Below are 57671 nucleotides of genomic sequence, written 5' to 3'. Positions count from 1 at the left end.
GCCGGCGCTGGGCAAGGTGGCTGTGGTGACGACATCGGCGAAGCCGGGAGGCTAGAGAATGTCCAAGAAAGCGTTCCCCATCAACCGCGTCAAGATCGAGCCGCCGAAACCGGTTCGGGTGGCCCCCAGCGCGCCCATCGCGCTGCCGGAACGCGAGCCCCGCAACATCTGGGTGATGATCGGTGTGCCGGCGCTGATCGTCGCGCTCATCGGCACCATCGTCATGCTCTATGTCTCCGGCGTCCGCAGCCTGACCACCGGCTTCTTCCCACTGATGGGCATCGGCGCCTTCAGCATGCTGGCGTTCTCCGGACGCTTCGGCCGAGCCCGCAAGATCACCTGGGGCGAAATGGAAAAGGGCCGCCGACGCTACCTTCGCGACCTCGACAGCAACCGCGACGAAATCCAGACCGCCGTGTGCGCGCAACGCGAGTGGCAGAACTCCGTGCACTCCGACCCACGCGGCCTAGGCGCCATCATCGGCGGCCCACGCATGTGGGAACGCGGCCGCGCCGACGCGGACTTCCTGGAGGTACGGCTCGGCACAGGGGTCCAGCACGCCCCTGACTCGGTGCTGTCGGTGACCTGGCCCGACATCGCGTCCGACGAGGAGCTCGAACCCGTCACCGGGCAGGCGCTGCGCGATTTCATTTTGGAGCAGCGCAAGATTCGCGACATCGCCAAGGTGGTGAACCTGCGGTCGGCGCCCGGATTCAGCTTCGTGGGCGAGGACCTGGACCGGCTGCGGTCACTGATGCGCTCCGTATTGTGCTCGCTGGCGGTGTTTCACAACCCGCGCGACGTCAAGCTGATGGTGGTGACCCGCAACCCCGAGGTGTGGTCGTGGATCGTGTGGCTGCCGCACAACCTGCACGACGAACTGTTCGACGCGTGCGGTTTTCGGCGCCTGGTCTTCGCCACGCCGGAGGAACTCGAAGAGACCCTGGGCGCCGAGCTGCACATGAAGGGCAAGCGCGGCGCCTGGACTCCGCTGGCCGCGGCCAGCCCCACCGCCATGGGCTCGGCCCTGGAAACCGCCACGGACACCGTCGATTTGGGACCGCACCTGGTGATCGTCGACGACAACACCGGCAGTCCCGACGCCTGGGAGAGCGTCGTCGGCCAGGTCGGCAAGGCGGGAATCACCCTGCTGCGCATCGCCTCACGCGTCGGCACCGGCGTGGGCTTCGCCACCGACCAGGTGTTCGAGCTCAGCGAGCGTCACAGCTCACCCAACGGCTCGGTCAACGGCGAAGTGGCCCTGCTCCGGAACGGATCGGACTCCGACGGGGAAGACGGCCGCCCCGCGCCCCTGCTGCGCGTGCGCAACAAGTTCTTCGCGCACGCCGACCAGCTTTCGGTGCACCGCGCCTACCGCTACGCGCGCGCGATGGCCCGCTGGTCACCGACCAGCCGCAGCGAGATCGCCGATTCCGTCAGCGGCGCAACCGAATTGCTGCGCGCCCTGGGGATCAGCGACCCGCGCGACCTGGACGTCGACCGGCTATGGGCCGAGCGGCGCGGCCGCGGCGACGAGCGCTGGTGCGAGGTCCCGGTCGGGGCCAAACCCAACGGCGAGCTGCAGAACATCACCATCCGCGCCAAGGACTTCGGCGGCTTCGGTTTCCACTCGGTGGTGATCGGCACCAGCGGGTCGGGCAAGTCGGAGTTCTTCTTGTCGCTGGTTTACGGCATCGCGCTGACCCACTCCCCGGAGACGTTCAACGTCATCTTCGTCGACATGAAGTTCGAGTCGGCGGCCCAGGACATCCTGGGCATCCCCCACGTGGTGGCCGCGCTGTCCAACCTCGGCAAGGACGAGCGCCACCTGGCCGAGCGGATGCGCCGGGTCATCGATGGTGAGATCAAACAGCGCTACGAGCTTTTCACCTCGGTGGGCGCCCGCGACGCGAACGACTACGAGGAGATCCGCCTCGCCGGGCGCGACCTGCCCCCGGTACCGGTGCTGCTCGTCATCGTCGACGAGTACCTGGAGCTGTTCGCCAACCACGAGAAGTGGATCAACCTCATCATCCACATCGGTCAGGAAGGCCGCGGCGCCAACGTGTTCTTCATGCTGGGCGGCCAGCGCCTGGACCTGTCCTCGCTGCAAAAGGTCAAGTCCAACATCGCCTTCCGCATCGCGCTGCGCGCCGAGTCCGGCGACGACAGCCGCGAGGTGATCGGCTCGGACGCCGCCTACCACCTGCCGTCGAAGGAGAACGGCTTCGGCCTGCTGAAGGTGGGGCCGCGCGATCTGGAGCCGTTCCGCTGCTTCTACCTCTCCGCCCCGTTCGTGGTGCCGAAGACCAAGGAAGTCGCCGAGACGGTCGACATGACGCTGACCAAGCCCCGCCTGTACAACTGGCAGTTCCAGCCGTTGGACGCCGCGGACGCCACGGCGTTGGAAGCCGCCGCCGCCGTGGACGCCGAGCCCGACGAATTCCTGTACTACGACGACGGTTTCAAGCGGAAGAAGATCGTGGACGTGCTGCGGGAGTCGTTGCACAACGTGCCGCACCGCTCGCCGCGCCGGCCGTGGCTGGAGCCCCTGGAGGATCCGGAGCCGATCGACGTTCTGGTCGCGGGTTACCGGGGCAAGCCCTGGCACGTCGACTACGGGCAAAACCCGGGCCTGATGTTCCCGGTGGGTGTCATGGACATCCCCGAAGAGTCCAAGCAGGTGGTGCACGCGGTCGACGCGCTGCGCAGCAACGTGATCGTGGTCGGGGCCAAGCAGCGCGGCAAGACGACCACCTTGATGACGCTGATGTGTTCGGCGGCAACGATGTACAGCCCGGCCCGCGTCACGTTCTTCTGCATCGGCGGGGCGACCCTCGCGCAGGCCGCGTCGTTGCCGCACGTCACCGACATCGTGTCGCCGAAGGACGCCGAGGGCATCGAACGCATTTTGAGCAGCATGGACGCGCTGATCGATGCCCGCGAAGACTCGTTCCGGCGGCTCAAGATCGACCTCGACGGGTTCCGCGAGCGCCGGTTCGCGCCCGGCAGCGACGGGCTGGGCGGCACCGACGCGAACGACCCGTTCGGCGATGTCTTCGTGGTGGTGGACGACTACGACGATCTGTATTCGAAGGACACCGTTCTGGGTGACCGCATCATCTCGTTGAGCAGCCGGGGTCCCGAGTACGGGGTGCACGTCATGTGCAGCGCCGGCGGCTGGATTCACGGGCAACGGCAAAGCCTGCTGCAAAACGCCACGGCGCGAATCCAATTGCGCTTGGCAGATCCGAGCGAAAGCCAGATGGGGCACTCGTCGCTCGAGTCGCGCGACGCGGCCCGCCGGACACTGAACCGCCCCGGCTTCGGTCTGACCGACAGCCTGCACGAGCTGCGCGTCGGCGTGCCGGCCCTGTCCGACCCTGCGACCGGCGCGATGGTCAGCATCGTGGACGTCGGAGCCCGCATCGCGGACGTCGCCGGCGTCACCAAGCACGCAACCCTGCAGCGGCTGCCGCAGCGGGTGGAACTCAAGGCGATCCTGGAATACGAGGCCGCCCACCCGACCGGCGACCATCTGTCGATCTCGTTTGCCATCGGAGAGCGCCACGAACTCGGGCCGGTGCCGATCAAGCTGCGCGAAAGCCCGGGCGTGATGATCCTGGGCCGGCAGGGCTGCGGAAAAACGTTGTCGCTGGTCTCAATTGGCGAGGCGATCATGAATCGCTTCAGCCCCGAGGAAGCGCAGCTGACCCTGATCGACCCCAAGACCGCCCCGCACGGCCTGCGCGATCTGCACGGGCCGGGCTACGTGCGGGCCTACGCGTACGACCAGGACGAGATCGACGAGGTGATCACCGCCTTGGCGCAGCAGGTGCTGCTGCCCCGGCTGCCTCCCAAGGGTCTGAGCCAGGAGGAGCTGCGCGCGCTCAAGCCGTGGGAAGGGCCGCGGCACTTCGTGCTCATCGACGACATCGGAGACCTGCGCCCGGATCAGAGTTACCCGCCCAAACCGCCGGTGGGAGCCGCGTTGTGGAAGCTGATGGAACGTGCCCGCCAGATCGGCCTGCACGTGTTCACCACCCGCAACAGCGCGAACTGGGCGACGCTGCAAATGGATCCATGGATCAGGTTCCAGAACTCGGCGAAAGTCGCCCAGCTCTACATGGACAACGACCCGCAGAACCGGATCAACCGCAACGTGCGCGCCCAGGCGCTCCCACCGGGACGCGGCCTGCTGGTGAGCGCCGACGGCGACGTCGAAGGCGTGCTGGTCGGGCTGCCGTCGACGTTCACACCCCCGCCGCAGTAAGCAGCTGCGGCTCAGGCGTGTTCACCGCCTCGGCCATGGCGCGGCGGGGCGGACGGCTCGGCCACCAGAACCACCGGCCCAGCAGCGCCACGATGGACGGCACGACGAACGCCCGCACCACCAGGGTGTCGAGCAACAGCCCGACGGCGATCGTCGTGCCGGTCTGGGCGATGCTGAGCACGCTGCTGCTCAGCAAGGCCAGCATGGTCAGACCGAAGACGATGCCCGCGACCGTGACCACTCCGCCGGTGCCGCCGAAAGCGCGAATGATGCCGGTGCGCAGGCCCGCCGCCGCCTCCTGCTTGATGCGCAAGGCGAGCAACAGGTTGTAATCCGCGCCGACGGCGATCAGCGCGATGAACGCGATCGGGGCGACGGACCAATGCAGATCCTGATGAAGCAGGTGCTGCCAAATCAGCACGCTGGCACCGACGGCCGAGGCGTAGGACAACACGACGGTGCCGACGACGACGAGTCCGGCGACCGGGCTGCGCAGCATCGCGGTGACGATCAAGAAGATGAGCACCAGCGCGGCGCCGACCAGCAGGGTGGTGTCACTGGCGACGAAGCGCTGCAGATCGGCGGTCACCGGCCCGACGCCGGCGAGGTCGACCTCCAGCGGCGTCAGGGTTCCCTCCTTGGTGGCCTCCTTGATGGCGGCGCGAACCTGGTCCGCCCGGTTGGCGCCGTCGGCGCCCCACTCCGACCCGTCGCCGTAGACGAGAAGGTAAGCGGCGCGCCCGTTCTCGGAGATCAGATGGCCCAGCACGGCGGTGTAGCGCGGATCGGTCAGCGCTCGCTGCGGCATGTAGAAATCCGCCGCGGCGCTGCCCTGAAATTGCGTCGCGATCTCGTTCATGTAGTCGGTCAACTGACGCATCTGCGGGCCGAGCGTGTCGGTGAGCCCGAGCAGGTCATGGGTGGCCGAACGTGCCTGCCCCAAAGCCCCTTTCATCGCCGACACACTTTGCGGCAGGCCGGCCATCGCCGTGGCGGCCGTGCTGGAGCCGCTGGTCAGTTTCGTCGCGCCGGCATCGAGCCGCGCGGAGGTCTGCACCAGGCTGTCGACGGGCTGCAGCACCCGGTCCACCGTCGAGCAGATCGGATTGGCGGCGCAGTCGGGGGTCCGCCCGACGATGTCGCGCAGCGGGTCGAGATAGCCCGACACCGTCGTGACATTGCGCTGCAAGCCGTCCATCCCGGCGCGCATGTCTTCGGCGGCCCCCGACATGTCGGCCAGCCCCGCACTGCCTCCGCGCAACCCATTGCCGAGACCGTCGACCGCAGCCTGAGTCTGCGCCAGCGCGCCGTCCAGCTCGGAGACCCGCTGCAGGCGACGGGTCAGCGAGTCCATGGTGTCGCCGAACTGACGGCCCAGCACGCCCGCCTGATAGCTGAGCGTGGCCTGTTCGGGCACCTTGCCGTCGGGGCGGCTCGCGGACTGGACCGCGCGCACACCCGGTACGGCCATGATGTGGCGGGTGACCCGCTCGATCGCGATCAAACCGGCCGGGTTGCGCAGGTCGTGATCCGCCTGGATCGCGATGACGTCCGGCAACAGCGCGTTCGCCGAAAAATGCCGGTCGGCGCTGGCATAGCCGCGGTTGGAGTCGGTGGACGACGGCGTGGCCGCGGGCTCGTTGAAGCCGACGCGCATCCCGGCCAGCGGCAGCGCGGCCAGCAGGGTCAATCCCAGCGCGGCAACCAGAATCGGCCCGGGCCAGCGGGCCACGGCGGTGCCGACCCGGCGCCAGCGCCGCGCCGTTCTCGATGGGCGCGGTTCGAGATACCCGCGTCGCACGGCCAGACCCATCAGCGCGGGCGTCAGGGTCAGCGCGGCCACCATCGTCGCCAGAATCCCGATGGCGCAGGGCAATCCGGCGCTGCGGAAAGCGCCCACATGAGCGAACACCAGGCATGCCAGCGCCACCGACACGGTCAGCGCCGATCCGATCACGACGGGCGCGACGGAACGGTAGGCCTGCGTCAGCGCCCGCTCCGGCGGGATGCCGTGGCGGCGGCCTTCGTGATAGCGCCCGACCAGGAAGATCGCGTAATCGGTGCCGGCGCCCAACGTCATCGCCGCCATGAGCGCCACCGAAAACAGCGACACCTCAACGACATTGGCCCGGCCCAGCGCGGCGGCGATCGCGCGGGCCAGCGCCAGCGCCAGCCCGACCGAGATCAGCGGAATCGCGGCGGCTACCGGCGAGCGGTACACCATCAGCAACAGCAGCAGGATGAGACCGATTGTGGCTGCGGTGATTCCGAGCATCTGCCGGTCGATCGCGGAGAACTCGTCGACGATCGTGGCGCCGGGACCCGTGACATGGACTTCGAGGCCGGCCGGCGGCGACAGGGTCTGGATGGCGGCGCGCACGGAATCCACCGAGTCGCGTGCCTGGGAGGTGCCGAGCATTCCTGCGAGCCGCACCATCACGCTGACGGCTTGACCGTCGGAGCTCTGCGCGCCGGCGGCCGTCGCGGGTTGCGACCAGAGATCGGTCACCGCATACACGTGACGGTGATCGGAACCCAGCTTCGTCGTCAGCGCATCATAGAACTGGCGGTCGCCCGGGGCCAGCCGCTGATCGCGTTCCAGCACAACGTAAACGAAGTTGTTGCTGGGCGTCTGGTTGAACAGCTGGGCCGCCCGGGCGGCGGCCACCGCGCTCGGTGCCTCGGGCGGCATGAAGGAGCGCGCGTGGGAGTCGACGACTCGCTCCAGTTGGGGGACCGCCAGATTGGCGGCGGCGGCCGCCAGCACCCATAGACCGACGACCAGAACCGCGTACCGACCGGTCAGTCGCGCAAGCAATCCGGTGCGGTCATGCAACGGTCTGCCGATCGCCCGTCGGGCCGCCGAAGAGGCCCACCGCCACGTGTTCGCCGCGAGACAGCGACCGCACCCGCAGCGACCGGCGCGAGCCGATCTTCACCAGCGCGTGCAGGCCGGGCTCGGCGGCTTCGAGATCGGCCCGCACCTGTTCGGCCGATGCGCCCTCGTAGGCCGCCTGGTCCAGCTTGGCCACCAGCATGGTGATCCAGCGCTGGCCGAGCGAGAGCATCAGGCCTTCCTCGTCGCCGAACAGCTCGGGCACCTCGGATGAGTTGTCGATCAACGCAAGTGCCGCCTGCGGGTCCGTGTCGGCGGCCTTGATCACTTCGGCCATGAAGGCCATGCGGTCGTGCAGCAGTGTCCATGTCATGACTCGACGTTAGGAATGCGGGCCTTGGCTGCGCGTCGTGCCGAAGTGCAGTCTTTGTCTCCTACCACGGGCGGAGACCGGCGCCGACCCCAGCAGGATGTGGCGGGGCGCCCAGCTCTTCTAGGATTGGACGATGTTGCGCGCCGCAGCCGATCACCTGCGGGAGCAGCTTCGCCGACGCAGCGAGCTGCTTCCCGTCGGCATCACGTGGACGTCGCTGATCGCCGTCGATGTCAGCCTCGTGCTGGGCGGCGTGATCGGGACGCTGCAGCGGCCCGCGGCCGACCTGCCCGTGTCGCTGTCCGCGTTCGCCCTGGCCCTGTCAACCGAGCTGGCGTTCTTCGTTTTCAACATGAAGATCACGCCGGGGCCGTTGTGGGCGACCTGGTCGGCGGCCACCGCGCTGACGCTGTTCGGCACGTCGACGCCCATACAGGCCGATTTCGCACCGGCGTTGTTAATCCTGATGGTCTTGGTCGTCGCGACGTTGGCCTCGGTTCTGGCCGGCTTGCTGGCGGCCGTGTCGGCGGCCGCGCTGTTGCTCACGGCGTCCGCGCTGCACCGCCTCGACGCGATCGCGTTGTACCTGGGTTTCATCGCGGTGGGCTGGCTACTCGGCTACGTGATGCGCGCCCAGCGGTTGCTGCTGGCCGAACAAATCGAGGCGCAGAACTTGTTGGCCGAGCACGCCGCCGCCGACGAACGCCGCCGCATCGCGCGCGAAGTGCACGACGTCATCGCGCATTCGCTCAGCATCACCCTGTTGCACGTGACCGGCGCGCGCCGCGCGCTGCAGCAGGATCGCGACGTCGATGACGCGGTCGATGCGCTGGAGCAGGCCGAGAAGCTCGGCCGGCAGGCGATGGCCGACATCCGCCGCACCGTCGGCCTGCTCGACAACTGGCCGACCAAAACGGCGCAGACCACGCCCGAACCCGGCATCGACGACGTCCCGGCGCTCGTCGCGGGCTTTCAGCAAGCGGGCCTGGCCGTCACGCTGTGCGTCGAAGGGCCCACGGACCACGTCTCGGCCGCGGTGGGCCTCGCGCTCTACCGCATCACCCAGGAGTCGCTGGCCAACATCGCCAAGCACGCGCCGGAGTCGAAAGCCAGTGTGGTGCTCGATATTTCGCCGGTGTCGGCACGGCTCGCGGTCAGCAATCTGCTCCCGGCCGCCGTGCTGGCCGCGAAGTCGGCGGAGGGGCGTGGCTTGCGCGGCATGCGCCAGCGCGCCGACCTGCTCGGCGGCGCCCTCGACGTCGGCCCGACCCGGGACGGGTGGTCGGTGCGCGCCGAGATCCCGCTGCATGAAGGCGACACCACCTGGCGCCCGCGATGGTGCAAGCTGTGACCGACCCGGCGCCCGAGATCACCGTCCTCCTCGTGGACGACCAAGACCTGGTGCGTTCGGGTCTGCGCCGAATCCTGCGCCGCAAAGACGGTTTCGTCATCGTCGCGGAGTGCGCCGACGGTGACGAGGTGCCCGCCGCGGTGGCCGAGCATCGACCCGACGTCGTCGTGATGGATCTGCGGATGCGCCGCGTCGACGGCATCGAGGCGACCCGCAGGCTGGGCGGCAGGCCGCCGGTGCTGGCGCTCACCACCTTCAACGAGGACGAGCTGCTGTCGGGGGCGCTGCGCGCCGGGGCGGCCGGTTTCGTGCTCAAAGACTCCTCGGCCGAGGAGTTGATCCGCGCGGTGCGCGCGGTCGCCAGGGGAGACAGTTACCTGGATCCCGCGGTGACCTCGCGGGTGCTCACCACCTACCGCAAGGCGGCTCCCGGCCCGCGCGGCGCGGCGATCGCCGAGCTGACGACCCGCGAGCTCGACGTCCTGACATTGATCGGCCAGGGCCTGTCCAATACCGAAATCGCCGGCAAACTCTGCATTTCCGGCGTCACCGTCAAGAGCCACATCGGGCGGATCTTCGGCAAGCTCGACCTGCGCGATCGCGCGGCCGCGATCGTCTATGCGTACGACAACGGCATCGTCGCCCCGCGCTGAGGAGCTACAGCGGCGCCGTCGGCTCCGCGAGGTTCAGCAGGAGGTAGGCCATGCACACCAGGAAGTTCAGCACCACCATGACCAGGCCCGCGAACATCAGCGATCGGGCGCCGCGTTGCCGGAGCCGCTTGTACCTGGCGGCGCGAGACTCGCGGTCGAGCCGGATCGCGATCAACGCAAAATTCAGGTTGATCATTTCGTGAGCGGCCAGCGGCGCGCCCTCCAGCATTGCCCGCAACCGCTCCGGCGCCGTGCGGACGCCCACCCGCGCGAAACGGTGGCACAGGCGTCGCTCCCGCCTGCGGCGGAGTGTGTGATACGGCAGCCGTAGCTGCCGCGCAAGTTGCCCTCGATCGTCCCCCCAGGGGTAAGACGGGGTCATCACAAGCGGGATTCTAAATCGCTCGAGGGCACTTTCGCCCTGTGTACACGAACTATGTTGCGACAGATCATTTCGCCGCGCCGCCGCTCATTTGCTGGGCGGCCGGCAGGTCGAGGTAGCGCTCCAGGTTGCGGTGCATGTTGATCACGCGGCGTTCCTCGCTGGACAACACCAAGTGAGTGAAGCCGGGTTGGTGCATGCCGCGCTGCAGGCCGGGGAGCACCGCGATGTCCTGGGTGAGCACGACGCCCGGCTCGGCCGCGTCGGCGGCCATGCGCACATCGGCCGGCTTGGCGCGCGGCGCGCCCGGCGGCATCCGGGTCGTCAAGAACATCACCAGCTCGCCCTTATCGGGGTCGGCGCCCGGGCGCGAACACATGACGGTCAGGTGGTCGGCGTTGGCTAACAGGGTCATGTTGGGGAACACGTTGTACTGGTGCAATCGGGTCATTCGGTCGGTGTCGGCCCAGTTGAGATCGACGCCGCGGCCCGCGGCGAAGGCCCGGGTTCGCTCGGCGATCAGTTCGGCCACCGTCTGCCCGGGCCGGCGTTCGTCGGCGGGAAAGGGCGTGCCCTCGGCCGCGCCCATCAGCGCTCCCTGCGTGTAGACGTAGGCGTCCCACACCTCTTCGTCGGTCAGCGCGCCGCCCAGGCGAGGGCTCGGCACGCCGTAGGGCTGATCCGACTTTCCGGTATGGCCCCAAATCCGTTGCGGCGCATGGATGTCGTCGACGCAACGCAGTAGCTCGGGATGCAGGGTCTGGATGTGGTAGGTCTCGCTGTAGCCGTCCGCGATCGTCTTCCAATTGGCGTCGACGTCGACCGTGAGCGTGGCGTAGCAGCGGAAGTCCTCCAGCCGGCACCAGGCGATGTCGTCGGGCACCGCCTCCAGGTATTCGATCAGGGGCATCGCGTCGAGGTCGAGGTTGACGAAGACGAGTCCCGCCCACGTCTCTACCCGGGCCGGTATCAGCGGAAAGTCGGACATGCGCAGCGAGCCGAAGCCCTTGCGGTTCGGCACCCGTTTCAGCGCGCCGGCCAGGTCCCAGGTCCACCCGTGATAGCCGCACTTGAGTTCGCGCAGGCCCGAACCCGAGCCCGTGCACAACGAATTGCCGCGATGCCGGCACACGTTCTGGAACGCGCGGATCTCCCCGTCGTCGTCGCGGACGATCAGCACCCCGTACGGCCCGCAGCGGTACTCGAAATAGTCACCGGGCGCCGCGATGTGGTCGACCATGCACGCGAGCTGCCACACCCTCGGCCACATCCGCTCCACCTCGAGTGCGGCGAAGGCCGGGGAGTAGTACCGCTCGGCCGGCACCAGCGTCGGGTTCTCCGGCGGCGCGCCGATCGCATCCTCCTGGACGTGCGAGCGGGTGCGCGTCGGGTTGCGGGCGGCCGTTGCCATGGTTCGGAGCTCTCAGCGGGCTCCGCGAACCAGGCGTCCGGGGCGGGCCCCGGTGTCGACGTCCTTGCGGCGGGTGACGGTCCCGCTGACGATGGTCGCCGCATAACCGCTGGCGCCCTGCAGGATCCGGTTTCCCCCGGCCGGCAGGTCGAACGCCATCGCCGCCGGGTGCAGCCTCAGCGCGTCCATGTCGATGACGTTGATGTCGGCCTTCTTGCCGGGTTCGATGGTGCCGCGGTCGGTGAGGCCGAACAGATGCGCGGTGTCACGGGACTGTTTGCGGATCACGTATTCCAGCGACAATTTCTCGCCCCGCTTACGGTCCCGCGCCCAGTGCGTCAGCAGGAACGTCGGATAGGAAGCGTCGCAGATCATCCCGCAGTGCGCGCCGCCGTCGGACAGCCCGAGCACGCCGGCGGGGTGCAGCATCATCTCGCGGATCGCGTCGCAGTTTCCGTCGGCGTAGTTGAACAGCGGCAGCATCAGCATGTTGGTCGCGTCGGACTCGAGCATGAGGTCGTACAGCGTGGACAGCGGGTCCTCACCGCGGGCCTGGGCGATCGCGGCGACGGTGCGGTCCGGGGTGGGCTCGTAGTCGGGCGGGTTACCCAGCGAGTAGAGCCGCCCCAGCGAGTGCTGCACCAAAGCGAACATCCCGTCGAACAACAGGGTCGGGTCCACCGGCAGGTCGTCCTCGGACAGGATCGCCGCCTTCACCGCGGGATCGGCGAGCCGCCGTGCGAGCTCCTCGCGGCTGCACTCGGCCTTCAACCGGCGGTACGTGGGCCGGTGGCTGAAGCCGTGGTGGCCCTGGAAACCGATCATCATGCCGAACGGGCGCGCCGCGATCTGCGGATACAGGCGCGCGCCCGCGGCGTGTGCGTCCGCGGACAGGTCCAGCATCTCGCGCCACAGGTTCGGATCGGCGTCCACCTGGATCAGCGCGAACGACACCGGGCGGTCGATCTCGCCGCTCAGCCGTCGCATCCAATCGAGCTCCTTCTTGGGGCCGATGATGTCTTCACCCGCGGCGCCCTGCGGGGCCAGCTCGAACACCGCCTGGCCGCCGGCGGCCATGGCGCGGCCGAGGCCGAACAGTTCTTCCTCGGCGGCGAACGTGCCGGGTACGGGCTCGCCGTCCATCGCGCGGTGCCCCATCGTGCGTGACGTCGAGAAGCCGAGCGCGCCGGCCTCGATCGCCTCGCGGACCAACCGGCCCATCGCCTCGATGTCGTCCGGGGTCGCGGGCTCGTTGCGCGCACCCCGCTCGCCCATCGCGTAGGCGCGGATCGCGCCGTGCGCGACCTGGCTGCCCACGTCGACGGAGAACTTGTGCTTGTCGATCGCGTCGAGGTACTCGGGGTAGGTTTCCCAACCCCACGTGATGCCCTCGGTCAGCGCGGTGCCGGGGATGTCTTCGACGCCCTCCATCAGTTCGATCAGCCACTGCTCGGTGCCGGGCCGCACAGGGGCGAAACCGACGCCGCAGTTGCCGGTCACGATCGTCGTGACGCCGTGGCCGCTGGACGGCTCCAGCAGCCCGTCCCAGGTCACCTGACCGTCGTAGTGGGTGTGGATGTCGACGAAGCCGGGGGCCACCACATGCCCTGAGGCGTCGATGGTTTCGGCCGCCTCCCCGCCCATCTCGGGGCCGTCGGCGGAGCGGCGGACGACGTCGACGATCTTGCCGTCCTTGACGCCGACGTCGGCGCGGTAACGTTCGGCGCCCGTGCCGTCGACGATGGTTCCACCGGTGATCTTCAGGTCGAACATGAGACTCCTCTTCGCCGCCGCGGGCTGTCTCGGAGGGCTGAGCGGAAGGCGCACAGCATTTCGCTACGGTAGGTAGCGTAACTCGTGGCGTGGCGAAGGCAATAGCTTCGGCCGAATTCGCAAGCCCTACAAAGAACTCTTCAGCGCGGCGACGGTTTCCAGATCGTCGAGCGCGGCGACGCCCCGGCGCAGGCCTTCCATGGCGATGTCTTCGACCTGCATGCCGCCCATCCCGGTGGTGATCAGCGGGGCGACATAGGCGTACAGCGCGCCCTGGCGGAACCGCAGCCACAGGTCGTCGCGGTCCAGCTCGGGGCCTCCCGCCGCCACCAGCGCCCGCCGGTAGTCGTCGAGCAGCTCGCGTTGGCTGGCCCGCCGGTCCTCCGGGGTCAGGCTGGTGATCAGGGTGTAGGCGAGCTCGCGGCTGGGGTGCCCGCGTCGCACCGCCTGCCAGTCCAGCAGCCCGGCCTTGCCGCCGTGGAAGTACATGTTGCCGGGATGGGCGTCGCCGTGCATGACGGTGTGCGGGGGAGTGTCGATGAGCGCGGCCACGTCGCGGTAGTTGTCGGCGATGAACGCCGCCTTCTCGACCGGGATCGTGGTCCGCTCGGCAAGGCGCTTGATCGAGGTGTGCATCAGCGAGCCGGTCAACAACGACGTCACGTCGCCGGACGGCGTGTACAGCCAGCCCAGCGGCCCACGCCCGTCGCGCGGCAGCCGGTCCCAGAACGTGGCGTGCAGTTCGGCCAGCAGTTCGACGATGAGGCCGGCCTGGTCGGTCGAGAGCGGGTGCAAGGTGTCGGGGAACTCGCACGACTCTGCCGGGAGATCCTCCAGCACCAGCAGGTACCGGCCCGTCCACGGGTCGAAGGCCGCGCCGTAGCAGTAGGGAACGCCGATGACCTGCGGCGCGAGCTGCCGGTAGAAACGCACCTCGGTGTGCCCGAGCCGGCCGAGCTCACCCATCAGGCGGGTGGCAGCGGTCTGCGCCGCGACCTTGACGAACACCGACTCCGGGACGTTCTTGCCGGTCAGCACCAGCCGCGCGCGCGAGGACGTGCCCGCGTCCCTGCTCAGCACGCGCACCGACCGGACGGTGGTTCCCATGACGCGGGACAGGACCGCGGGATCGATCTCGTCGGCCGACCGAGGCAAGCCGAACCGGCCGCCCACCAGCGCGTCGGTCGCCACCCGGCCCGCGCCCCGGCCCAGGTGCGCGGCCAGGCCGACGAAGGAGAAGGCTTGTCCCACAGGGTTTTTCATGTCCATCCATCCCGGCTCTCAACCCGACGCCGGTGCTGCGCCAGCGACACCGACGCCGTCGGAGAAAACCAATCGAACGTCTGGACATCAGACAATATACGATTATTGTCTGATCTGTGGAACCAGGGCCCTCACCACGAGCTGTTCGACGAATTCGCGTTTGTCGGCCGCGGGGCGGTAGCGCCACGAGGGCGCCAGCAGGAAAAGGGTCGCTGCGTGCAGCCACTGCACGATCGAGCGGAAATCGACGTCCGGGTAGAGCAGCCCGGCCGCCTTCCAACGGTCGAGCAACGGCCCGTAATGCCGCAACAGCAGTTCGACAATCGGTTCGGAACCCTTCTCGAGCGCCGAGGCCACCGCGGTGCTCTCGGCCGCGAACAGCGCTTCGTTCAGCGGGTTGCCGTCCACGGATTCCACCCTTGCCAGCACCATCTCGGGCACCGACCGAACGGGGTCGTCGGGTGCGGGCAGCGAGCGCACCAACTCGCCGAGCGCGGTGTCAATCCGCGCCAGCATCAATCCCAGCAGGACGTCGTCGCGACCGGGAAAGTAGCGGTACACCGTCGAGCGCGACACCCCGGCCTCGTCGGCGACTTCGCCCATGCGGAACTGGGTGTTGCCGCGCCGGACGATGCAGCGCCCGGCGGCAGCCAGGATCCGTCTACGGGCCTCCTCGTCGTCGAGGATCGCGCGGTCGTCGCCCCACCGCCGGCTCGGTTCCATGGCGGCGATGTTACGGGATGCGTTGTGCTGCTTCGGTATCGGATGCCAATTCATCCCGGACGCAGTCCTTCGCCGAAACGCCTTGCGGCGCAACGACGAACCCCGCCAGAAAGGCCGAATGATGGCGTATTCCGCCGCCGACGAGTCGTTCACCCACCAGCTCCCGAGCACGTTCGACCAGGTGCACAACGCCGATCCGACGTGGTCGGATCGCTGCTATTTCTTCGCCGCGTCGCCGGACGGCACCTTGCTGCTGGCCAGCGGCTACGGCAACAACCCGAACACCGGCACCGGGCTGGGCTACGTCAAGGTCAGCCTCGCCGACGGCCGGCACTGGGACCTGCTGTCCGGGCGGCCCGTCACCGGCGACGACCGCGGCGACCTGAGCGCCGGACCGATGCGCTGGACCTGCGTCGAGCCGCTGAAGAAGTGGCGGCTGGACGTCGAGCCCAACAACTCCGGGATCGAGTGGGAGCTCTACTACGAACCCACCGCGCCGATGTGGGAGCTGTTGCCCATGAAGGTGCGTGGCAAAAACGGCGAGTTGCTCGCCGACATGTACCACATGAAAGAACCCGGGCGATGGAGCGGCTGGGTGACGATCGATGGGGAACGCGTCAGCGTCGACGGCTTCCACGGCGGCCGCGACCGCACCTTCGGCGTGCGGGTCTCGGACAAGATCGACTTCTGGTTGTGGCTCGACGCCGGGTTCGACGACCACGCGATCGAAGCGTGGATCATCGAATCGTCCGACGGCACAGTCAATTACGTCGACGGCGGCATCACCTACGCGGATGGGAGGCCGTCGAAACGATTCGTCAAGATCGAGCACGATGTCGAATTCGACGGCGACCGCAAGCGACCCGCCCGCGCGATACTCGTGTTCACCGACGAAGACGGCCAGGCCCATCGCGTGATCGCCGAGGCACCCCACCAGCAAGTCAACGCCTACTACGGCCTGCCGATGGCACACTGCCAATACGAAGACTTGGGTGGGGGCGCCTACTTCATTCATTTCGCCTGGGACAGCAGCGATCCCGACCAGCTGTCCGAGACCGAGAGCAAATCGATGGCGCTCGACCAGCTGATGCGATTCGAGCGGGGCGGCGAGACCGGTTGGGGCATCTTTGAATTGCTGATGGGCGGGCAGGGCTATGCCCGCTACCCCAACTGGACCGCGATGGACATGTCCGCCTTCACCCAGGACAAGACCCCGGTCGATCGCTTACAGGAGGACAGCGACGGGGTGCGGCGATGACCCTGGACGCCGATCGGGAACGGCGGTTGACCGACTGGGTGCGCACCCAGGTGCCCGACGCCGACGACGTCCGCCTCGAGGGCATCGACCGGGTGAGCTTCGGGCACTCGGCGGAGATGATGACGCTCAGCGTCGTCACCCGGCGCGCCGGCCGCCACGACCGCCGCGACGTGGTGTTGCGGCTGCGGCCCAGACCACCCGCTCTGCTGGAGCCCTACGACCTCGCGCGCCAGTTCGCCATCCTGCGCGCCCTGGCCGGCACGCCGGTCCGCGTCCCGGCGGCGCTGTGGCTCGAACCGACCGGCGAGGTCCTCGGCCGGCCGTTCTTCGTGATGGAACACGTCGCCGGCGACGTGTACGAAATGGAGCCACCCACCGGTGCGGCCGACCACACGGTGGTTCGGATGTGCCAGAGCCTCGTCGAACAACTTGCCGCCATCCATACGGTCGACCTCACCCGGACCGGGCTGGCCACCCTGGACGACGGCGCCGACCACCTGGAGCGCGAACTGGACCACTGGGCCGCGGAGATGAACCGGGTCAAGCGCGACCGCCTGCCCGCCCTGGAGCGCCTTCATGGGGCCCTGCTCGCCGGCAAGCCGGACCCGTGCCCCACGGTTTCGCTGGTGCACGGCGACGCGAAGCCGGGAAACTTCGCCTTCACCGCCGGCGAGGTGAGTGCCGTCTTCGATTGGGAGATGACGACCGTCGGTGACCCGCTTACCGACATCGGCTGGCTGGAGATGCTGTGGATGCAGCCGGTAGGGATCAACAGCCACCCCGCGGCCCTGTCCATCGATGCCCTGCTGGCGCATTACGAATCGGCCAGCGGGATCAGCGTTGCCAACCGGCCCTGGTACCGGGCGTTCAACGCCTACAAGATGGCCGTCATCTGCCTCATCGGCGCGATGCTCGTCGAGGACGGCCACAGCGACGATCAAAAACTCGTGCTCGCCGCCTACGGCACCTCGCTGCTGACCAAAGCCGGGCTCACCGACCTCGGAATCGACGAACCCCTCGACGACGGGCCGGTGCTGCCGCGCGAAGACCGCATCGCGCAGGTGCTGGCCGGATAGGCGTTCAGGCGGTGCAGGCCGACCGGGTCAGGCCGGTCCAGATCAAGGTGACACGGGTGCCCCGCGGTGTGCACTCGATGGCCGCCTCGTCGGCGAGCGCCTCCATCAACGGGATGCCGCGGCCACGCATCTGCGCGTTGCGCTGTGCCGGCACCTGCTGCCGCCAACGGCCGCGGTCGTCGACGGTCACGGCGAGGGTGTCGGAGCCGGCGTCGTAGGCCGCCCGCACATCCACGGTCCCTCGCTGCGTCGCGCCGACGTACGCGAACTCCGCGGCATTGGCGATCGCTTCGTTCACCGCGAGGAGCAGGTCGCTGAAGCGATCGGCGCACAGTGAGAAATACCGGTTCAACCAGGCGCCGAACTCGGCGCGGGTCCGGGCGGCGCTGCCTGCGTCGGCCGCCACGCCCGTTCGGACGAAAAGAGTGCGGTCATCGAGGTTCGACACGTTATGTGGCCGACCGAACCGACCCATCGCCCCCAGGTGTGTTCGCACTCGCGCCGAGGCTCATTCCCCGGCGACACCGCTCAGCGCGCCGTCCAGGCTGCTGTACAGCGCGAGCACGCTGTCGATCCCCATCAGCTTGATCGGCCTGCTCGTGGCCGAGCCGTTGGCGACGACCGCGAACTTCGTCGGCGGTTCGACCTCGGCCTGCGCGGTCACCAGCACGGTCATCCCGGCCGAGGCCAAGAAACCGACCTTCGACAGGTCGACGATCAGCGCCGCGGGCTTGGTGGCCAACGCGGTCTGGATGGCGTCGGCCAGCTGCGGCGAGCTGAGCATGTCCACTTCACCCGAGACGGTCAGCACGACCGCCTGATCTACCTGGTGTTTGCCCACTTCAAAAGCGGTTGGGTCGACGACATCGCCGGATTGTTCGCCCATGGTCTATCACTCACATTCGGTCCCGTGCGGGACACCGCTAGCTCTGGTACAGCCACTGCCATATCCGGGGGCTGCTGATTCAACCCCTCGGGGAACGCTTGCCTACGCGGGAGATCCACCCCGGTCGATCTGCGCCGCTCAGTGCAGATACAGCTACAAGTGTTTGGTCAATGGTAGGACACGCACCAATCCCGCCTCAAAATGCTGCACGATTCCCGCCGCCCGGCGGTCCCGCGACGGCCTGTCTCTTCCGGTCGGGGCTGGCCGAATATGATCGGCACGATTCAGGCTTGAGCGTGCGTGGCCTCCCCGGCCGGGTGCGCCCATTACGAGGGAGTGAAGAGTTCAATGTCGAACCAGCAGCAAGCGGACCGGATGACGTCGGGCAAGGGATTCATCGCTGCGCTCGACCAGAGCGGCGGCTCGACGCCGAAGGCGCTGCGCCTGTACGGCATCGAGGACAGCGCGTACTCCTCCGACAAGGAGATGTTCGACCTCATCCACGAGATGCGTTCGCGGATCATCACCGCCCCGTCGTTCACCGGTGACCGGGTGCTGGCGGCGATCCTGTTCGAACAGACCATGGACCGGGAGATCGAGGGCAAGCCGTCGACCACCTACCTCTGGGAGACCAAGGGCGTGGTGCCGATCCTCAAGATCGACAAGGGGCTGGCGGACGCGTCGAACGACGTCCAGCTGATGAAGCCCATGCCGGGGCTTGACGAGCTGCTGGAGCGGGCCGTGGGCAAGGGCGTGTTCGGCACCAAGGAGCGGTCGGTGATCGGCGGGGCCAACGCCGAGGGCATCGCCGCCGTGGTCGCCCAGCAGTTCGAGGTCGCCCGTCAGGTGCTCGCGCACGGTCTGGTGCCGATCATCGAGCCCGAGGTCACCATCTCGATCTCGGACAAGGCCGAGGCCGAGCGCATCCTGCGCGACGAGATCACCAAGCAGCTCGACAGCGTGCCCGACGGGCAGCGCGTGATGCTCAAGCTGAGCCTGCCCACCGAGGCCAACTACTACCGTCCGCTGATCGAACACCCGAAGGTCATGCGGGTGGTGGCCCTCTCCGGCGGCTACTCGCGCGAGGAGGCCAACGAGCTGCTCGCCAAGAACACCGGCCTGATCGCCAGCTTCAGCCGCGCGCTCACCGAGGGGCTTTCGGTCGACCAGACCGACGAGCAGTTCAACACCACGCTGGACAAGGCGATCCAGTCGATCTACGACGCCTCGGTCGCCGGCTGACCTGTTGCGCCGCGCTCGCGATCGCCGCTAATAGCGGTGCCGGGCCATGCGCGGCGGCCCCTGCCCGCTGTCGCCTTCGTCGGACACCAACGCGGGCACCATTTCACTGGTGACCAGTCCCTCCTCGCTCGTCAATTCGTCGATGACAGCGAAGGATTCGGCGACGTTGGCCGGGGTGTCGATCACGATGGTCACCACGGGTACCCGGCGAGTCAGCGAGAGCAGCTTGTCGCCGTGGGGCGGGTGATCGCCGTGAAACCCCCACACGCCACGCAGGACGGTGGCGCCGTCCGCGGTCCCGGCCTGGCGCAGCCGCTGGACGATCGCGCGGTGAATCGGCGCGCCGCCGCGCTGCGCCGACTCGGAGGTAAAGATCGTCAGCTTCTGCCACAGTGGCAAGCCGTGTTCGTCCGTTCCGGGCAGGGCGTGCGGTCTTTCCAAAAACTGTCCGTCGCGCTTGCAGACTCGGACCCGTTCGAGGGTGAACAACGGCGTGCGCAGCAGCCCGGCGAGTTCGGGCAACACGCGGGCGATGCGCTCGCCGGAGCCGACGACGACGATCATCATCGGAACGTCAGCGTTGCGGCCAAAGAAGTTGGCGCGCTGGCGTTCTCCGTGCGCGACACCGTCCACGCCCAACAGCACCGTGGCGCCGGCCAGCCCGCGCCGGTGCATCAAGTCGCAGAGCGCGATGTAGGCCGGCGTCCCGTTGACGCGTTGCTTGCGGCCGACGTAGATCGTCAATTTGACGGCGTCGTGCAGGTCCTCGGGCAGCTGCGGGGATCCGATGTCCTCGTGCAGGAGCCGCGCACGCTCCAGGGTGACCAGGCCGCGTTGTTTGATCGTCAGCACGGGGTCGAGCAGTGCCTCGATCTTCGTTCTGGTGTCGACCGCGACGATCACGACGGGCGGATCTTCGGACAGCGTCAACGACTGATCAGTACGAAAATGGCGCATCGTGCCGAAGCCGCTGATGCCGCGCAGCGCCACGCCGGCAGCGATGCGGTGCCGCTCATAAAGGCCGAGCAGCACATCGGAGACAAAGCCGCCGCCGGACCGCCGGCGCTCCGCCAGATAGGTGGTGAGCTTCAGACAATCTTCATCCACCGCCGCTCCCATCGCCTTGCGGCGAGCCTACCGCTCGGAGAGGCTATGCGCCGCAGGCGCGTTCGATGCCGTCCGGACGCCTCACCGCAGCGGTTCGGCCGGTACCCCGTAGCGGTCCTGATACGCGGTCACCCGCTCGCGGACCTCACCGGCATCGAGCCCCGTGTCCGACCAGGTGTAACGGCCGTGCCCACCGTCGGAGGGATGGGAGGCGAGGAACTCGCGCATCTTCTGCTCGGTGTCGGGCCGCAGCTCGCGGTCCAGCCGCCGGTAGATGTCTTTGATCGTGGTCCACGGGTCGGTCATGAAATCGGCGAACCGCACGTCGATGACGCGCCCCGCGGGCACGGCGCCGCTGTCGCGCAACGCCATCTCCCGGTCCAGGCCGACGACGATCTCCTCGTAGGACTGGGCCGCACACTCGGTGATGCCGGATTCGTCGCTGCACATCCGGCGCAGGTGATGGGTGAGCGCGGCGATCGACGAGATGACGTTGACCGGATCGCGGTGTGTCTGCACGATCAGCGCGTCCGGGTATTCGGCCAGCAACGCGTCCAGCTGCCACAGGTGCGCGGGCGACTTCAGCAACCACTGGCCGGGCACACCGGACTGCAAGTGCTGCAGGAAGATTCGATGGAAGCGATACGCCCCCGCGTGGTCGGCTTCATACAGCAGCCAGCGGTAATAGCCCGGCAGCCGATACTGCACCGAGAAGATCATGCTGACGAACTCGGCCGCGGTGATGCGCACGCATTCCTGCCCGACCAGGGCGCCCATCGGATGAAAAGCCAAGAAGCCCGGCATGATCTGTTCGGACATGTCGATGCTGGCCTGAATCTGGGCGATACGCGGATCGTCGTGATAGGTCTCGGGCTGCGGGACGGGGCAGGGCTCGTCGACCTCCCAGGTCAGTGGGGCGCGCAGCTCGGGATCCTGGGCGAGCAGGTCGTAGAGGATCGTGGTGCCGGTGCGTGGCTGGCCGACGATGAATATCGGCGCGGTGATCTTCTGCTCGGCGACCTCGGGATGTTGCTTGCGCCAAGCGATTACGCCGAGCCGGTTCTTCAGGGCGCGCATGAGGTCGAGGTGAGCGATCTCGACGCCGATATCCGATAGCCGCGCATCGTTGATCAACCCGTCGGTGACGCGGTGCAGCCCGGGACGCCAGCCCTCGGCGCCGAAGTCGTCGCTGCCGACTTCCTCGCAGGCGGCGGCGATCAGCCGTTCGGGGGCGAACCGGTCCTGCAGCGTCATCACCGCTGCCGTCCCTGGTGCACCGACACCGTCACGTCGGGTGGGCTCGGGTTGTCCAGCCAGCGCAGGACGATGAACCCGCGCTGCCGGCCGCCGGTGTCGAGCCAATGACCGAGCCCAAAATCCTCGTCGGAGACCGCGATTCGCACGCGGCCGTCGGCGCCGGGTCGCACACCGCGGTTGGTCACCGAACTGTGCCGGCGGCGCGGCTCCAGGCATTCGTGCCAGATGCTTTCCAGGGTGACGTTCCAGTACCGCGTGTCGGGTGGTGCGATGTCGAGTACGAGGGCCTGGCCGGGCTCGAGCCGGAAGGTTCCCATCATGTAGAGGTTGTCGGGCGTGGTGTCGGCCGCGCCCAGATCGGCGGCCTGGGCCGTCAGCAAGGTGTTCGGGGCTTCCAGGAGTTCGGGCTTGATGGTGCGGTGCAGGGTCGTGAGCTTCATCAGGGACCACGCCATCGCGGTGAACTGATCGGCGAGTTCGTCGTCGGTCAGCGCCGTCAGCGGGCCCGGGTCCAGCGCTTCGATGCGCAGCGCGGCGAGTTTCTCGGCGGTCCGGTCACCGATGTACTCCCGCACGACCACCGACGACGCGTCGGCCGGGATCTTCACCCACTGCGCGCCGGCCAGGTCGGGCGGTTCGTCGGCGGACAGGACGAGCGTGAAGTCGCCCGAGTCCAGCTTCAGGTCGGTGTCGCTGACGTAGCCCGCCATCCGCCGCGGGGTCAGCCCGGTGCCGGCCAGGATCTGAAAGCCGAGGTAGGCGCTGGTGCCGCGGGAGCCGGTGATCCGGTAGCGGCGATCCCCGCGGATCATGGCCAGGTAGTAGTTGCCGTCGGGGTTGGGGCCGCCCACCATCCGGTTGTCCGAACACATATCGAAGAACGACGGCCGTTCCGGGTCGGCCTCGACCGACATTTGCGCGCACAGCGAGGACACCCGCGCCACCACCCGCAACCCTTCGGCGAGTTCGCGTTCGGACTCGGCGTCCTCGGCCACGATCTTGCTGACGTCGGTGAGCATCTGCTGGAAGAACTCCAGCGCGGCGCGGGCCTTCGGGGCGGCCTGGACGGACGGAACACCAGTCTGAGACATCGTCTCATGCTAAGACTATGTCTTAGGCTCTTGGTGGCGATTTGGGAGAACAGGGTGGGGGCATGTCTGCAACGTCCGCCTCGGTGCCGGCTTCGGAGGCCGTGACGTCGCTGGCCGAACGGAAGCGAGCGGCCATGCGTCAGCGCATCGCCACCGCCGCCGCCCGCCTGGTCGCCAGTCGCGGTCTGGCGGGGGCGACCGTGGACCTCATCGCCGACGCCGCCGACATCGGCCGCGCGACCTTCTTCCGGTACTTCAACTCCAAGGAAGACGCCGTGGCCGAGGGCATGAATGGCCACTGGCTCGACCGGATCACCGCCGCCCTCGCGGCCCAGCCTCCGGAGCTCGGCGCGATGGAGGCGGTCATCGGCGCGTTCGGCGAACTCGCCCGCGACTTCGCCGAGATCGAGAACCAGGTCCGCGAATTAGCCACACTGACAAGGTCATCCGAGACGCTGGATGCGTGGACGCTGCACGTCTATGTGCGCTACGAGGTGGCGATCGCCGAGCTCGTCGCGCCGCGGATGGCCGGGCCGGCCGAGCACGATCCGCGGCCGCGCCTGATCGGCGCGCTGGCGATGGCGGCGGTGCGCATCGCCCTCGACGACTGGCTGAGCCACGGCGGCTCGTTGCCCGACCGGGTGAGCCGGGGGCTGGCCGCAATCTCGGTCGACCGCGCGGCGGCGGTCAGCCCCGGGTGAGTGCGTCCACGATGAGCCGGGTGGTCCGTTCCGCCCGCCGTCGGGAGTAGGGCTGCGCGCCGGACAGGATCGGATACACCACGCCGCCGACGATGGCGTCCGCGGCCGATTCGGCGACCGCCTCGTCGATGCCGTCGGCGAGCAACCGGGCCCGCACGCTATCGTGCAGCGGCGCACTGAATCCCGCGCGCAACTTGACGGCGGTGTCCTCGTGTTCCATGCAGGCGACGGTCAGGGTGCGCAGCATGGCCGAACCGCGCGGTGTCGTCAGGCTGGCGAACAGCTTGCCGACCCACCTCACCAGATCGGCAGCCAGATCGCCGCTGTGGTTGACCGACGCCAGCAGCGTGTCGGCGTCTTCCAGCATGACGTCGGCGACCAGCGCGGGACGGGTGGGCCACCACCGGTAGATGGTCTGCTTGCCCACGCCGGCCCGGGCGGCGACGGCCTCGATGGACAGGCCGTCGAACCCGCGCTCGAGGAGCAGTTCGCGCGTCGCCGTGACGATCGCCGTGCGGGACTTCTCGCTGCGACGCCGGGGCGTGTTCGCCGGCGTGCCCACCTCGGTGAGATCGCTTGGCATCTGGTGGTCCTCACTGCGGCGCTGGCCCGCTTTACATATCCTGACTACCCCCGGTAGTCTGCCACAAGACGAGACGGTCCGTCTTGTCAGACTCGCATCCGGAGCCGAAAGGGTAGCAATCAGTGCGGCCATCGTCAGTCACTATGCGGCCGCCCGCATGACCCTGGGGCTGAGCCCGGAACAACAGGAGCTCTGCGACGCCGTCGGGCAGTTCGCTGCCCGCAATGCCCCCATCGCCACGACACGCGGCAGCTTCGACGAGCTCTCGGCAGGCCGCCCACCCGGATGGTGGGATGCGCTGGTCGGCAACGGGTTTCATGCCGTGCACCTGCCGGAGGACCTCGGCGGCCAGGGCGGACGGCTGATCGACGCCGCGTGCGTGCTGGAGGCGGCGGGCAAGTCGCTGTTGCCCGGCCCGCTGCTGCCGACGGTGGCCGCGGGTGCGGTCGCCTTGCTGGCCGATCCGACACCGAGCGCGCAATCACTGGTGCGTGACCTCGCGGCCGGCGTCACCGCTGCCGTCGTGCTTCCGGGCGACGGGGATCTGCACGCCTGGGCCGTGGACGGGCGGTGGTCTCTCAACGGGGCGTCGGAGATAACACCGGGCGTGTGCGCGGCGCGGATCATCCTGGTCGGCGCGCCGACCCGGGAAGGCGACGTCGTCTGGGTGCCGGTCGACACCCAAAAGCGCGCGGTGACAGTCGAACCCGTCCGCGGCACCGACCTCGTCGCCGATGCCGGGATCATGCGTCTGGACGACTACACGGCGACGGACGACGAGGCACTCACCGGGATCGACGCGGCACGCGCGCGCTGTGTGCTGTTGGGTCTCGTCGCCGCTACGACGGCCGGCATCGTCCAGTGGTGCCTGCAGGCCGTTACCGCCCACCTGCGCAGCCGCGAACAATTCGGCAAGGTGATCGGCACGTTCCAGGCGTTGCAACACAGCGCGGCAATGCTGTTGGTCAACAGCGAATTGGCCACCGCGGCGGCCTGGGACGCGGTGCGCGCCGTCGACGAATCACTCGATCAGCACAGGATGGCCGCCGCCGGGGCGGCCGTGATCGCGATCTCGCCCGCCCCGGACCTGGTGCTCGACGCGTTGACGATGCTCGGCGCCATCGGTTTCACCTGGGAGCACGACGTGCACCTGTACTGGCGGCGGGCCATCAGCCTGGCGGGATCCATCGGCCCGGCGAACCGCTGGGCGCGGCGGCTGGGGGAGCTCACCTGCACCCAGACGCGCGACATGTCGGTGAACCTCGGCGACGCCGAGCCCGAATTCCGTTCCTGGGTGGCCGAGACGCTCGATGCGGCCCTGCAGTTGCGCAACGACAAACCCGCGCCGCACGGCGACTATGAGCACCTCGCCACCGGGCCGCAACGCACGCTGATCGCCGACGCCGGCCTCATGGCGCCGCACTGGCCGGCGCCGTGGGGCGTCGATGCGGATCCGTTGAAACAGCTCATCATCGACGAGGAGTTCGCCAAGCGACCCGGCCTGGTTCGGCCCTCGCTGAACATCGCCGAATGGATCCTGCCCTCGGTGTTGGCCGCCGCGCCAAAAGACTTGCAGGAGCGGCTGATCCCGGCGACCCAACGCGGCGACATCCTGTGGTGTCAGCTGTTCAGCGAACCGGGAGCCGGCTCCGACCTCGCGTCGCTGACCACCCGCGCGACCAAGGTCGATGGCGGCTGGCGGATCAACGGCCACAAGATCTGGACGTCGTTGGCCCAATACGCCGACCTGGGTGCGCTCCTTGCGCGCACCGACCCCGAAGCCAGTAAGCACCGCGGCATCGGCTATTTCATCCTCGATATGCGTTCCCCCGGGGTGGAGATCCAGCCGATAAAGACGGCGACCGGGCAGGCGCATTTCAACGAGGTGTTCCTCAACGACGTGTTCATTCCCGACGAGATGCTGCTGGGTGGCCCCACCGATGGTTGGAGCCTGGCGATCGCGACGATGGCCGAAGAGCGTTCGGCCATCAGCGGATACGTCAAGTTCGACCGGGCCGTCGCGCTGCGCCGGCTCGCCGCTCAACCCGGACCGGACCGTGACGACGCGTTGCGTGAGCTCGGCGAGCTCGACGCCTACACCAACGCGATCAGGGCACTCGGGGTGCGCGAAACCATTCGGCTGCTCGACGGTCAGGCCTCCGGCCCGGCGTCCAGCATCGCCAAGGTCGCGATGAATGTGCTGCTGCGGCGCACCTTCCAGGCCACGCTGCAGCTCACCGGGCAGGTCGCGATGGTCGACGACCCCGACACCGCGGTCGTGGAGCCCTATCTGCATCTGCCGGCCGAGCTGATCGGCGGGGGAACCAGGGAGATCCAGCTCAACATCATCGCGCAGATGATCCTCGGACTACCCCGAAAGTAGGACAGCTCATGGGTTTACGTGGCGAGGCCGCGATCGTCGGGTACGTCGAACTGCCACCCGAACGAATGACCAAGGCGTCGCCCGCCCCCTTCGTCATCGAGCAATGGGCCGAACTCGGCGCCGCCGCGCTCGCCGATGCGGGACTGCCCTTCGAGGTTGTCGACGGCATCGTGGCGTCACATCTGGCCGAGTCGGAGATCTTCATCCCCTCCACCATCGCCGAATACCTCGGAGTGGGGGCGAGGTTCGCCGAACACGTGGACCTGGGTGGCGCCAGCGCCGCGGCCATGGTGTGGCGGGCCGCCGCAGCCGTCGAACTCGGCATCTGCGACGCCGTCTTGTGCGCGCTGCCCGCCCGGTACATCACCCCGATGTCGCCGAAGAAACCCAGATCGCTCGGCGACGCATTGTATTTCGGGTCGTCGAGCAACCAATACGGCTCTCCCCAGGCCGAATTCGAGATCCCCTACGGAAATCTCGGCCAGAACGGACCGTATGGCCAGGTCGCCCAACGCTACGCGGCGATCTACGGCTACGACGAGCGGGCGATGGCCAAGATCGTCGTCGACCAGCGCACCAACGCCAACCACACCGAGGGCGCGATTTGGAAGGACAAGCCGCTGACCGTCGATGACGTCCTGGCCAGCCCGGTCATCGCCGACCCGCTGCACATGCTGGAGATCGTGATGCCGTGTGTGGGGGGCGCCGCCGTCGTGGTCGCGAACGCCGACGTCGCCAGGCGCTCCCGCAATCGGCCGGTGTGGGTCAAGGGATTTGGCGAGCACGTGCCGTTCAAGACGCCGACCTACGCCCAGGACCTGCTGCAGACCCCGATCGCCGCCGCCGCCGACACGGCCTTCGCCATGACGGACCTGACCCGGGAGGAGATGGACATGGTTTCGATCTACGACTGCTACACCATCACCGTGCTGCTCTCCCTCGAAGACGCCGGATTCTGCGAGAAGGGCAAGGGGATGGAGTTCGTCGCCGGCCACGACCTCACGTTCCGCGGCGACTTCCCGCTCAACACCGCCGGCGGCCAATTAGGCTTCGGCCAGGCGGGTCTGGCCGGCGGCATGCACCACGTCTGCGACGCCACCCGCCAGATCATGGGCCGCGCCGGGGCGGCGCAGGTCGCCGACTGCCACCGCGCCTTCGTGTCCGGCAATGGCGGGATCCTGTCCGAGCAGACCACGCTCATCCTCGAGGGAGACTGATCACCGATGACCACCTTCGAGCGGCCGATGCCCGTCAAAACCCCTACCAGCGCGCCGTTTTGGGACGCGCTCGCGCAGCACCGCATCGTCATCCAGTATTCGCCGTCACTGCAGGCGTATGTGTTCTATCCGCGGGTGCGCGCGCCGCGCACCCTGGCCGACGACCTGGAATGGCGCGAGATCTCCGGGATGGGCACGCTGTACTCCTACACCGTGGCCCACCGGCCGGTCAGCCCGCACTTCGCCGATGCCGTGCCCCAGCTACTCGCCATCGTCGAATGGGACGAGGGCCCAAGGTTTTCCACCGAAATGGTCAATGTCGACCCGGCCCGCCTGCGGGTGGGGATGCGGGTGAAGCCGGTGTTCTGCGACTACCCGGAACACGACGTCACGCTCCTGCGTTACGAGCCAGCCGACTGATGCTCACGTCGACGCCCGCACCACCAGGTGGGCGATGTCCGTCAGCTCGGGGGAGGGCGGGGCGGGTTGCCCCAGCCGCTCGAAGACGGCGGCGAGGGCGGCGTCGGCGACCGCGCAGGGGTCGAACTGAACGGTGGTCAGCGGTGGGGTGCTGACCATGCCCATGGGACTCGCGTCGACACCCATCACCGCGAGGTCGCTCGGACAGCGCAGCCGCGCCCGATGGATGCCGTAGAGGACGAGGCAGGCGATCTCGTCGCTTTGGGCGCAGACGGCGGTGACCCCGTCGCCCACCCATCCGGTGACCACGTCGGCGGCGTTGTCCAGGGTGACCTGGTCGACTCGCACGGGTGGCAGGTCGCGCGCCTGCGCGGCCCGCGACACGCCTTCGAACCAGTAGTCGCCCAGCGGCCTCCAGCGGTCAACCCCGGTGTACGCGAAGGCGATTCGCCGATGGCCGCGCTCGACGAGGTGCTCGACTCGCATCTCGCCGACCGAAAGATGCGGGTTGTTGAGTGCGGGCAGTGTCCCGATCTCGATGTGCGGGATGCCGGCCTTGGCCACCGCCTCGCGGGCGGCCGCGCTCAGCGGGAACAGGCTGGTGATCGCGACCGGGTCCAGGTTCTCGATCGCATCGACGACATGATGATCGTCGTCGGTCTCGAAAACCTGGACCTGAAGCAGACCCTGGCGGGCCAGCGCCGTGGTCATGCGGCTGCCCGCCTGCATCGGCATCTCGCCCACGGCCACGTGCGGCACCACGTAGAGCACCACACCGCTTTTGCCGCGCGCGAGGTTGCGGGCGGCGAGGTTGGGCCGATAACCGAGGAGTTTGGCGGCGCGGTAGACGGCATCGCGGGTTTCGGGGGAGATCCGCCGGCCCTGCGCGTTGTTCAGCACGTAGCTGACCGTGGCGGTTGACACGCTGGCCAACCGGGCCACGTCCGCGGTGGTCGGACGCGCCGCCTTATTGCTGCTCAACTTCCGTCACCTTCCGGGCCCGGTCATGCCCCATGGTGGCATGCGAGACCCACCGGCACCGCAGGATGTCGTGTGGTGGAGCCGCATCACGTGGACTATTAGTCCACATGCGCCGGGAACCTCGTACCCGAGCCGCCGGGAACAGGACGCGAAGCCCGGCAGCGCCTTGTCTCGTTGCGATGCAGCGGAAGACGCGAGAGGGGCGCGCTATGTCCAACGCACCGCGCGTCGTTGACACTGTGATCGGCGCCATTATCTACTAGTCACTATAAATTGACCGAGGAGCGCGGCATGAACAAGGACGATCTGATCCTGATCAGCGTGGATGATCACATCGCCGAGCCGGCCGACATGTTCGACGCCCACGTTCCCGCCAAGTACAAGGACCGCGCCCCGCGGGTGGTCCTCGAACCCGACGGCGTCCAGCAGTGGTACTACGGCGAGGTGCGCGGCCGAAACATGGGCCTGAACGCCGTGGCCGGCAAGCCCCGCGAGATGTACAACATCGACGCCGCGCGCTACGACGAGATGCGGCCGGGCTGCTTCAACGTCGATGAGCGGGTCCGCGACATGAACGCCGGCGGGCAGCTGGCGGGGTTGAACTTTCCGAACTTCACCGGATTCTCCGGCCAGGTCCTCAACCAGGGCCCCGACCGCGAGGTCAACCTGGTGATGATCAAGGCCTACAACGACTGGCACGTCGACGAATGGTGCGGGGCGTACCCGGGCCGGTTCATCCCGTGCGGCATCCTGCCGCTGTTCGATGTGGCCGAGGCCGCCAAGGAAGTCAAACGCCTGGCCGACAAGGGTTGTCACGCCGTGACGTTCTCGGAGAATCCGGAAGCGTTGCAGATGCCCAGCATTCACACCAAGTACTGGTATCCGCTGTTCGAGGCCGCCTGCGAGAACAAGACGGTGCTGTGCACGCACGTCGGCTCCGCCTCCCGCTCCCCGCAGGTGTCGACCGACGCGCCGCCCAGCGTGCAGATGACGGCGTCGTCGATGATGAGCATGTTCACCTTCACCGAACTGATTTGGGCGGAGTTCTGGGCGGACTTCCCGCAACTGAAGTTCTCGCTCACCGAGGGCGACGTCGGCTGGATACCGTACTTCCTCTGGCGCGCCGAGCATGTGTACAACCGTCACTCGGGGTGGACACTGGCGACGTTCCCGCCCGGCTACAGTGGTCCCACCGATGTGTTCAAGCGGCATTTCTACACCTGCTTCATCAGTGACAAGGTCGGCGTCCACAACATGGAGTGGTTCAACGAGGACATGCTGTGCTGGGAGTCCGACTTCCCGCACTCCGACAGCAACTGGCCGTTCGCGCCGGAGGACATCATCGCCACCATGGGCCACCTCGACGACCGGGTCATCGACAAGATCACCCACGAAAACGCCATGGCCGCGTACTCATTCGACCCGTTCCAACACATCCCGAAGGAACAGGCGAGGGCCGGCCGGCTGCGCGCGCAGGCCACCGATGTCGACGTCGTCACCCACGTCGGCCGCCGAGCCAGCCAGCGTGACCGGGACGCGTGGACCCGGATGACACAGTTCGCCCTGCAGGCCGGAGCGGCCGCGCCCGTGACGGCCGAGGCGGCCGGCATCGCCGGACGCGCCACCACCCTGGGTAACTGAACGTGGCGGGTGCGGCGCCGTTCGCGGGTTGGCGCGTGCTGGAGTTGTGCAACGGACTGGCGGTGTCCTACTGCGGGAAGATGTTCGCCGACGCCGGGGCCGAGGTGGTGAAAATCGAATCCCCGCAGGGCGATTCGCTGCGCGCCTGGTCGGCGGCGGGCGGGCCACCGGGGGCGCTGTTCGGATATCTGGCCGCGGGCAAGAAGTCGGTGATCAACCGCGGCCAGGCAGAGGTCGCGTCGCTGCTGGCCGGCGCCGACCTCGTGCTCACCGACCTGACCGACGGATGGACGCTCGACGGCATCACCGCGCTCAGCGCCGCGTCGGCGGTGGTGGTGGCCGTGACACCGTTCGGCACCACCGGGCCCTACGCCGAAAACCAGGTCGCGGCCAACGAATTCATCCTGCAGGCACTGTGCGGATCGATCGCCGGGCGGGGCTGGCCGGACGACGAACCGGTGCAAGCCGGCGGGCGGCTCGGGGAATGGCTGGCGGGCACGTTCGCCGCGGCGGCCGCCGCGGCCACGGCGCGGCACGCCGCCCGAAGCGGCCGCGGCCGGGTCATCGACGTCTCGACGTACGAGGCCATGGTGATCGCCATGGGCGGCCTGTCGGCGATGTCGGCGAGCGTGCTGGGCCCCGATTCGCTGCTACACGAACGCAGTTTGGAGCTGCCGTCGATCGTTCCCACCGCCGACGGCATGGTCGGCTTCTGCACCATCACCGCGCAGCAGTTCCAGGACTTCCTGGTGATGATCGACCGCGCCGATCTCGTCGGCGACGCCGAGCTGGCGTCCTTCGCCGGACGGGTCGCGCGCCGCGACGAGTTCCTGGACATGGTCACCGCCTGGACCAGAAGCCGCACCACCCAGGAGATCGTCGACGTCGCCGTGGCCTTCCGGATTCCGGTCGCCCCCATAGCGTCTCCCGAGATGCTGCCCAAACTGGACCACTTCGTGGAACGCGGCGTGTTCGTCGAATCGCGGGACGGGGTGCTGGCGCCGCGGGTGCCGTATCGCAGCGAGGCTATGGCGACCAGGCCGCCCAGGCAGCCCCCGGCGCTCGGCGCCGACAACGCACGGCTGCACTGGCCGCCGCGACCCCAATCGCCCCGCACCGACGAGGCCGACGCGCTTCCGCTGTCCGACGTGCTTCCGCTGTCCGACGTGCGGATCACCGATTTCACCGCGTTCTGGGCCGGCCCGGTCGCCACGCAACTGCTCGGCGCCCTGGGCGCCGACGTGATCAAGGTCGAGGGCGTCCGGCGGCCCGACGGCATGCGGTTCTCCGCGGGCCGCCCGCCCGACTGGGATCAATGGTGGGAGTGGGGCCCGGTCTTCTTGTGCAGCAACAACAACAAGCGCGGGGTCAGCGTCGATCTGGGCACCGATGCCGGGCGATCCGTCGCGCTGGAACTCATCGCCGCCAGCGATCTGCTCATCGAGAACTTCTCGCCCCGGGTGATGGCGAACTTCGGCCTGGAATGGGACGCGGTCCGCGCCGCCAACCCACACGCCATCATGGTGCGGATGCCCGCCTTCGGCCTCGATGGCCCGTGGCGCGACCGCGTCGGCTTCGCGCAGACGATGGAGCAGGCGACCGGCATGGCGTGGATGACCGGCCACGCCGACGGTCCGCCCGTGATTCCGCGCGGAGTGTGCGACCCGATCGCCGGCCTGCACGCCGCCTTCGCCGCCGTGGCCGCACTGGCGATCCGCGACCGCGAGGGTGCCGGCATGCAGGTCGAATCGACCATGGTCGAGGCGGCGCTCAACGTGGCCGCCGAAATGCTGGTCGAGTACTCGCGCAACGGAATCGCCCTGCGGCGCAATGGGAACCGCGGCCCCGGCGCATCCCCCCAGGGCGTGTACCGCTGCCGCGGCGACGACGAATGGGTCGCGCTCGCCGCGCTGGACACCGCCGCCCGGGCGTCGCTGGCCGGACTGCTCGACCAGCCGGATCTACACGACACCGCGTGGGACGAACGGGCCGACGACATCGACAAATTGATCTGCGCCTGGGCCGCCACGCGCTCGGTGACCGAAGCGGTCGACGCGCTGCGCGCCGCCGGCGTGGCCGCCGCGCGCGTCACCCCCGCCGCGGCGCTGCTGACCGACCCGCACCTGCACGCACGCGGCTTCTGGGAGACGGTCGACCATCCCGTCGCCGGTTCTTTCCTGTGCACCGGAATGCCTTTCGCATTCCTCGACCGGCCGAGGCGCTGGATCCGGCGGGTGCCACCGCTCTACGGGCAGCACACCCAAGAGGTACTCACCGACATTCTCGGGCACAGCGAAGCGGACCTGGCCGACCTGCGGCGCTCGGGCACCATCAGCGACCGGCCGGCGGGCCTGTGACATGGCGGTCAGCCTGTGCGTGCCGCCCCGCGCCGGGGAGCTGTGCGCGCCGGTGCGCTTCTTGGTGCGCCGGGATTCCGTGGTGATGGAGCTGACCGCCCGCCACCGCATCACCAGCGTGGAATGGGACGAGGACGAACACGCGGTGGCGATGGTCGTCGAGATCACCGACCCGCAGACGGCGCGACCGGTGGACGTGCGGATCGACGTCGTGGCAGTGGCCGGCACCGATCACAGCCCCGCGCCCGGCACCATCATCGGCACCATCACCCGCGACGGGAGACGATACGAGGTCAGGGGCACCTACCTGGGTGTCGTCGCGGACGAAAACTGAACGGCGGTAACGGGAATGGAACATCGGTGAGCGCGACGAGGCGCACCGCGGCGATCGTCGGGGTGCACAACACCCGGCAGGGACGTCGGTTGGACGGCGAAACGTCGCGCGGCCTGGCGATCAAGGCGATCCTAGGCGCGCTCGACGATGCCGGGCTGACCCTCGACGACGTCGACGGCATCAGCGCGAGCCCGCAGTCGACCTCGTTGATCTACGACCTGCGGATCGGCCCGGCCTGGCAGGGCCTGGCCTTCGGGGTCGGCATGATCACCGAGGCGGTCACCGCGATCGAGCACGGCATGGCGGACGTGGTGGTGCTGGTCGCGGCGCAGGCCGGCGAATACCGCGACCACGAGGCCACCGCGCCGTGGACCCGGCCCGAAAACGAATTCGTCGCGCCCTGGGGCATGTTCACCACCGCCGAATTCGCGCTCATCGCCCGGCGCCACATGCACGTCTACGGCACCACGCGCGAACAACTCTCGCTCGTCGCCGCGACCATCCGCAACAACGGTTCGCGCAACCCAGAAGCCGTCTACTACCAGCGGGGCCCGTTCGCGCCGGAGGACATCACCGCGTCGCGCCCCATCGCGGACCCGTTCCATCTCCTGGACTGCGCGACCACGTCCGAAGGCGGGTGCGCGCTCGTCGTGGCCAACGTCGACGCCATCGACGTCAAGAGTCAACCCATCTACGTCCTGGGCAGCGGCGCGGACTTTCACGGTCCCTCCTACCAGCACCCACCGGCGTACGACCTGGCCGGGCGGCGCGGCGATCACGTGAACGGTGTGGTGGGCCGGCGCGCGGCCGAGTGCGCATTCACCCACGCCGGGCTGCGCCGCGAAGACGTCGACGTGCTGGAACTCTACGACCCGTTCTCCTTCGAAATCATCCGCCAGCTCGAGGCATTCGGCTTCTGCGGCGACGGCGAGGGCGGGCCGTTCGTCGCCGATGGCCACATCGCCATCGACGGCAGCCATCCGATCACCACCGACGGGGGGACCATGTCGTTCAGCCACGCGGGCTCCAACCCGCAGATGATGCAGCGCGCCATCCGAGCGGTTCAGCAGTTGCGCGGCCAGGCCGGCGATCTTCAAGTCCCCGATGCGCATATCGCGTTGTGTAGCAACGGGGGAGCGGGGGCGTTGTTCACGACGGTACTGATTTTGGGAGACGAGCCACGGTGACCTCTGATCCATTGCGACCCCAAACCGGCCCCGTCCCGCACGCGAGCAGCCAGGTCAGCGTGCCGTTCTGGGAGGGCTGCCGGTCGCGGCAGCTGCGTTATCAGCGTTGCGCGGGGTGTGGCCTGGCGAACTTTCCCCCGACCGAGCATTGCCGCCAATGCCTTTCGCAGGTCGTCGACTGGCGGGAGGGCAGCGGTCGCGGCGAGATCTACAGCTGGACGGTGGTTTATCGGCCGGTGACACCCGAGTTCGAACCGCCGTATGCGCCGGCGATCGTCACGCTCGACGAGGGCTATCAGATGCTGACCAACGTCGTCGGTGTGCCGCCGGAGGACATCGAGGTCGGCCTGCGCGTGCGGGTGCGATTCCACGACGTCGGTCCCGGCGTGACGCTTCCGTACTTCACCGCGGAAGGAACCGACAGTTCGTGAGTCCCCGTACCAGCAACGGACTTCCGGTCACCGCCTACCTGGTCCTGGGCGTGCTGGCGGCCAACGACGAGCAACTCACCGCCGGCGAGATCAAGATGCGCGCCGAACTGTCCGTCGGCCACTTCTACTGGTCCCCGTCGGTCAGCCACGTGCGGCGCGAACTGACCAGGCTGCTGGCCCGGGGAATGGTCAGCGAGACCGGCGCCCAGTCCGGCAAGCGCGCCATCACCCTGTACGAGACCACCGAGGCCGGGCTCGACGCGCTGCGCCGCTGGGTGCAGCACTTCCCGGGGCAGGACCAAGTGGTCATCAAACACCCCGTCATCCTCAAAACCTGGCTGGCCCGCGGCGAGGACCCCGAACACGTCCTGGACACCCTGGACCGCCATCTCGACGCGACCCGGGCCCGCCTCGACGAGGCGCTGTGGTCGCGGCAGCGTTCCCGCGAGCTCGGCATCACCGACGACCCCGAACAGCGCTACTCCTTCGCCGTTTTGGACTACGCGATCCGCGGGCTGTACGCGGAGATCTCCAACATCACCCAGCTGCGCGACGAGATCGCCGCCGGCACCACCCGCGATCCGGTCAAACGGGTGCGACGGTCGAAGGGGCAGATCCGCCGTAGGGAGCCCCGGAGCCCGTGACCGCATAGGCTGTCCCGCGGGATTCGCGCTCCCACAACACTTCTCCCTGCCCGATCGCGGTTCCCTGGGCGATCAACTGGCGCTTGAGCACCTTGTGGGTGGCGGTGCTGGGCAGGTCGGCGGCGATGCGGACGTAGCGTGGGCGCGCCTTGGGGGACAGGTCGGGCTGGGCGTCGAGGAACGCTTCGAATTCGTCGGGCGCCAGCGTGTGGCCGTCGTTGAGCACGACGGCTGCCATCACTTGATCGCCGACATGGCCGTCCGCGACGGCGTAGACCGCGACCCGGTTGATCGCGCTGTGGCGCAACAGGATCCGCTCGATGGGCGCGGCGGCCAGGTTCTCGCCGTCGACCCGCATCCAGTCGGCGGTGCGGCCGGCCAGGTAGATCCAGCCGTCGGAGTCGCGGTAGGCGAGGTCTCCGGACCAGTACATGCCGTGGCGCATGCGCTCGGCGTTGGCGTCCGGATCGTTGTAGTAGCCGGTGAAGAAACCCGAGCCGGCCGTGTTCACCAGCTCGCCCACCGCTTCGTCGGCGTTGACGAGTGCCCCGTCGGCGTCGAACCGGGCGACCGCGCATTCGGTGACGGTATCGCTGTGGTAGATGGCCACCCCGTCGGCGCCCCGCCCGATGGAGCCCTTGGGCGTGCCGGGTTCGCGGATCACGATGACGGCGTTCTCGGTCGACCCGAAGCCGTCCTCGACCTGCACACCGAACCGGCGCGCGAACTCCTCGATGTCCTTGTCGTTGGCCTCGTTGCCGAACGCCACCCGCAGCGGATTGTCGGCGTCGTCGTCGCGTTCGGCGGTGGCCAGGATGTAGGCCAGCGGCTTGCCGACGTAGTTCATGTAGGTGGCGCCGTGGCGGCGGATGTCGTCGAGGAAGTTGCTCGCCGAGAACTTCGCCGGCACGATCGCGGCACCCGAGCACACCGCCGGCGCCCATCCCGCGACCACCGCGTTGGAATGAAACAGCGGCATCGACACGTAACAGGTGTCCTGGTCGGTGAGGGTGAATCGCTCGGCCAGGCTGAGCCCGGCGACCGTGGCCATGAAGTGAGATACCTGCACCGCCTTGGGATTTCCGCTCGTTCCCGACGTGAAGATCATCATGAAGGCGTCCATCGCGGTGACCTGCCGATGCGGAGTGAGCTCGCCGGCGGAGTCGATGAGCTCGGCCCACTGCGGCGTCGAGGTGTCGAGGACGCGCGTGTCCGCCAGGTCCAGGCCGTCCAGCAGCGGGCGGTGCTCGGCGTCGGTCACCACGAACTGGCAGTCCGCGCGGCGGATGTCGGCGGCCAGCGCCTCGCCACGGCGGGTGGTGTTCAGGCCGCACAGCACGTAGCCGCCGAGCCCGGCCGCCGCCATCTGGCTCAGCATCTCGGGGGTGTTGCCCAGCAGGGCGCCGACGTGCACCGGCCGGGACGGATCGGCGGCGGCCAGCAGGGCCGCGGCCCGCGCCGTCGAGCCCTCCAGATACTGACGCCAACTCCATTGCGCATCACCGTATTTCACCGCGATCGATGAATCGGATAGGCGCTTGCGCAGCAGCGCTTGAATCGTGTCGTCAGCCATCGGTCCGATTCACCCTCACTCTGCCTACCCTACGAGACGAGACGGTCCGTCTTATAGTAGCGGCCGGCGGCGGGCGGCGTGCCGCCTAGCCACCCACCATCATCAGGCCGCCGTCCACCGCCAGCAGTTGCCCTGTGATGAAGCCCGAGCCGGAACCGGCCAGAAACACCAACATCGGCCCGAGGTCGCGGGTGGGGTCCCCCAGCGTCCCGCCCAGCGGGATCATCATCTTCATCTGCTGATCGATCAGGGCGGCGGCGTCGGGGCCGAGAAAGTCGCGCAGCCGGTCGGCACCCGGCGTCTGCACGGCGGGAGCCAGGGCGTTGACGGTGACGTTGTCGGCGGCCCAGGCCTTGGCGGCCGACCGCGTCCACGCCTGCACCGCGCCCTTGGTCGCGGCGTAGACGGCCGAGATCGGGCTGCCCATAACGGCTTCCGACGAGCCGAAGTTGATGATCCGTCCGCCCTTGGGGTCCTGGTCCCTCATGACGGCGTAGGCGGCCTGGTTGGTGAGGATGGTTGCCTTGACGTTGGTGTCCAACAGGAACGAGATGTCGTCGGCGCCGATATAGCCGGGGATGCCGGCCTGCCAGAGCCCCGCGGCGTTCACCAGCACGTCGAGCCCGCCCAGGTGGTGCGCCGCGTCCGTGACCGTCGCCGAGACGCCGTCGGGATCACGCGCGTCGCACTGAAACCACTTGGCGGCGAGGCCTTCCGGCGGCGGCGTCCGGTGATAGGTCGCGGCCACCTCGGCGCCCGCCTCGATCAGGACCCCTACCGCGGCGGCGCCGATGCCGGTGGCGGCGCCGGTCACCAGGATCCGCCGGCCTTGCAGGACATGTTCCATGCCCGCGAGCGTAACGCCATGGCGAAATCCCGCTCGGATCTCCGCCGTGGCGTTACGACCGCGAAGCAGAACGCGTTACGCGCGCACCGCGACCGTCGACAGCAGATCGGCCAGGCGGTCCGGCTGGTCGACCATGGAGAACGTCCGCGCCCCGGCGATCACCTCGAGGCGGGCGTTGGGGATGGTCGCCGCCAGCCGGGCGCCGTCCTCCTGCTCGAAGAACACGTCGTCGGCCGACCATGCGACGAGCGTCGGCTTGTCGAAGTCGTACAGCCTGGCCGCCACCGTCGTCGTCACCTCGGGGCGCATGGAAAGGGTGAACTGGCGCAGGTCCTCGGCGACCGCCGGCAGCGACTGCGCCGGGCGCACCCAGAGCTCGGTGAGGTCGTCGATGTTGCGGTGCGCCAGGCCGTCGAACGCGCGCTTGCGCACCGTGGGCACCCGCATGGCCTGGGCGACGGCCCGGAACGTCGTCTTCGACTTGGCCGCCAGGATCACCGGTTTGAGGATCGGCGGTGGAAAGTGTTCGAACGCATCGCAACTCGTGAGCACCAGCGCACCCAGCCGCTCGCGGTGGTGCACGGCGACCAACTGGGTGACGACGCCGCCGGTGTCGTTGCCGACCAGCACCACGTCCTCGAGGTTGAGCGCGGCGAGTGCCTCGGCGACCATGGCCGCCACGCCGGTGATGGTGCGATCGGCGCCGCGGCGCAGCGGCTCGGGGTGTGCGCCCAGCGGCCAGGTCGGGGCGATGCACCGCAATCCGCGGGCGGCCAGCCGTTCGCTGACCTGGCGCCACAGTTGGCCGCCCATCATGTAACCGTGCACGAAGACCACGGGCCTGCCGTTCTCGGGTCCGGTTGCTTCGTAATGGATGGTTCCGGCACTAATGTCGATCGTCGACATATGAGGACTCCTACGTCAGAGATACACTTACAAACAGGCTGTCTGTTCGTAAGTTACCAACAGGTTGTATGGAAAGCAAGAGACGCACCCAGGAGGAGCGCTCCGCGGCCACCCGCGAGGCGCTGATCGCGGCTGCCCGCAAACTCTGGGGCCTGCGGGGATACGCCGACGTGGGAACGCCCGAAATCGCCTCGGCCGCCGGGGTCACCCGCGGCGCGATGTATCACCAATTCGCCGACAAGGCGGCGCTGTTCCGTGAGGTCGTCGAGGTCGTCGAGCAGGATGTGATGGCGCGGATGGCCGTGGTGGTCGCCGAGTCGGGGGCGGCGACGCCGACGGCCGCGGTCCGGGGCGCGGTCGACGCCTGGCTCGAGGTGTCCGCCGATCCCGAAGTGCGGCAACTGATCCTGCTGGACGCGCCGAGCGTGCTCGGCTGGGCGGGATTCCGCGACGTCGCACAGCGGTACAGCCTGGGCATGACCGAGCAGATGCTCACCGAGGCGATCCGGGCCGGCGAGTTGGCCGAGCAGCCGGTGCGGCCGCTGGCGCACGTGCTCATCGGCGCGCTCGACGAGGCCGCGATGGTCATCGCCACCGCCGATGACCCGGACCGCACGCGCGACGAGACCCGGGAAGTGCTGCACCGGCTCATCGACGGGATGTTCGACGCGCGCTGACGAGGCGGTCAGTCACCGCGCACGTGCGCGACGCCGGCGATGACGCCCTGGATGAGCCGGTCGAGGTGCTCGGGGTCGTCGACGGCCGGCTGGCCCGCGACGAAGGTCAGCATGATCCCGTTGATGAAGGCCAGGGTGGCGGTCGCCTGGTCGTCGACCAATGCCGGATCCGGCGCGCTGCCCTCGGGGTGCCACTGGGTGACGACGTCGCGGGCCAGGGCGTAGAGCCGGTCCGCCGACTCACTAAGGGCCGCGGCCAGTTCCGGGTCCCGGCCGGCCAGCAGCGCCAGCTCGTAGCGGGCCTTGGCGCGGGTGAGCCAGGGTTCGCTGTTGACGTACATGACGATGCGGGCCAGGCCGGCGGTGCCGGTGAACTGGGTGGCGTGATCCTCGGCCAGTTCGGCCATCATCGAAAAGTCGGCGACGTCGAGTTCGGCCAGCCGGGTGGCGATGGCGTGCACCAGCGCCCGGCGGGTCCGGAAATAAAACGATGTGGTGCCGGCCGGCACGCCCGCGTGGTCGTCGACTTTCGGGTGACTGACCCCGTGCACCCCGTTGCTGCCCAGCAATTCGATCGCGGCGTCGGCGAGTTGGCGGCGCCGCTCGGGCGCGTTGTGCTTTCTGCGTGCAGCGATGCGCCCCAGTTTATCGGCGCCGACTTAGCCCGCGCTTTAGAACTGACCGCAGTTCGGCGTGGTGGGCTCGCCGTTGAAGCGGGCGGCGATCCATTGCATCGCCGGTTCGCCGTCGACCAGCATCGGCAGCGCGTGGTTGATGACGAGCTTGTTGAGGAACGGCGGCTCTTCGTTGGTGCGGAATTCGACGTCGGCGTCCTGGGCACACCAGTCGCGCCCGAGCTGGTTGGCCGCGGTCCACGGCACCAGCGGGTCGTAGCGATTGCTGTCGATCATCACCGGCGCGTTCGGTTTGAAGCGGCCGAGCCGTTGCGCCTCGAACAGGCTGTTGAACGGCTCCTCGTTCACCAGCTGATTGATGTCCTCGGTGAAGTAGGGCTGTATGTGACGAAACATGAAGTCCAGCAACGTCTGTCCGACGCATTGGCGTGACACCGATTCCAGCATCGCCAACCCGCGCGGCGTCATCTTGGAGCGAATGATGTCGGCGAACTCGGGATAGGCGGCCATGACGCTGTTGAGCGCGTACCCGACGACGCCGACCAGCGCGCTGCCGTCGGCGTAGGGCAACAGCTCCTTGAGGTCGGCGGGTGGCGCCCCGGCGTAGGTGCCCACGATGTGAAGGTCGGGGGCGTATTGCGAGGCGAGCTCGGCCGCCGACGCGGTCGCGCCGCCGCCCTGCGAATAGCCCCAAAACGCCACGGGCCCATGCGGATCCAGCGACGTGCCGGGTAGGCGCATGGCGGCGCGGGCGGCATCGAGCACCGCCTGTCCCTCGGCCACCCGCCCCACATACGTGTGCATCGGCGCGGTGCCCAGGCCCTCGTAGTCGGTCATCACAATGGCGAAGCCGCGCGCGACCATGGTGGCGACGAACAGTTCCTCGTAGTTGAACATGATGTCCCAGCCACCCGAATAGTGAATGCCCTGGTTGAACATTCGCGACGGCGCACACTGATTGCCCTGCCCCTGGGTACCCGGCGCGTAACTGATCAACGGGCGCGGCCCGGCGCCCGGCCAGTCGTTGTAGGGCTCGAAATAGGTGCCCGTCACCGCGATCGGGTTGCCCCGGGTGTCGGTGCTGCGGTACATGATTCGCGTGCCGGACGCCATGATCGCGCCCAGCTGGCCGGAGGGCTCCAGCACCAGTCGCGACGGTTCGGTGCGGATCAGGTCGCCGGGTTGACCGGGCGGCAGCGGATCCGGCGCGGCATAAAAGTCCGCGTACTGCGGCTCGTCCCCGCCGTCGGCGCGCGCAATTCCGGTGCCCACCAGAGCCGAAGCAATTATCAGCAGTACTGTGAATACTCCCCCGGCCCGATGCATTACGGAACGGTAACAATGGACCGCCCGCCAGCGGAAGAGCAATCTCTAATTTTTTAGAGATCTCGCGGTTAACGGAATTCCGGCCACCTCTTCCGCCCAGGGGCTCGGCTCACCGGAGCGCGGCTTCTGCGCGAGCGCCGACCGGGGGATCCACGCGAGACGTCGAAGACGTTGTCGGCCAACGAGTCCGCACCCGGCGCCGGCGGTAGCCGCCGTCAGGGTGTCTTGAGGAACACGTCGTTGAGCGTGACCGTGCGCAGGTTGCGGTCGCGGATGATGTCGACGAGCTGCGGATAGACGTGCGTCACCGGCAGATGATTGAGGTGCCCGATCACGATGGCCTGCGGCGTGAAGTACTGGTCGGCCATCTGCACGATGTAGTCCTCGGTGATCAACGTCGAATCCGACAGCGAACCCGACCACAAGGTGGGCACCTTGTAACCGAGGTCGGCGGCCACGGCATCCACGGCGGCGTTGCGCTTGGCGTAGGGCGGGCGCCAATAGGGTTTCGCGCCGATGCCGTACGTCTTCTTCAAGAACGTGTCGTTTCGTGTGAGCTGTTCGGCGACTTGCTCTTTGGTCAGTGTGGTCAGGTCCGGGTGTGACCAGGTGTGGTTGCCGAGTTGGATCTGCCCGCTGTCGACCAACGGCCGGAGCAGCTCGGAGTTTTCGGTCCACGAGTCGTAGATCCCGTTCACGAAGTACGTCAGCCGCACGCCGGTGTCCCTGGCAAACTGCGTGTAGGCACGCACCACTTCGCTGTTCACGCCGTCGTCGACGGTCAGCGCGAGCAGGTCGCCTTCGCCCGGGAGCTTCATCAATGCGCCGCCGCCGGGCAGGGGGATGCGGGCGCTGAGCGGCGGGGGCGGCAGCAGGGCCTGCGGCGCGGTCGGGCCCGAAGTCGGTATGTCGACGCCGGGCGTCTGGGCGAACGTGCGCGGCTGCGGGTCGACGATGAGCCGCGCCGTCCCGACGCCGGCAACCACCGACGCGGCGAGCGATCCAAGAAACTGGCGGCGGTTCATGGCTGCGAAGGGGCGACGTCGATCAAAAGGGATGGGCGCAGAAAAGGAGATTTCGGCCCGGTCATTTGGAAACGGATGGCGGCGCGTTGCGTACCGGGCGGGTCCCCGCAGGGACCGCCGTTCGCGCAAAACACCGAGGCCACAGCAGCGAACCGTACCATTCAAAGGCCCAAATAGTCGGCTGCGTTACGGGAGGGTCAGCTGTGAATTCTCTCGGCGGACATCGCGGCCGCTGACGGCGACCCGACCAGCGAGGATCAATGCGGTTCCCCGGCGCCGCGTTGCGGCAATTGCACGGGTTCGGCGGCGGGAGTTCCCAGCGTAAAAGCCAGCCACGGCAGGGCGGTGGCAAACGCCTGGGCGGCAAACGGCCAGTCGTGCTTGCCCTCCTGGGTGACCACCGCACAGGCGATGCCGTGCGCGGTGCCGACCGCACACAGCGACCTCGCGGCGGCGTCCTGGCCCTCTGGGTTGGCGGCGGGATCGCTGGACGCGACGAGGGTCGGACTGGCCTGTTCGGCGACGTTGCCGGGCCCCGAGGAGACGGGCACGTCGAACCATCCGGACAGGCCGGCGTAGTGACCGTGCTTGGTCATCACGGTGACCGGGTCGAAGGCGGCCCATGCGGCCTGATCCCCGCCGAACAGCCGCGCGACGGACTGGTCCTTGGAGCCGACGTTGGGACCGCGGTCGCCCGCGATGTCCACGAACGCGCTGAACAGCTCCGGGTGCATGACGGCCAGGTCGACGGCGCAGGTACCGCCCATCGACCAGCCGGCGACGCCCCAGTTGGCCCGATCGGCGCTGACGCCGAAGTTCGACACCGTGAACGGGATGACGTCTTTGGAAAGGTGGTCGGCGGCGTTGCCGCGGGGGCCGTTGACGCACTCGGTGTCGTTGTCGAACGACCCGGTCGGATCGACGAACACCAGCACCGGCGAGAAACCGTGATGCGCGGCGGCGAAGTTGTCGATGGCGGTGAAGGCGCCGCCCGGACCCAGCCAATCCGCCGGGGTGTTGAAGGCCGAGCTGATCATCATGACGGCCGGCAGCCGGGGCGGGGGATTGCTGTTGAACCATGCCGGTGGCAGATAGACCAATTCCCGCCGGTGGGCGAAATGGGAGGCCGAGGAGTCGATGTCGACCGGCACCACGACGCCCTTGGTGGGCCTCGTTCCCGCGATCTGCATCTCGGTGACGCGCAGGCGGTCGACCTGGTCGGGCAACGGCACCGAGGTCAGCTGGTTCCACGCGGCCAGCGCCGTGGGGAAGTAGCCCACCCAGCCGTTGAGCGCCATGCCCGCGCACAGGACGCACAGCGGTATCGACAGCACGGCCACCCCGCGGCGCCACCAGCGCGCGCCCCGCCAGCCCACCAGGAACACCGCGGCGGCCAGGCCGCTCATCGCGATCCACAACCACAGCGTCGTCGGCGCGGGATCCCCGGCCACCCCGAGCGAGGTGATGTACCAGCGCGACAGCGCGGTCACCGCGACGGCCGCGATCAGCGCCACGGGCAGCACTCGCTTGAGCCAACTTCGCGCGCGCCATTGGATCGCGACGATCAGCACGAGCAACGCGAGGCCCTGAACGGCGGGCGGAAACCAGCCATGCAGCAGGGACAGTTGCCCGAAGAACTGCTCCAACGGTCGTGACCTTTGCTAGATCGATCGCTGCGCGAGGGTGCGGTGATTGTCGTGATCGTCAAGGGGCCGGGCGGCGTCTCGGCGGCCGGTGGCCGGACTCACTATCCCATACGATCGCGGCCCGCCGGCCTACGCTCCGCCGGGTTCACGTGTCCGTGACGACGCTGGTGAATGAGCGCAGCCGCAGGCTGTTGCCGACGACGAGAACGCTGGAGAGCGCCATGGCGGCGCCGGCCAGCATCGGGTTGAGCATGCCGAGCGCGGCGAGGGGGATCGCGGCGAGGTTGTAGCCGAACGCCCACACCAGGTTGGTCTTGATGGTGGCCAGCGTCCGGCGGGAGAGCCGGATCGCGTCCACGGCCGCCCGCAGGTCGTCGCGGATCACGGTGAGGTCGGCCGCCTCGATCGCGACATCGGTGCCCGCGCCCATGGCCAGACCCAGATCGGCGGCGGCCAGCGCGGCGGCGTCGTTGACGCCGTCGCCGACCATGGCGACCACCTTGCCCTCGGCTTGCAGACGCTTGACGGCCGCGACCTTGTCGTCGGGCATCGCCTCGGCGATCACCTCGGCGATGCCGAGTTCGGCGGCGATGCGGGCGGCGACGGTGTGGTTGTCGCCGGTGAGCAGCACCGGGGTCAGGCCGAGTCGCTGCAACTGGCGCACGGCGTCGCCGCTGGACGGCTTGACGGTGTCGGCGAGCACCAGGAGCCCCCGCGCCGCGCCGTCCCAGCCGACGACGACGGCCGTCTTGCCGTCGCCCTCCGCGCGGGATTTGGCCGCGGCGAGCGCGGCGTCGAGGCGCGCACCGCGCTCGTCCATCAGGCTCGCGCGCCCGACGACGACGGCGTGGCCGTCGACCGTGCCGTGCACGCCCATGCCGTGGACACCCGCGAAATCGGCGGGCGTGGGGAGCGCGCCGAGCTGCGCCGCGGCGGCCCGGGCGATGGCCTGCGCGACCGGATGTTCGGAGGCGGCCTCCAGGGCACCGGCGTAGCGCAACAGCGTGGCGCGGTCGGTTCCCGCCCCGACGACCACGTCGACCAGGGCCATTCGGCCGGTGGTGACGGTGCCGGTCTTGTCGAGCACGATCGTGTCGATCCTGCGGGTGGACTCCAGCACTTCGGGCCCCTGGATGAGGACGCCGAGCTGGGCCGCGCGGCCGGTGCCGACCAGTAGGGCGGTCGGAGTCGCGAGGCCCATCGCGCACGGGCAGGCGATGATGAGCACCGCGACGGCGGCCGTCAGCGCGGTGGTGGGCGAGAAGCCCGCCGCGAGCCAGCCGCCCAGGGTCGCCACCGCGAGCGCCAGGACGACGGGAACGAACACGCCGGAGACCCGGTCCGCGAGGCGCTGCACCCGTGCCTTGCCCGATTGGGCCCGTTCGACGAGCTTGGCCATCTGCGCCAGCTGGGTGTCGTCGCCAATCCCGGTGGCCCGGACGACAAGCCGGCCCCCGGCGTTGACGGTGCCGCCGGTGACGGCGTCGCCCGCTCCGACCTCGACGGGCACCGACTCGCCGGTCAGCATCGATGCGTCGACCGCCGAGGAACCCGTGACGACGACCCCGTCGGTCGCGATCCGTTCCCCGGGACGCACCACGAACTGGTCACCCACCGCGAGCCGCTCGATCGGGAGCCGGGTCTCGGTGCCGTCACGCAAGACCCCGACGTCCTTGGCGCCCAGCGCCACCAGCGCGCGCAGCGCGTCGCCGGCGGACCGCTTGGCCCGCTTCTCGAAATAACGGCCGGCCAGGACGAACAGCGTGACGCCGGCGGCCACCTCGAAGTAGACGTGGCACGGGGCGTCATCGCGCCCGACCGTGAGCTCGAAGTCGTGCTGCATGCCCGGCTGGGCGGCGGTCCCGAGGAACAGCGCGTAGAGCGACCACAGGAACGCGGCCAGGGTCCCGATCGAGACCAGGGTGTCCATGGTGGCGACGCCGTGTTTGAGGTTGGCCCAGGCGGCCGCGTGGAAGGGCAGCCCGCACCACAGGACGACCGGCGCCGTCAGCGCCAGCGACGCCCAGTGCCAGTGGTGAAACTGCCACGCGGGAACCATGGCCATGGCGATAACCGGGCCGGCCAGCACGGCGGCGGCGATCAGCCGCCGGCGCAGCGAAGTCAGCTCGGCGTCGCGCACCGGCGAACGTCGCGGCAGGGCGGCCGCGTAACCGGCCTTTTCGACCTCGGCGATCAGGATCCGTGGGTCGTACCCGGCGGGGGCGCTGACGGCGGCCGTCTCGGTCGCATAGTTGACGGTGGCCGAGACGCCGGCGAGCTTGTTGAGCTTTCTTTCGATCCGGGCGGCGCAGGAGGCGCAGGTCATCCCGGTGATCTCGAGCTCGATGGGGGGCGCGGCGGCCGGCGTGTCCTCGGGGAGGGTGCCCTCGTCGATGTTTCGCGGGGGCGTGCTCATGCGACCTGGACGGCCTGGAAGCCCGCCTCGTCGACCGCGGCGAGGACGGCGTCCGCGTCGATGGGCACCGCGCTGGTGACGACGAGCCGGCCGGTGTCGGCGCTGACCGTCACGCCGTCGACGCCGGGAATCCCGGCGACCTCGCCCTGGACGGCGGCCTCGCAGTGCGCGCAGCTCATCCCGCTCACCCGATATTCGCTGGTGGGCATGCCGCTCCTTCTCGATCCCGCCGCGGACTTGACCCCACCATTCTGCCTGCCGGGGGGTTCGGGCTATTGGCGCAGGTGCGACCCGCCGCCGATGTACCACACCTGGCCGGTGATCCACTCGGCCTCGTCGGACAGCAGGAACGCGGTGATCGCCGCGAGGTCGTCCGGCTTGCCCAGCCGGCTGGTCTTGCCGAACGTCAGGAAGGCCTGCTGGAGCGCGACGTCGTTTTGGCGCTCCTGGGTCTCGCCCATCACCAGGCCCGGCATGACCCCGTTGCTGCGGATGTTGTGTTTGCCCCAGTTGACGGCCACGTGCCGGGTCAGGTGGTTCACCGCCGCCTTCGAGGCGCCGTAGGCGACGTGCATGGGGTCGCTGCCCAGCGCGGCGCCCGACGAGGTGTTCACGATGCTGCCCCCACCCCGGGCGAGCAGGTGCGGCAGGACCGCGCGGATCGTGCGGACGTACCCGAGCAGGTTGACGTCGAGCGTGCGCTGCCAGACGTCCATGTCGGTGTCGAGAATCGTGGTGTCGCGTCCCAGGTTTCCCTCGGACAGATCGGCGCCCACGTTGTGCAGGCCGTCGATGGCCCCGAACTCGTCGAGCGTCGTCTCGACGAGGCGCCGCACCGACTGCTCGTCGGCGAGGTCGAACTCGACGGCGATCGCGCGGCCGCCGGCCGACACGATGCGCTGCGCGGTGGCGGCGGCGCCCGCAATGTTGTTGTCGCCGATGGCAACACGGGCGCCTTCGGTGGCGAGGCGTTCGGCGGTGGCCGCGCCGATCCCGGTGGCGCCCCCGGCGACCACAAATGTCTTGCCGGTCAGGCCGCGCATCACACGTACCCGACGCCGATGTCGACCGACACCTGGGTCGCGGTCACCAATCTGGATTGGTCGGAGGCCAGCCAGGCCACGGCGTCGGCGATGTCCTCGGGCTGCGCGATGCCCTCGGGCAGCAGCGGTTTGTGCATGCCCCGCAGGTGTGGGTAGTCGTCGGCGGCGGCCTGTAACGCTTCCCGCATCCGGCCGGTGCCCATCGGGGTGGCGACGGCGCCGGGGTTGAGGCTGTTGACGCGGATGTTGTACCGGCCGAGCTCGGCGGCGAACGCCCGCGCCATCCCCACGACCGCGTGTTTGCTTGCGGTGTAATGGATCATGAACGACTGCATCTTGATGCCGGCCGCCGAACCGATGAGGATGATCGAGCCGCCGCGGCCGCCGTCAATGATGTGCCGCACCCCCGCCATCACGGTGTTCCAGGTGCCGATCACGTTGGTGTCGATGGTGTCTCGGAACGCCTGCGCGGTGATCTGATCCCAGGGCGCGGGGCTGCAGATCCCGGCGTTGGCGACGATGACGTCGAGCCGGCCCAGCTCGCCGACCCCCTTGTCCACGGCGGCGGACAGCGCGTCAAGATCGCGGATGTCGGCCTCGGCGGTGACGACCCGCCGGCCGCCTTCGCTCACCAGCCGTGCGGTTTCGGCCAGATCGTCGGACGTCGGCGAGTCGTAGGGGACGCTCGGCGGCAGCGGCCCGGCGAGATCGACCGCGATGATGTCGGCGCCCTCGGCCGCAAGACGCACGGCGTGTGCCCGGCCCTGCCCGCGCGCGGCGCCGGTGATCAGCGCGACCTTTCCCGAGAGTGACTGGCTCATGTGTGGTCTGGGTTCCTTTCAGTCGCGCGCGAGCTTGTCGAGCGGGTTGGAGCGTTCCAGCATGCCGTACGCTTCTTCGCCGTCCCATCGGTAGCGCACGCCGGCCTGCTGGACGGCGGGGAACTCGGCCATCTCCTCTTTGAGGGCGTGCATGGAGTACATGTCGTCGTCGTGGTGCACGTCGTGCGTGGAAAACACTGTCTCGCCGGCGATTTCGACTAGCCCGTCGGCGGTCTCCAGCACCAGCGAGGCATCCTCGCCGAGTGGCCGCAGGCGTGTCAGCCACGGCGCCCGCACCGCCCGCGCCGGGACCAGGCCGCCGTCGCCGGTGAAGACGAATCCCTCGTTGAAGGTGGGCTGGCCGTCGGGGCGCGGCGGATAGGCGATGTAGCCGAAGGCGCGGCCGCTGCCGAACACGGCCGACTGCCAGCAGTGTCCCCAGAAGCCGGCGAGCTTGCGCACCCCGGTGCGACGGATCCGCAGGCCGCTCCCGGTGAAGGTGTGGCGTTCATCCCCAAATCGGAATTCCCCTGTGGCGGTGAACAATTGCTCGTAGCGGGGCCCGCCCATGATGGCCCCGACAGACGTCGTTTGGAGCTGCGTGCCCGCGTCGGCCTGTAGCGCGCCCTGGACCCACGGGGGCACGGCCATCCTCGCCTCGACGTGGAAGCCGATGTTGGTCGTCGGGCCGTCCTTCCTGCCCGCCACCAGGTCGACCGACGAGGTCTGCACGGCCGGCCCGTCGTAGGACATCGTCCAGGTGTCGAAGGGTTCGAGGCACTGGAATGCCAGGCCGCCGGCGCCGAGCACGGTGGGCCGCCCGTCGGCGCCGCGAGCCGGCAGCGACGGCCCGTTGGTGCGCAGCCGGTAGACGCGCCCGTCGGGAAACGCGGCATTGACCTGAATGTCGTGGGAGTCCCAATTGGCGCCCACCGCCTCGATTCCCACGCGGGGCAGGCCGATCTCGCCGCGGTCGTCGACCACCCAGAAACTGACCGAGTCCCGCATCTCCGGATCCTCGGGGCGCTGCGCCAGCACGTACTCGCGCGACGGGTCGATGCCGCCGGTGAGATCAACCGCCATTGCTTTCCTCGCTCCTTACCTTTGGATGCCGCGTCCACCGCCGCGCGCTGTCCACATAGCGCGCGAACCGGGGCCGAACCTCGTCGAGATCGATGCCGAACTCCACCGGGTCGGCGTGCGAGCTCGGCTCGCGCTGCGCGGCGGCGTGCTCCCACCAACTGTGCATCCGCGCTTCGAACTCGTCGGACACCGGGGCCCCGAGCCAGGCGTACAGCCCGGCGACCTCGCCGACCGGGTCGGCCTGCATGGCCCGAAAGTCGATGTCGTAGAACCGATCGTCGGCACCGGCCGCGCGGAACCGCAGCGCCCGCTCCATGCCCAGCGACCAATGCTCGACGTTGAGCCGGCCGATGTAGCGGCGGTCGATCCGGGTGTTGAACGACCCGATGATGTCGGCGTACAGGTCGGCCACCGACAACAGGACGTCGGTGGGATCGCGATGGGTCATCACGAATCGGGCGTCCGGGAACACCGCGTCCAGCGCGTCGAGCCACAACACATGGGACGGGCACTTCAGCCGCCACGGCCGCTCAGGCTCGCCCCACTGCAGCAGCTGCATCACCCGCCGCTGATAGCGAAACGTCGGGGTGAGGTCGGCGTGGTGCACGAGCCACGTTGAGTACGAGGGGATTTCGGCGAACGACTGAAAGATGTGCGACTTGAAGTCGAGCGCCATCAGCTCGTGGCACTCCATGGGCCCGTGGGTGTCGCCGGGAACGTGGCGGCGGGTGCCGACCATCTCGCCCCGGTCGGCCGGGACGCGGGGATCGACGCCGTGCACCGTCGAGGGCGGGGGGCACGGTTGCGTCGACTCCCACCGGCGCAGGTAGCGCACCTCGGGATCCTGGGCCAGCAGCATGGACAGGGCGGTGGATCCGGTCCGGGGCAATCCCAGGCCGACCAGCGGTTCGCGGATGGGCACGTCGCCGATCTCCGGGTGCCGCCGAAACCAGTCCTCGACCTGCAGCCGTTGCGAGAGATAGCCCGCGATGCGTTGGCGCAGAAAGGCTTCCCCGCGCTCGTTCAGGTGGGCCTCGTCGCGCAACGCCGACAACAGGACGTTCAGGCCCTCGGTGAAGGAGTCGTCGCCGAAGTCGGTGAGCCCGGTCTGCGCCGCGGCCTCCTCCATCAGCTCACCGGATGTCAGCACGGCGTCTCCTCGATCAAAGTCCTTGCGGCGGCGCTCAACCCATCCACTGCCCGCCGGCGACGTCGATGGTCTGACCGCACAGGTAGTCGGCGGCCTCGGAGGCCAGGAATGCGACCATGTTGGCGGCCTCCTCGGGCAACGACGCGCGACCCAGCTGGACCTGGTGGGTGATCGCTTCCTGGATGGCGCCGCGGCCGGCGCGCTGCTTGTCGTCCTGAGGATCGAGCAGGTACTGCCGCATCTCCGGTTTGATCATGATGCCCGGCGCCACGCCCAACACGTTGACACCGCGCAGCGCGACCTCGTGGGCGAGGTTGCGCGTGAACCCGATGACGCCGGCCTTGCACGCGTTGTAGACGACCAGGCCGCGCTGCTGAATGCGGCCGCCGACCGACCCGATGTTGATGATCTTCCCCGAACCCTGGTCGAGCATGTACGCCAGCGCGGCGTGCGCCCCGTACATCATCATCGTCAGGCTGCCCAGCACCGTGTAGTCGATGTCCTCTTTCGTCTGCTTCTCGAACGGACCCGCGGCCACCATCACCGGGTTGTTCACCATGATGTCGAGGCCGCCGAGCTCGTGGTGAGCCTGCCGCACCGCGCCGTGCACCTGGTCCCAGTCGGACATGTCGGCCTTGACCGGGATGGCCCGCACGCCCCAGCGCCGCTCGACTTCCTCGGCCCGGCGTTCGACCTTCTCGAAGGTGCGGCCGATGAGCGCGACCTCGGCGCCGCAGCCGGCCAGCCGGTTGGCGATCGCCTGCCCCAGGCCGTCGCCGCCGGCTCCGGTGACGAAGGCCTTCTTGCCGGACAGGTCCATCAGCTCGGTCACGCGCTTGCCGACGATGTGCTCCGGTAGGCGGTCCAACCCGAGCAGCTGCACCCAGTCCTGGTCGTCCTGAACCGTCATCGTCGACCCCTCCTCAGCCAGACCGGGACGGCATCGCCGCCCCACCTCGCTGACGATATGACGGCCTCACGGCCAGCAGGTAATACCAATTCGGGAAACCAGTCATGCCGCATTTATATGGCTGGTAGATGTGGAGGCGATGGACACCCACCGGCTCAAGTACTTCCTGCGGATCGCGGAGGAAGGCTCGATCACCCGCGCGGCCGCGGTGTTGGGCATCGCCCAGCCGGCGCTGAGTCGCCAGATCCGGCTGCTGGAGGAGGACCTCGGCATCACGCTGTTCGAGCGGACCCGCCGGGGCGTGCACCTCACCGAGGAGGGCGAACGGCTGCGCTCCTCGACCGCCGCGCCGCTGCGTCAGCTCGAGCTCGCGGTCCGGTATGCGGGATCGCCGTTGGCGCGCATCGAGCGCGGGCTGCTGTTCGGGATCGTGCCGACCGCCGCCGGCGTCCTGGCCGCGCCGCTGGCGGCAAGCGTGGGCGCCGCGTTCCCGAATGTCCATTTCCACGTCGCCGTGGCCGAGACCGACGACCTGGTGGAGCGCCTCCTCAAGGGCGCGATCGACCTCGCGGTGATCAACCCGGTCTCCGATGACCGGCTCTTCCACCGGCACCTGGTGACCGAGGACCTCGTGCTGGTCGGGGGGCCCGCGTCGGAGCTCTCGCCCGCCAGCCCGATCCGCTTCACCGATCTCGCCAAGCTCCCGCTGGTCATGCCCAGCGGGCTGACCGGCATTCGAAACACCCTGGAGAACACCGCGCTGCGGCTCAAAGTTGCGATCACGGCCCGCTTTTCGACCGATTCGGTGGAGGTGGCCAAGCATCTGGTCGCCGCGGGGCTCGGCTATGCGGTGCTGCCGATGGCGGCGTGCGGCGCCGATGTGGAGGCGGGGCGGCTGCGGTGGACGTCGATCCACGAACCCCCGATCGACCAACAACTCGGCGTGGCCGCCACCGCGGCGCTGGAACTGCCCCGCGAATTCGCGGCGAAGATCGGCATCGTGTTGCGCGAAGAGGTGGCGCGGTTGACCAAATCCGGCTTCTGGCCGGCGCGTTTCGAGCCGTCACCGGTATGGGACCCCAACATCCCCGAGCCGCGGAACTGAACGGGATTACGCTGCCGGTTAGCGGAAAGGAGATTCGCAATGACCGTCACCGTTGTTGACCGGGGGCCCCGCCAGGTGAGCCGCAGAGTCGAAGTGGCCGCGCCGGCGTCCGAGCTGTACGCCATCGTCGCCGATCCGCGGCGTCACCACGAACTCGACGGGTCGGGCACGGTGCGCGACAACATCACCATGCCGCCGCAACTCCTTGAGGGCTCGAAGTTTTCGACGAGCATGAAGATGTTCGGCGTGCCCTACCGCATCACCAGCACGATCACCGCGCTGACGCCGAACGAGGTGGTCGAATGGCGCCACCCGCTGGGTCATCGCTGGCGGTGGGAATTCGAGGCGCTGTCACCGAACCTGACGCAGGTCACCGAGACGTTCGACTACCGGGATGCCGGTGCGCTGAAGAACAAACTGAAGTACTACGAGCGGATGGGCTTCGTCAAGGCGAACGCCTCGGGCATCGAGGCGACGCTGACCAAACTGCGGGATCGCTACGCTGGGTGATCAGTTCGCCACCGGATCGGCTGCGTCCCAGGGCATCACGCCGGACACCCAGTGGCTCAGTTCCGAGGCCTGGTCGTTGCGGTGCAGATGGCGTGGAGGCGTCGCGTAGGTGGAGTAGGGCCGGCACCGAATGACGACGCGGTTCTCGCGTTCGCACATCGCCTCGATGTGCGGGCGCGCCTCGTCACCGAGTGGCTGGCCGGACATTCGGCCGGCGACCGCCATCATCACGTCGATCGCCAGATCCCGGTCGTCCTCGACGGCGGCGTCGGCGTAGACCTGCAGGTAGGCGAAGGGCCACCGCTCGTCGAGGACGCACAGGCTCACCTTGCCGTCGCGCTGAACGATCCGGGCTTTGCCCCTGCCGGCCATCGTGGAGACGAGCAAGTCGTCGGTGTCGGTGGGGATGTAGTACACGACCGACATGGCGGGGCCGTCGTGGCGGCGACGGTAGCCGAACACGCACGTGCGATGCGTGCGCACGAATTCCCGTCGTTCGGAGGGAAGCATGTCGCGGTCGGCCGGAGCGGTGAAGGGCTCTGCCGCCAGGGGGAGGAGCATGACGAATTTTCCTTGCTGTCAACGGAGTTGATCCGCGCGATAATTACGGATACAGTGTCTCCGTAATGCGTGACGATGTCAACCGGGGGCCGCGGCGGTCCCGCGGCCGCCCGGCCCTGCCGATGGACCGCATCCTGGGCGCGGCCGTCGAACTCCTCGACGCGGAGGGGGCGGACGCGTTGTCGATGCGGTCGCTTGCCCAGCGCCTGGGATCGGGCACCGCCACGCTGTACCGCCACTTTTCCAATCGATCCGAACTGGTGTCGCAGGTGATCGACCACATACTGGGCGAAGTCGACCTCGATGCGCGGGCGCTGGCGGCCCTACCGTGGCAGCAGGCGTGTATCACGTTCGCGCAACACATGTTTGACGCGCTGCGCCGGCATGGCAATGTCGCGCCGCTGTTGATCGAATACACGCCGACGGGGCCGAGCGCGTTGGCCAATCGCGAGCGCTGCCTGGTGATCCTGCTGGACAACGGCTTTGCGCCGGCGGTCGCGGCCCATGCCTACGCCACGCTGGCCCGTTACGTCTTGGGTTTCGCGCTACAACTGCCCGGAGCGACGGATGGGGGCGGTGAAGCGGAGCTGTCGGCGGCGTTTCATCGGCTCGATCCGTCGCGTTATCCCGCGACCGTCACCGTCGCCGACGAGCTTCCCGTTCCGCTGGCCGACGAGTTCGCTTTTGGGTTGCGGCTCATCGTCTCCGGGCTCGAACGACTGCGCGAGTGAACGTTTTCGCGGCGCCAACCGTGGCTTGGGTGGATGACCGCGCCCGAAAGGACACCGCTCGATGATCGCAAACACGCTGAGCCGCTGGGGTCAACTCGTGGGCCGCTATGGCCTGGTGGTGGTGCTGGTGTGGATCGGAGTGGGCAAGTACGTGAAGATGGAATCGCGCGTGCTCATCGAGCACAGCCCCCTGATGAGCTGGCTCTACGACGTCTTCAGCGTCACCTTCGTCGCGCGGGCGCTCGGAACGATGGAAATCGTTGCGGCCCTGCTCATCGCGCTGCGGCCATGGCGGCCGCGGGTCTCGGCGGCGGGCAGCGCGCTGGCGGTGGTGCTGTTCCTGGGCACGGTGAGTTTCTTGTTCACCACCCCCGGCGTGATCGCAACCCATGCCCACGGCATGCCGGTGCTCTCGGCGCTGCCCGGCCAGTTTCTGCTCAAGGACCTGGTATTGCTCGGGGTTGCCGTGTGGACGCTGGGCGACTCGCTGTCCGCGGGCGGCGTCACCGCACGGCCGTATCCCGCCCGCAGCGAGTGACTATATAGTCGTGGCCACGGAGAGGAAGCCGAGGCCGTGACCGAGACCGTTGGCCAGGAGATAGGCGTCGACGCGCCACGACGCGGGCACGCCGAAGAACGCCGCGCGCAGGGCGGCCCGTGACCAGCCGAAAAGCCCGCTGGCTCTATGCCGTTGGGCGGCTGCGCGCGACGACGCGGCGCGGGCGATCGCCGCGGGTGGCGATCATCGGCGCGGGCTTCGGCGGTCTCGGTGCCGCCGTCGCGCTGCGCCGCGCCGGCATCGACGACCTGGTGATCATCGAGGGCGCCGACGGCGTCGGCGGCACCTGGCGCCGCAACACCTATCCCGGCGCCGCCTGCGACATCCAGAGCCATCTGTACTCATTTTCCTTCGCGCCCAACGCATCCTGGACCCGCACGTACGCCCGGCAGCCCGAGATCCTGGCCTACCTCGAATCGGTCGCCGACGATTTCGATCTGCGACGCCACCTCATGCTCGACACGACCGTGCGGTCCCTGCACTGGAACCCGGGCGCCGGGACGTGGGAGTGCCGAGTCGACCGCAACGGCGAGTCCGCCACGTTGGTCGCCGACGTCGTCGTGTGCGCGGTCGGGCTGTTCGGTTCGGCCAAGCTGCCCGACATCGACGGGCTGACGGGGTTCGCCGGACCGGTGCTGCATACCGCGCAGTGGGATCACCAGCTCGACCTGGCGGGGCGCGACGTGGCGGTGATCGGGACGGGCGCCAGCGGGGTGCAGTTGGTGCCGGAGCTGGCGAAGACCGCCGGACACGTCACGGTCTTCCAGCGGACCCCGCCGTGGATGGTGCCCAAGGACGACCGCCCGTACAGCGCAAGCGAATTGGCGCGGTTCAGGCGCAGCCCGGTCGCGCTGCGCCGCACCCGGTGGAAGATCTGGAAATTCCAGCACGACAACACCGCGACGTTCGCCGACGATCCCGTGGTGGCCGCGCGCACGCAGATCGCGACGTCGTTCCTGGACCGCACCGTCGACGACGAGCCGTTGCGCCGAGCGCTGACCCCGGACTATCCGTTCCGGTGTAAGCGAGTGTTGTTGGGCGACGACTATTACCGGGCCCTGCAGCGGGACAACGTCGAATTGGTCACCGAGCCCATCGCGCGGGTCGGCGAGACGTCGGTGATCACCGCGTCGGGCCGCGAAATCGCCAGCGACGCGATCGTGCTCGCCACCGGCTTCGAGACGTCCCGCTACCTGTCCGGCATCGACGTCACCGGAACGGGTGGCCGCCGGTTACACGAGCACTGGGGTGACGATCCGTGCGCCTACCTGGGGGTGGCGGTCAGCGGATTCCCGAACTTCTTCATGCTGTACGGCCCCAACACCAACCAGGGCGGCAACTCGATCGTCTACATCCTCGAGTCCGCGGCGCGGCTGGTCGCCAGCGCGGTGAGCCGCCTGGCGCGCCGTGGCGGCTACCTCGACGTGCGTCCCGAGGCCGAAAGGCGATACAACGACCAGCTTTCCGCCGACCTGGCGCGGACCATCTGGACGCAGTGCGACAGCTATTTCCGTTCGCCCACCGGCCGCATCGTCACCCAATGGCCCTATACCGAGCTGGACTACGCCCGCCGGACCTGGCGGCTGCGACGCCGAGATTGGATCCACCGCTGCGGCGCGCCACCACGGGATGACGCGCACCCGGTCGATGGTGAAACACGATGTGCACCAGCACCTTCAGGCTGAGCTGGCGGCGGCCGCCCTCGCCCGCTCGGTCATCGAGGCGATCACCCCGCCGTCGTTGAGGATGTCGGTGCCGGTGAGGTAGCCGGCCTTCTCGCTGGCGCAGAAGGCGAGCAGCTCCGCCATTTCCTCCGGCTTGCCCCACCGCGGGACCGCGGCGTCGGCCACCATCGCGCCCGCCCCCGCCTGCTCCTCCAGCCTGCCCATCTCGGTGTCGATCGAACCGGGGGACACCGAGACGATGCGCAGTCCGCGCGCGTTGAAGCGCTCCGCCTGTGACTGGCTGTACCACTTCACGAAGCTCTTGCTCAGGGCGTACGCGAGACCGGACCGCGCCTCCTCGGGGGCGATGTCGCACGCGGTCATCATGGCGCCCATGAAGGCGTCGGCGTCGTCGAGCGCGAGCGGGAATTGGCCTGTCGGAATGATCTCCGCGGGCAGCATGTGCGCCGCCATCGAGGCCACATTGACGATCACCGCGCCCTCGCCGGCGACCGCGTAGAACTCCTCGTCGACGTTGACGGTGCCGACCGCATTGGTCCGCATGACGTAATCGGCGGGTCCCATGCTCGGGCTCACGCCCGCGGTGTGGATGACCGAGACGACCGATCCGAGGTTCGTGGCGGTGCCG

53 protein-coding genes (2 of these 53 running past the window's edge) are annotated in these 57671 nt (G+C 68.7%); 23 read left to right on the top strand and 30 right to left on the bottom strand.

The window, feature by feature from the left end:
* Nucleotides 1-55, top strand: the end of a protein-coding gene (eccB, locus tag OCQ_RS25435) for a type VII secretion protein EccB (protein ID WP_014381539.1). 1433 nt of this gene lie to the left of the window's left edge; the window shows 55 of its 1488 coding nt (coding positions 1434-1488); the start codon falls outside the window, past its left edge; the stop codon is at nt 53-55.
* 3 nt (nt 56-58) lie between these two features.
* Nucleotides 59-4273 carry a type VII secretion protein EccC gene (locus tag OCQ_RS25430; protein WP_014386130.1) on the top strand — a complete coding sequence of 1405 codons (4215 nt, stop codon included), beginning with the start codon at nt 59-61 and terminating at the stop codon, nt 4271-4273.
* Here the strand turns inward: OCQ_RS25430 and OCQ_RS25425 are convergent.
* Both OCQ_RS25425 and OCQ_RS25420 read right to left on the bottom strand, forming a co-directional pair.
* On the bottom strand, nt 4254-7109 hold the full coding sequence (locus tag OCQ_RS25425) for an MMPL/RND family transporter (RefSeq protein ID WP_014386129.1): 2856 nt from the start codon (nt 7107-7109) through the stop codon (nt 4254-4256). The genes OCQ_RS25430 and OCQ_RS25425 overlap by 20 nt on opposite strands.
* Entirely contained in the window at nt 7102-7482 is a 381-nt protein-coding gene (locus tag OCQ_RS25420; RefSeq protein ID WP_008262430.1) for a hypothetical protein, read from the bottom strand. Before OCQ_RS25420 ends, OCQ_RS25425 begins: the two co-directional genes overlap by 8 nt.
* 133 nt (nt 7483-7615) lie before the next feature.
* Between OCQ_RS25420 and OCQ_RS25415 the strand changes: the two genes are divergently transcribed.
* Together OCQ_RS25415 and OCQ_RS25410 are read left to right on the top strand one after the other, a co-directional pair.
* Entirely contained in the window at nt 7616-8833 is a 1218-nt protein-coding gene (locus tag OCQ_RS25415; protein WP_008262429.1) for a sensor histidine kinase, read from the top strand.
* On the top strand, nt 8830-9486 hold the full coding sequence (locus tag OCQ_RS25410) for a response regulator (protein ID WP_008262428.1): 657 nt from the start codon (nt 8830-8832) through the stop codon (nt 9484-9486). Before OCQ_RS25415 ends, OCQ_RS25410 begins: the two co-directional genes overlap by 4 nt.
* A gap of 4 nt (nt 9487-9490) precedes the next feature.
* Here the strand turns inward: OCQ_RS25410 and OCQ_RS25405 are convergent, their stop codons facing one another.
* The 5 genes from OCQ_RS25405 to OCQ_RS25385 form a co-directional block, all read right to left on the bottom strand.
* Nucleotides 9491-9751: a hypothetical protein gene (locus tag OCQ_RS25405; protein ID WP_014381536.1), complete on the bottom strand. Its 261-nt coding sequence runs from the start codon at nt 9749-9751 to the stop codon at nt 9491-9493.
* A gap of 184 nt (nt 9752-9935) precedes the next feature.
* Nucleotides 9936-11279 (bottom strand): aromatic ring-hydroxylating oxygenase subunit alpha, encoded by a 1344-nt coding sequence (locus tag OCQ_RS25400; protein WP_008262426.1) that lies wholly within the window; start codon nt 11277-11279, stop codon nt 9936-9938.
* Between the two features lie 12 nt (nt 11280-11291).
* On the bottom strand, nt 11292-13052 hold the full coding sequence (locus OCQ_RS25395; protein WP_014386128.1) for an N-acyl-D-amino-acid deacylase family protein: 1761 nt from the start codon (nt 13050-13052) through the stop codon (nt 11292-11294).
* Between the two features lie 126 nt (nt 13053-13178).
* A complete protein-coding gene (locus OCQ_RS25390; RefSeq protein WP_179960094.1) occupies nt 13179-14315 on the bottom strand; it encodes a phosphotransferase in 1137 nt (378 codons plus the stop codon).
* A gap of 102 nt (nt 14316-14417) precedes the next feature.
* A complete protein-coding gene (locus OCQ_RS25385; protein ID WP_014386126.1) occupies nt 14418-15038 on the bottom strand; it encodes a TetR/AcrR family transcriptional regulator in 621 nt (206 codons plus the stop codon).
* Between the two features lie 121 nt (nt 15039-15159).
* Here OCQ_RS25385 and OCQ_RS25380 point away from each other — a divergent pair, with 121 nt between their 5' ends.
* On the top strand, nt 15160-16296 hold the full coding sequence (locus tag OCQ_RS25380) for a DUF7064 domain-containing protein (RefSeq protein ID WP_179960110.1): 1137 nt from the start codon (nt 15160-15162) through the stop codon (nt 16294-16296).
* Nucleotides 16293-17372: a phosphotransferase family protein gene (locus OCQ_RS25375; protein ID WP_014386124.1), complete on the top strand. Its 1080-nt coding sequence runs from the start codon at nt 16293-16295 to the stop codon at nt 17370-17372. The genes OCQ_RS25380 and OCQ_RS25375 overlap by 4 nt, the downstream gene beginning before the upstream one ends.
* Before the next feature lie 4 nt (nt 17373-17376).
* Here OCQ_RS25375 and OCQ_RS25370 read toward each other — a convergent pair whose 3' ends face one another.
* Nucleotides 17377-17820, bottom strand: a complete 444-nt coding sequence (locus OCQ_RS25370; RefSeq protein ID WP_014386123.1) for an ATP-binding protein — start codon at nt 17818-17820, stop codon at nt 17377-17379.
* A gap of 60 nt (nt 17821-17880) precedes the next feature.
* Nucleotides 17881-18258, bottom strand: a complete 378-nt coding sequence (locus OCQ_RS25365) for an STAS domain-containing protein (RefSeq protein ID WP_014386122.1) — start codon at nt 18256-18258, stop codon at nt 17881-17883.
* A 348-nt stretch (nt 18259-18606) separates the two neighbouring features.
* Between OCQ_RS25365 and OCQ_RS25360 the strand changes: the two genes are divergently transcribed.
* Nucleotides 18607-19500, top strand: a complete 894-nt coding sequence (locus OCQ_RS25360; protein ID WP_009953137.1) for a fructose bisphosphate aldolase — start codon at nt 18607-18609, stop codon at nt 19498-19500.
* Nucleotides 19501-19527: 27 nt separating this feature from the next.
* Here the strand turns inward: OCQ_RS25360 and OCQ_RS25355 are convergent, their stop codons facing one another.
* From OCQ_RS25355 to OCQ_RS25345, 3 genes are all read right to left on the bottom strand, one after another.
* Nucleotides 19528-20607, bottom strand: coding sequence for a DUF190 domain-containing protein (locus tag OCQ_RS25355; protein ID WP_026071101.1), 1080 nt, complete (start codon nt 20605-20607; stop codon nt 19528-19530).
* Between the two features lie 81 nt (nt 20608-20688).
* Nucleotides 20689-21861, bottom strand: a complete 1173-nt coding sequence (locus OCQ_RS25350; RefSeq protein ID WP_026071102.1) for a sulfotransferase family protein — start codon at nt 21859-21861, stop codon at nt 20689-20691.
* Nucleotides 21861-22955 (bottom strand): DUF1214 domain-containing protein, encoded by a 1095-nt coding sequence (locus tag OCQ_RS25345; protein ID WP_014381533.1) that lies wholly within the window; start codon nt 22953-22955, stop codon nt 21861-21863. The genes OCQ_RS25350 and OCQ_RS25345 overlap by 1 nt, the downstream gene beginning before the upstream one ends.
* A 62-nt stretch (nt 22956-23017) precedes the next feature.
* Here OCQ_RS25345 and OCQ_RS25340 point away from each other — a divergent pair, with 62 nt between their 5' ends.
* Complete coding sequence (locus OCQ_RS25340) at nt 23018-23656, top strand: TetR family transcriptional regulator (RefSeq protein ID WP_020188385.1); 639 nt, start codon at nt 23018-23020, stop codon at nt 23654-23656.
* Here OCQ_RS25340 and OCQ_RS25335 read toward each other — a convergent pair.
* Nucleotides 23643-24239: a TetR/AcrR family transcriptional regulator gene (locus OCQ_RS25335; RefSeq protein WP_009953146.1), complete on the bottom strand. Its 597-nt coding sequence runs from the start codon at nt 24237-24239 to the stop codon at nt 23643-23645. The two genes, OCQ_RS25340 and OCQ_RS25335, sit on opposite strands and share 14 nt — an antisense overlap.
* 157 nt (nt 24240-24396) lie before the next feature.
* Here OCQ_RS25335 and OCQ_RS25330 point away from each other — a divergent pair, with 157 nt between their 5' ends.
* The 3 genes from OCQ_RS25330 to OCQ_RS25320 are packed head-to-tail and all read left to right on the top strand — an operon-like array spanning nt 24397 to nt 28259.
* On the top strand, nt 24397-26622 hold the full coding sequence (locus OCQ_RS25330) for an acyl-CoA dehydrogenase (RefSeq protein ID WP_014386121.1): 2226 nt from the start codon (nt 24397-24399) through the stop codon (nt 26620-26622).
* Nucleotides 26623-26630: 8 nt separating this feature from the next.
* Nucleotides 26631-27839, top strand: a complete 1209-nt coding sequence (locus tag OCQ_RS25325) for a thiolase family protein (RefSeq protein WP_014386120.1) — start codon at nt 26631-26633, stop codon at nt 27837-27839.
* A 6-nt stretch (nt 27840-27845) separates the two neighbouring features.
* Nucleotides 27846-28259, top strand: a complete 414-nt coding sequence (locus tag OCQ_RS25320; protein ID WP_009953149.1) for a Zn-ribbon domain-containing OB-fold protein — start codon at nt 27846-27848, stop codon at nt 28257-28259.
* A gap of 3 nt (nt 28260-28262) precedes the next feature.
* Here the strand turns inward: OCQ_RS25320 and OCQ_RS25315 are convergent, their stop codons facing one another.
* Nucleotides 28263-29240: a LacI family DNA-binding transcriptional regulator gene (locus tag OCQ_RS25315; RefSeq protein WP_038538275.1), complete on the bottom strand. Its 978-nt coding sequence runs from the start codon at nt 29238-29240 to the stop codon at nt 28263-28265.
* Between the two features lie 291 nt (nt 29241-29531).
* On the opposite strand from OCQ_RS25315, the gene OCQ_RS25310 reads away from it, so the two are divergent.
* From OCQ_RS25310 to OCQ_RS25285, 6 genes are read left to right on the top strand one after another with little or no spacing between them, the layout of a single operon-like run.
* The gene (locus OCQ_RS25310; RefSeq protein ID WP_041785330.1) at nt 29532-30881 is read left to right on the top strand and encodes an amidohydrolase family protein; all 1350 of its coding nucleotides are present in this window, start codon (nt 29532-29534) and stop codon (nt 30879-30881) included.
* 2 nt (nt 30882-30883) lie between these two features.
* Nucleotides 30884-33238 (top strand): CaiB/BaiF CoA-transferase family protein, encoded by a 2355-nt coding sequence (locus tag OCQ_RS25305; protein WP_014386117.1) that lies wholly within the window; start codon nt 30884-30886, stop codon nt 33236-33238.
* 1 nt (nt 33239) lies between these two features.
* On the top strand, nt 33240-33572 hold the full coding sequence (locus OCQ_RS25300; RefSeq protein ID WP_014386116.1) for a hypothetical protein: 333 nt from the start codon (nt 33240-33242) through the stop codon (nt 33570-33572).
* A gap of 26 nt (nt 33573-33598) precedes the next feature.
* A complete protein-coding gene (locus tag OCQ_RS25295) occupies nt 33599-34759 on the top strand; it encodes a thiolase family protein (protein ID WP_008262386.1) in 1161 nt (386 codons plus the stop codon).
* The gene (locus tag OCQ_RS25290; RefSeq protein ID WP_014712579.1) at nt 34756-35190 is read left to right on the top strand and encodes a Zn-ribbon domain-containing OB-fold protein; all 435 of its coding nucleotides are present in this window, start codon (nt 34756-34758) and stop codon (nt 35188-35190) included. The genes OCQ_RS25295 and OCQ_RS25290 overlap by 4 nt, the downstream gene beginning before the upstream one ends.
* Nucleotides 35187-35834, top strand: a complete 648-nt coding sequence (locus tag OCQ_RS25285) for a MarR family transcriptional regulator (RefSeq protein ID WP_008262381.1) — start codon at nt 35187-35189, stop codon at nt 35832-35834. The genes OCQ_RS25290 and OCQ_RS25285 overlap by 4 nt, the downstream gene beginning before the upstream one ends.
* Here the strand turns inward: OCQ_RS25285 and fadD1 are convergent.
* From fadD1 to OCQ_RS25270, 3 genes are all read right to left on the bottom strand, one after another.
* Nucleotides 35776-37407 (bottom strand): fatty-acid--CoA ligase FadD1, encoded by a 1632-nt coding sequence (fadD1, locus tag OCQ_RS25280; protein ID WP_014386114.1) that lies wholly within the window; start codon nt 37405-37407, stop codon nt 35776-35778. The two genes, OCQ_RS25285 and fadD1, sit on opposite strands and share 59 nt — an antisense overlap.
* Before the next feature lie 85 nt (nt 37408-37492).
* Nucleotides 37493-38254 (bottom strand): SDR family NAD(P)-dependent oxidoreductase, encoded by a 762-nt coding sequence (locus OCQ_RS25275; RefSeq protein WP_014386113.1) that lies wholly within the window; start codon nt 38252-38254, stop codon nt 37493-37495.
* A gap of 75 nt (nt 38255-38329) precedes the next feature.
* Complete coding sequence (locus OCQ_RS25270; protein ID WP_014386112.1) at nt 38330-39160, bottom strand: alpha/beta fold hydrolase; 831 nt, start codon at nt 39158-39160, stop codon at nt 38330-38332.
* Between the two features lie 68 nt (nt 39161-39228).
* On the opposite strand from OCQ_RS25270, the gene OCQ_RS25265 reads away from it, so the two are divergent.
* Nucleotides 39229-39837 (top strand): TetR/AcrR family transcriptional regulator, encoded by a 609-nt coding sequence (locus tag OCQ_RS25265; RefSeq protein WP_014383532.1) that lies wholly within the window; start codon nt 39229-39231, stop codon nt 39835-39837.
* A gap of 8 nt (nt 39838-39845) precedes the next feature.
* Here the strand turns inward: OCQ_RS25265 and OCQ_RS25260 are convergent, their stop codons facing one another.
* The 11 genes from OCQ_RS25260 to OCQ_RS25210 form a co-directional block, all read right to left on the bottom strand.
* Nucleotides 39846-40406, bottom strand: coding sequence for a TetR/AcrR family transcriptional regulator (locus tag OCQ_RS25260; protein WP_009953164.1), 561 nt, complete (start codon nt 40404-40406; stop codon nt 39846-39848).
* 102 nt (nt 40407-40508) lie between these two features.
* The gene (locus OCQ_RS25255) at nt 40509-41798 is read right to left on the bottom strand and encodes a lipase family protein (RefSeq protein ID WP_026071104.1); all 1290 of its coding nucleotides are present in this window, start codon (nt 41796-41798) and stop codon (nt 40509-40511) included.
* Between the two features lie 215 nt (nt 41799-42013).
* Nucleotides 42014-42823 (bottom strand): polysaccharide deacetylase family protein, encoded by an 810-nt coding sequence (locus tag OCQ_RS25250; protein ID WP_008262367.1) that lies wholly within the window; start codon nt 42821-42823, stop codon nt 42014-42016.
* 257 nt (nt 42824-43080) lie between these two features.
* A complete protein-coding gene (locus tag OCQ_RS25245) occupies nt 43081-44469 on the bottom strand; it encodes an alpha/beta hydrolase (RefSeq protein ID WP_009953167.1) in 1389 nt (462 codons plus the stop codon).
* A 145-nt stretch (nt 44470-44614) separates the two neighbouring features.
* On the bottom strand, nt 44615-46885 hold the full coding sequence (locus OCQ_RS25240) for a heavy metal translocating P-type ATPase (RefSeq protein WP_008262364.1): 2271 nt from the start codon (nt 46883-46885) through the stop codon (nt 44615-44617).
* On the bottom strand, nt 46882-47094 hold the full coding sequence (locus tag OCQ_RS25235) for a heavy-metal-associated domain-containing protein (protein ID WP_008262354.1): 213 nt from the start codon (nt 47092-47094) through the stop codon (nt 46882-46884). Before OCQ_RS25235 ends, OCQ_RS25240 begins: the two co-directional genes overlap by 4 nt.
* A gap of 63 nt (nt 47095-47157) precedes the next feature.
* Complete coding sequence (locus OCQ_RS25230; RefSeq protein ID WP_008262352.1) at nt 47158-47928, bottom strand: SDR family NAD(P)-dependent oxidoreductase; 771 nt, start codon at nt 47926-47928, stop codon at nt 47158-47160.
* Nucleotides 47928-48749, bottom strand: a complete 822-nt coding sequence (locus tag OCQ_RS25225; protein WP_008262349.1) for a mycofactocin-coupled SDR family oxidoreductase — start codon at nt 48747-48749, stop codon at nt 47928-47930. The genes OCQ_RS25230 and OCQ_RS25225 overlap by 1 nt, the downstream gene beginning before the upstream one ends.
* Nucleotides 48750-48767: 18 nt before the next feature.
* Nucleotides 48768-49832 (bottom strand): hypothetical protein, encoded by a 1065-nt coding sequence (locus OCQ_RS25220; RefSeq protein WP_014386111.1) that lies wholly within the window; start codon nt 49830-49832, stop codon nt 48768-48770.
* Complete coding sequence (locus OCQ_RS25215) at nt 49822-50982, bottom strand: sulfotransferase family protein (protein WP_009954484.1); 1161 nt, start codon at nt 50980-50982, stop codon at nt 49822-49824. The genes OCQ_RS25220 and OCQ_RS25215 overlap by 11 nt, the downstream gene beginning before the upstream one ends.
* A gap of 34 nt (nt 50983-51016) precedes the next feature.
* Nucleotides 51017-51892: an SDR family NAD(P)-dependent oxidoreductase gene (locus OCQ_RS25210; protein WP_008262344.1), complete on the bottom strand. Its 876-nt coding sequence runs from the start codon at nt 51890-51892 to the stop codon at nt 51017-51019.
* Between the two features lie 139 nt (nt 51893-52031).
* Here OCQ_RS25210 and OCQ_RS25205 point away from each other — a divergent pair, with 139 nt between their 5' ends.
* A complete protein-coding gene (locus OCQ_RS25205) occupies nt 52032-52997 on the top strand; it encodes a LysR family transcriptional regulator (protein WP_014712576.1) in 966 nt (321 codons plus the stop codon).
* A 39-nt stretch (nt 52998-53036) separates the two neighbouring features.
* A complete protein-coding gene (locus OCQ_RS25200) occupies nt 53037-53507 on the top strand; it encodes an SRPBCC family protein (RefSeq protein WP_041785327.1) in 471 nt (156 codons plus the stop codon).
* Here OCQ_RS25200 and OCQ_RS25195 read toward each other — a convergent pair whose 3' ends face one another.
* Nucleotides 53508-54068: a pyridoxamine 5'-phosphate oxidase family protein gene (locus OCQ_RS25195; RefSeq protein WP_008262339.1), complete on the bottom strand. Its 561-nt coding sequence runs from the start codon at nt 54066-54068 to the stop codon at nt 53508-53510.
* Between the two features lie 122 nt (nt 54069-54190).
* Here OCQ_RS25195 and OCQ_RS25190 point away from each other — a divergent pair, with 122 nt between their 5' ends.
* The 3 genes from OCQ_RS25190 (at nt 54191) to OCQ_RS25180 (ending at nt 57043) form a co-directional block, all read left to right on the top strand.
* Nucleotides 54191-54799 carry a TetR/AcrR family transcriptional regulator gene (locus OCQ_RS25190; RefSeq protein ID WP_014386108.1) on the top strand — a complete coding sequence of 203 codons (609 nt, stop codon included), beginning with the start codon at nt 54191-54193 and terminating at the stop codon, nt 54797-54799.
* Nucleotides 54800-54860: 61 nt separating this feature from the next.
* Complete coding sequence (locus OCQ_RS25185; protein ID WP_008262337.1) at nt 54861-55337, top strand: YkgB family protein; 477 nt, start codon at nt 54861-54863, stop codon at nt 55335-55337.
* Between the two features lie 119 nt (nt 55338-55456).
* Nucleotides 55457-57043, top strand: coding sequence for a flavin-containing monooxygenase (locus tag OCQ_RS25180; RefSeq protein WP_008262336.1), 1587 nt, complete (start codon nt 55457-55459; stop codon nt 57041-57043).
* On the opposite strand, the gene OCQ_RS25175 is transcribed toward OCQ_RS25180, so the two are convergent.
* Nucleotides 57035-57671: the 3' portion of an SDR family oxidoreductase gene (locus OCQ_RS25175; protein WP_014383518.1), read on the bottom strand. 167 nt of this gene lie beyond the right edge of the window; the window shows 637 of its 804 coding nt (coding positions 168-804); its start codon lies off the right edge, out of view; it ends in the stop codon at nt 57035-57037. The genes OCQ_RS25180 and OCQ_RS25175 overlap by 9 nt on opposite strands.

Source organism: Mycobacterium paraintracellulare (assembly GCF_000276825.1).
Lineage (GTDB): Bacteria > Actinomycetota > Actinomycetes > Mycobacteriales > Mycobacteriaceae > Mycobacterium > Mycobacterium intracellulare.
This window is presented reverse-complemented; position numbering and strand designations above follow the sequence as displayed.

Bases quoted from the DNA above. Each gene is read 5' to 3' on its own strand.
- OCQ_RS25320 (WP_009953149.1), top strand. From the start codon at position 27,846: ATGACCACCTTCGAGCGGCCGATGCCCGTCAAAACCCCTACCAGCGCG.
- OCQ_RS25430 (WP_014386130.1), top strand. From the start codon at position 59: ATGTCCAAGAAAGCGTTCCCCATCAACCGCGTCAAGATCGAGCCGCCG.
- OCQ_RS25325 (WP_014386120.1), top strand. From the start codon at position 26,631: ATGGGTTTACGTGGCGAGGCCGCGATCGTCGGGTACGTCGAACTGCCA.
- OCQ_RS25220 (WP_014386111.1), bottom strand. From the start codon at position 49,832: ATGGCGGTTGATCTCACCGGCGGCATCGACCCGTCGCGCGAGTACGTG.
- OCQ_RS25185 (WP_008262337.1), top strand. From the start codon at position 54,861: ATGATCGCAAACACGCTGAGCCGCTGGGGTCAACTCGTGGGCCGCTAT.
- OCQ_RS25210 (WP_008262344.1), bottom strand. From the start codon at position 51,892: ATGACGGTTCAGGACGACCAGGACTGGGTGCAGCTGCTCGGGTTGGAC.
- OCQ_RS25230 (WP_008262352.1), bottom strand. From the start codon at position 47,928: ATGCGCGGCCTGACCGGCAAGACATTTGTGGTCGCCGGGGGCGCCACC.
- OCQ_RS25390 (WP_179960094.1), bottom strand. From the start codon at position 14,315: ATGAAAAACCCTGTGGGACAAGCCTTCTCCTTCGTCGGCCTGGCCGCG.
- OCQ_RS25385 (WP_014386126.1), bottom strand. From the start codon at position 15,038: ATGGAACCGAGCCGGCGGTGGGGCGACGACCGCGCGATCCTCGACGAC.
- OCQ_RS25330 (WP_014386121.1), top strand. From the start codon at position 24,397: ATGACCCTGGGGCTGAGCCCGGAACAACAGGAGCTCTGCGACGCCGTC.
- OCQ_RS25395 (WP_014386128.1), bottom strand. From the start codon at position 13,052: ATGTTCGACCTGAAGATCACCGGTGGAACCATCGTCGACGGCACGGGC.
- OCQ_RS25190 (WP_014386108.1), top strand. From the start codon at position 54,191: ATGGACCGCATCCTGGGCGCGGCCGTCGAACTCCTCGACGCGGAGGGG.
- OCQ_RS25345 (WP_014381533.1), bottom strand. From the start codon at position 22,955: ATGTCTCAGACTGGTGTTCCGTCCGTCCAGGCCGCCCCGAAGGCCCGC.
- OCQ_RS25360 (WP_009953137.1), top strand. From the start codon at position 18,607: ATGTCGAACCAGCAGCAAGCGGACCGGATGACGTCGGGCAAGGGATTC.
- fadD1 (WP_014386114.1), bottom strand. From the start codon at position 37,407: ATGGCTGACGACACGATTCAAGCGCTGCTGCGCAAGCGCCTATCCGAT.
- OCQ_RS25350 (WP_026071102.1), bottom strand. From the start codon at position 21,861: ATGACGCTGCAGGACCGGTTCGCCCCCGAACGGCTGATCGCCGCCGCC.
- OCQ_RS25200 (WP_041785327.1), top strand. From the start codon at position 53,037: ATGACCGTCACCGTTGTTGACCGGGGGCCCCGCCAGGTGAGCCGCAGA.
- OCQ_RS25235 (WP_008262354.1), bottom strand. From the start codon at position 47,094: ATGCCCACCAGCGAATATCGGGTGAGCGGGATGAGCTGCGCGCACTGC.
- OCQ_RS25365 (WP_014386122.1), bottom strand. From the start codon at position 18,258: ATGGGCGAACAATCCGGCGATGTCGTCGACCCAACCGCTTTTGAAGTG.
- OCQ_RS25420 (WP_008262430.1), bottom strand. From the start codon at position 7,482: ATGACATGGACACTGCTGCACGACCGCATGGCCTTCATGGCCGAAGTG.
- OCQ_RS25265 (WP_014383532.1), top strand. From the start codon at position 39,229: ATGGAAAGCAAGAGACGCACCCAGGAGGAGCGCTCCGCGGCCACCCGC.
- OCQ_RS25195 (WP_008262339.1), bottom strand. From the start codon at position 54,068: ATGCTCCTCCCCCTGGCGGCAGAGCCCTTCACCGCTCCGGCCGACCGC.
- OCQ_RS25380 (WP_179960110.1), top strand. From the start codon at position 15,160: ATGGCGTATTCCGCCGCCGACGAGTCGTTCACCCACCAGCTCCCGAGC.
- OCQ_RS25300 (WP_014386116.1), top strand. From the start codon at position 33,240: ATGGCGGTCAGCCTGTGCGTGCCGCCCCGCGCCGGGGAGCTGTGCGCG.
- OCQ_RS25340 (WP_020188385.1), top strand. From the start codon at position 23,018: ATGTCTGCAACGTCCGCCTCGGTGCCGGCTTCGGAGGCCGTGACGTCG.
- OCQ_RS25205 (WP_014712576.1), top strand. From the start codon at position 52,032: ATGGACACCCACCGGCTCAAGTACTTCCTGCGGATCGCGGAGGAAGGC.
- OCQ_RS25250 (WP_008262367.1), bottom strand. From the start codon at position 42,823: ATGAACCGCCGCCAGTTTCTTGGATCGCTCGCCGCGTCGGTGGTTGCC.
- OCQ_RS25375 (WP_014386124.1), top strand. From the start codon at position 16,293: ATGACCCTGGACGCCGATCGGGAACGGCGGTTGACCGACTGGGTGCGC.
- OCQ_RS25225 (WP_008262349.1), bottom strand. From the start codon at position 48,749: ATGAGCCAGTCACTCTCGGGAAAGGTCGCGCTGATCACCGGCGCCGCG.
- OCQ_RS25255 (WP_026071104.1), bottom strand. From the start codon at position 41,798: ATGCATCGGGCCGGGGGAGTATTCACAGTACTGCTGATAATTGCTTCG.
- OCQ_RS25240 (WP_008262364.1), bottom strand. From the start codon at position 46,885: ATGAGCACGCCCCCGCGAAACATCGACGAGGGCACCCTCCCCGAGGAC.
- OCQ_RS25415 (WP_008262429.1), top strand. From the start codon at position 7,616: ATGTTGCGCGCCGCAGCCGATCACCTGCGGGAGCAGCTTCGCCGACGC.
- OCQ_RS25270 (WP_014386112.1), bottom strand. From the start codon at position 39,160: ATGTCGACGATCGACATTAGTGCCGGAACCATCCATTACGAAGCAACC.
- OCQ_RS25335 (WP_009953146.1), bottom strand. From the start codon at position 24,239: ATGCCAAGCGATCTCACCGAGGTGGGCACGCCGGCGAACACGCCCCGG.
- OCQ_RS25400 (WP_008262426.1), bottom strand. From the start codon at position 11,279: ATGGCAACGGCCGCCCGCAACCCGACGCGCACCCGCTCGCACGTCCAG.
- OCQ_RS25275 (WP_014386113.1), bottom strand. From the start codon at position 38,254: ATGGAACATGTCCTGCAAGGCCGGCGGATCCTGGTGACCGGCGCCGCC.
- OCQ_RS25310 (WP_041785330.1), top strand. From the start codon at position 29,532: ATGAACAAGGACGATCTGATCCTGATCAGCGTGGATGATCACATCGCC.